Annotated in this window: 64 protein-coding genes and 2 riboswitches (1 of these 66 cut by a window edge); of the genes, 51 read left to right on the top strand and 13 right to left on the bottom strand. The window is 37.0% G+C overall.

The window, feature by feature from the left end:
• The 4 genes from ACFQU5_RS08900 to ACFQU5_RS08885 form a co-directional block, all read left to right on the top strand.
• Positions 1 to 13, top strand: the end of a protein-coding gene (locus ACFQU5_RS08900; RefSeq protein WP_390286904.1) for a CHY zinc finger protein. Its footprint begins 317 nt before the window's first position; only the last 13 of its 330 coding nucleotides appear in the window; its start codon lies beyond the left edge, outside the window; it ends in the stop codon at positions 11 to 13.
• A 237-nt stretch (positions 14 to 250) separates the two neighbouring features.
• Entirely contained in the window at positions 251 to 943 is a 693-nt protein-coding gene (locus ACFQU5_RS08895; protein ID WP_390286902.1) for a response regulator transcription factor, read from the top strand.
• Positions 940 to 2,280, top strand: coding sequence for a HAMP domain-containing sensor histidine kinase (locus tag ACFQU5_RS08890; RefSeq protein WP_390286900.1), 1,341 nt, complete (start codon positions 940 to 942; stop codon positions 2,278 to 2,280). Before ACFQU5_RS08895 ends, ACFQU5_RS08890 begins: the two co-directional genes overlap by 4 nt.
• A 135-nt stretch (positions 2,281 to 2,415) precedes the next feature.
• Entirely contained in the window at positions 2,416 to 2,967 is a 552-nt protein-coding gene (locus ACFQU5_RS08885; protein ID WP_390286898.1) for a PepSY domain-containing protein, read from the top strand.
• 292 nt (positions 2,968 to 3,259) lie between these two features.
• Here the strand turns inward: ACFQU5_RS08885 and ACFQU5_RS08880 are convergent, their stop codons facing one another.
• Complete coding sequence (locus ACFQU5_RS08880) at positions 3,260 to 4,036, bottom strand: serine/threonine protein kinase (RefSeq protein WP_390286896.1); 777 nt, start codon at positions 4,034 to 4,036, stop codon at positions 3,260 to 3,262.
• 376 nt (positions 4,037 to 4,412) lie between these two features.
• Here ACFQU5_RS08880 and ACFQU5_RS08875 point away from each other — a divergent pair, with 376 nt between their 5' ends.
• The 7 genes from ACFQU5_RS08875 to ACFQU5_RS08845 all read left to right on the top strand — a co-directional run bounded on the left by ACFQU5_RS08875 (position 4,413) and on the right by ACFQU5_RS08845 (position 9,117).
• Positions 4,413 to 5,246, top strand: coding sequence for an SPL family radical SAM protein (locus ACFQU5_RS08875; protein ID WP_390286894.1), 834 nt, complete (start codon positions 4,413 to 4,415; stop codon positions 5,244 to 5,246).
• Positions 5,247 to 5,363: 117 nt separating this feature from the next.
• The gene (locus ACFQU5_RS08870; RefSeq protein ID WP_390286892.1) at positions 5,364 to 5,732 is read left to right on the top strand and encodes an iron chaperone; all 369 of its coding nucleotides are present in this window, start codon (positions 5,364 to 5,366) and stop codon (positions 5,730 to 5,732) included.
• A gap of 281 nt (positions 5,733 to 6,013) precedes the next feature.
• Positions 6,014 to 6,189: riboswitch (cobalamin riboswitch) on the top strand.
• 260 nt (positions 6,190 to 6,449) lie between these two features.
• Entirely contained in the window at positions 6,450 to 6,686 is a 237-nt protein-coding gene (locus ACFQU5_RS08865) for a hypothetical protein (RefSeq protein WP_390286890.1), read from the top strand.
• Positions 6,662 to 7,099: an acyl-CoA thioesterase gene (locus tag ACFQU5_RS08860; protein WP_390286888.1), complete on the top strand. Its 438-nt coding sequence runs from the start codon at positions 6,662 to 6,664 to the stop codon at positions 7,097 to 7,099. The genes ACFQU5_RS08865 and ACFQU5_RS08860 overlap by 25 nt, the downstream gene beginning before the upstream one ends.
• Positions 7,100 to 7,341: 242 nt before the next feature.
• Positions 7,342 to 7,491: a 50S ribosomal protein L33 gene (gene rpmG / locus ACFQU5_RS08855; RefSeq protein WP_390286886.1), complete on the top strand. Its 150-nt coding sequence runs from the start codon at positions 7,342 to 7,344 to the stop codon at positions 7,489 to 7,491.
• A 73-nt stretch (positions 7,492 to 7,564) separates the two neighbouring features.
• Positions 7,565 to 7,834 carry a 30S ribosomal protein S14 gene (gene rpsN, locus ACFQU5_RS08850; RefSeq protein ID WP_390286884.1) on the top strand — a complete coding sequence of 90 codons (270 nt, stop codon included), beginning with the start codon at positions 7,565 to 7,567 and terminating at the stop codon, positions 7,832 to 7,834.
• Positions 7,835 to 7,917: 83 nt separating this feature from the next.
• A complete protein-coding gene (locus tag ACFQU5_RS08845; protein ID WP_390286882.1) occupies positions 7,918 to 9,117 on the top strand; it encodes a GTP-binding protein in 1,200 nt (399 codons plus the stop codon).
• An 87-nt stretch (positions 9,118 to 9,204) separates the two neighbouring features.
• Here ACFQU5_RS08845 and ACFQU5_RS08840 read toward each other — a convergent pair whose 3' ends face one another.
• Together ACFQU5_RS08840 and ACFQU5_RS08835 are read right to left on the bottom strand one after the other, a co-directional pair.
• Positions 9,205 to 9,855 carry a response regulator gene (locus ACFQU5_RS08840; RefSeq protein ID WP_390286880.1) on the bottom strand — a complete coding sequence of 217 codons (651 nt, stop codon included), beginning with the start codon at positions 9,853 to 9,855 and terminating at the stop codon, positions 9,205 to 9,207.
• On the bottom strand, positions 9,855 to 10,649 hold the full coding sequence (locus ACFQU5_RS08835; RefSeq protein ID WP_390286878.1) for a sensor histidine kinase: 795 nt from the start codon (positions 10,647 to 10,649) through the stop codon (positions 9,855 to 9,857). The genes ACFQU5_RS08840 and ACFQU5_RS08835 overlap by 1 nt, the downstream gene beginning before the upstream one ends.
• Positions 10,650 to 10,829: 180 nt before the next feature.
• On the opposite strand from ACFQU5_RS08835, the gene ACFQU5_RS08830 reads away from it, so the two are divergent.
• The 7 genes from ACFQU5_RS08830 to ACFQU5_RS08800 all read left to right on the top strand — a co-directional run bounded on the left by ACFQU5_RS08830 (position 10,830) and on the right by ACFQU5_RS08800 (position 15,909).
• Positions 10,830 to 12,200 (top strand): PepSY-associated TM helix domain-containing protein, encoded by a 1,371-nt coding sequence (locus ACFQU5_RS08830; RefSeq protein ID WP_390286876.1) that lies wholly within the window; start codon positions 10,830 to 10,832, stop codon positions 12,198 to 12,200.
• 24 nt (positions 12,201 to 12,224) lie between these two features.
• Positions 12,225 to 12,695, top strand: a complete 471-nt coding sequence (locus ACFQU5_RS08825; protein WP_390286874.1) for a FixH family protein — start codon at positions 12,225 to 12,227, stop codon at positions 12,693 to 12,695.
• Between the two features lie 85 nt (positions 12,696 to 12,780).
• Complete coding sequence (locus ACFQU5_RS08820) at positions 12,781 to 13,347, top strand: copper resistance CopC family protein (protein ID WP_390286872.1); 567 nt, start codon at positions 12,781 to 12,783, stop codon at positions 13,345 to 13,347.
• A gap of 412 nt (positions 13,348 to 13,759) precedes the next feature.
• Positions 13,760 to 14,134 (top strand): hypothetical protein, encoded by a 375-nt coding sequence (locus ACFQU5_RS08815; RefSeq protein ID WP_390286870.1) that lies wholly within the window; start codon positions 13,760 to 13,762, stop codon positions 14,132 to 14,134.
• A gap of 63 nt (positions 14,135 to 14,197) precedes the next feature.
• Positions 14,198 to 14,863 (top strand): HAD family hydrolase, encoded by a 666-nt coding sequence (locus ACFQU5_RS08810; protein WP_390286868.1) that lies wholly within the window; start codon positions 14,198 to 14,200, stop codon positions 14,861 to 14,863.
• 40 nt (positions 14,864 to 14,903) lie between these two features.
• Positions 14,904 to 15,368 carry an NUDIX domain-containing protein gene (locus ACFQU5_RS08805; protein ID WP_390286866.1) on the top strand — a complete coding sequence of 155 codons (465 nt, stop codon included), beginning with the start codon at positions 14,904 to 14,906 and terminating at the stop codon, positions 15,366 to 15,368.
• A gap of 22 nt (positions 15,369 to 15,390) precedes the next feature.
• Positions 15,391 to 15,909: a DNA topology modulation protein gene (locus ACFQU5_RS08800; RefSeq protein WP_390286864.1), complete on the top strand. Its 519-nt coding sequence runs from the start codon at positions 15,391 to 15,393 to the stop codon at positions 15,907 to 15,909.
• 77 nt (positions 15,910 to 15,986) lie between these two features.
• On the opposite strand, the gene ACFQU5_RS08795 is transcribed toward ACFQU5_RS08800, so the two are convergent.
• A complete protein-coding gene (locus ACFQU5_RS08795) occupies positions 15,987 to 17,429 on the bottom strand; it encodes an aminotransferase-like domain-containing protein (protein ID WP_390286862.1) in 1,443 nt (480 codons plus the stop codon).
• A 98-nt stretch (positions 17,430 to 17,527) separates the two neighbouring features.
• Here ACFQU5_RS08795 and ACFQU5_RS08790 point away from each other — a divergent pair, with 98 nt between their 5' ends.
• Positions 17,528 to 18,130 carry a LysE/ArgO family amino acid transporter gene (locus tag ACFQU5_RS08790; RefSeq protein WP_390286860.1) on the top strand — a complete coding sequence of 201 codons (603 nt, stop codon included), beginning with the start codon at positions 17,528 to 17,530 and terminating at the stop codon, positions 18,128 to 18,130.
• Positions 18,131 to 18,282: 152 nt separating this feature from the next.
• Positions 18,283 to 18,417: a YjcZ family sporulation protein gene (locus tag ACFQU5_RS08785; protein ID WP_390286858.1), complete on the top strand. Its 135-nt coding sequence runs from the start codon at positions 18,283 to 18,285 to the stop codon at positions 18,415 to 18,417.
• Positions 18,418 to 18,465: 48 nt separating this feature from the next.
• On the opposite strand, the gene ACFQU5_RS08780 is transcribed toward ACFQU5_RS08785, so the two are convergent.
• Entirely contained in the window at positions 18,466 to 19,905 is a 1,440-nt protein-coding gene (locus ACFQU5_RS08780) for a bifunctional metallophosphatase/5'-nucleotidase (RefSeq protein WP_390286856.1), read from the bottom strand.
• A 124-nt stretch (positions 19,906 to 20,029) separates the two neighbouring features.
• Positions 20,030 to 20,209, top strand: a riboswitch (cobalamin riboswitch).
• A 200-nt stretch (positions 20,210 to 20,409) separates the two neighbouring features.
• On the opposite strand from ACFQU5_RS08780, the gene ACFQU5_RS08775 reads away from it, so the two are divergent.
• The 10 genes from ACFQU5_RS08775 (at position 20,410) to ACFQU5_RS08730 (ending at position 29,776) form a co-directional block, all read left to right on the top strand.
• Positions 20,410 to 20,634, top strand: a complete 225-nt coding sequence (locus ACFQU5_RS08775) for a glutaredoxin family protein (RefSeq protein WP_390286854.1) — start codon at positions 20,410 to 20,412, stop codon at positions 20,632 to 20,634.
• Positions 20,631 to 20,990, top strand: coding sequence for a class Ib ribonucleoside-diphosphate reductase assembly flavoprotein NrdI (gene nrdI / locus ACFQU5_RS08770; protein WP_390286852.1), 360 nt, complete (start codon positions 20,631 to 20,633; stop codon positions 20,988 to 20,990). The genes ACFQU5_RS08775 and nrdI overlap by 4 nt, the downstream gene beginning before the upstream one ends.
• A complete protein-coding gene (nrdE, locus tag ACFQU5_RS08765; protein WP_390286850.1) occupies positions 20,987 to 23,080 on the top strand; it encodes a class 1b ribonucleoside-diphosphate reductase subunit alpha in 2,094 nt (697 codons plus the stop codon). Before nrdI ends, nrdE begins: the two co-directional genes overlap by 4 nt.
• Positions 23,068 to 24,042: a class 1b ribonucleoside-diphosphate reductase subunit beta gene (gene nrdF, locus ACFQU5_RS08760; protein WP_390286848.1), complete on the top strand. Its 975-nt coding sequence runs from the start codon at positions 23,068 to 23,070 to the stop codon at positions 24,040 to 24,042. Before nrdE ends, nrdF begins: the two co-directional genes overlap by 13 nt.
• A gap of 181 nt (positions 24,043 to 24,223) precedes the next feature.
• Positions 24,224 to 24,793: a MerR family transcriptional regulator gene (locus tag ACFQU5_RS08755; RefSeq protein WP_390286846.1), complete on the top strand. Its 570-nt coding sequence runs from the start codon at positions 24,224 to 24,226 to the stop codon at positions 24,791 to 24,793.
• A gap of 138 nt (positions 24,794 to 24,931) precedes the next feature.
• Positions 24,932 to 25,909, top strand: a complete 978-nt coding sequence (locus tag ACFQU5_RS08750) for a bile acid:sodium symporter family protein (RefSeq protein ID WP_390286844.1) — start codon at positions 24,932 to 24,934, stop codon at positions 25,907 to 25,909.
• A 25-nt stretch (positions 25,910 to 25,934) separates the two neighbouring features.
• Positions 25,935 to 26,375 carry a GNAT family N-acetyltransferase gene (locus ACFQU5_RS08745; protein WP_390286842.1) on the top strand — a complete coding sequence of 147 codons (441 nt, stop codon included), beginning with the start codon at positions 25,935 to 25,937 and terminating at the stop codon, positions 26,373 to 26,375.
• A gap of 156 nt (positions 26,376 to 26,531) precedes the next feature.
• Positions 26,532 to 27,752: a methyl-accepting chemotaxis protein gene (locus tag ACFQU5_RS08740; RefSeq protein WP_390286840.1), complete on the top strand. Its 1,221-nt coding sequence runs from the start codon at positions 26,532 to 26,534 to the stop codon at positions 27,750 to 27,752.
• A 307-nt stretch (positions 27,753 to 28,059) separates the two neighbouring features.
• A complete protein-coding gene (locus ACFQU5_RS08735) occupies positions 28,060 to 29,244 on the top strand; it encodes an MDR family MFS transporter (RefSeq protein ID WP_486395139.1) in 1,185 nt (394 codons plus the stop codon).
• A gap of 22 nt (positions 29,245 to 29,266) precedes the next feature.
• Entirely contained in the window at positions 29,267 to 29,776 is a 510-nt protein-coding gene (locus ACFQU5_RS08730) for a YfiT family bacillithiol transferase (protein ID WP_390286836.1), read from the top strand.
• Positions 29,777 to 29,819: 43 nt separating this feature from the next.
• On the opposite strand, the gene ACFQU5_RS08725 is transcribed toward ACFQU5_RS08730, so the two are convergent.
• A complete protein-coding gene (locus ACFQU5_RS08725) occupies positions 29,820 to 31,592 on the bottom strand; it encodes a sulfatase family protein (protein WP_390286834.1) in 1,773 nt (590 codons plus the stop codon).
• A 125-nt stretch (positions 31,593 to 31,717) separates the two neighbouring features.
• On the opposite strand from ACFQU5_RS08725, the gene ACFQU5_RS08720 reads away from it, so the two are divergent.
• The 3 genes from ACFQU5_RS08720 (at position 31,718) to ACFQU5_RS08710 (ending at position 32,804) form a co-directional block, all read left to right on the top strand.
• Positions 31,718 to 31,948: a hypothetical protein gene (locus tag ACFQU5_RS08720; RefSeq protein ID WP_390286832.1), complete on the top strand. Its 231-nt coding sequence runs from the start codon at positions 31,718 to 31,720 to the stop codon at positions 31,946 to 31,948.
• Between the two features lie 95 nt (positions 31,949 to 32,043).
• Entirely contained in the window at positions 32,044 to 32,472 is a 429-nt protein-coding gene (locus ACFQU5_RS08715) for an SRPBCC family protein (RefSeq protein ID WP_390286830.1), read from the top strand.
• Positions 32,472 to 32,804 carry an ArsR/SmtB family transcription factor gene (locus tag ACFQU5_RS08710; protein WP_390286828.1) on the top strand — a complete coding sequence of 111 codons (333 nt, stop codon included), beginning with the start codon at positions 32,472 to 32,474 and terminating at the stop codon, positions 32,802 to 32,804. Before ACFQU5_RS08715 ends, ACFQU5_RS08710 begins: the two co-directional genes overlap by 1 nt.
• Before the next feature lie 150 nt (positions 32,805 to 32,954).
• On the opposite strand, the gene ACFQU5_RS08705 is transcribed toward ACFQU5_RS08710, so the two are convergent.
• Positions 32,955 to 33,206, bottom strand: a complete 252-nt coding sequence (locus ACFQU5_RS08705; protein ID WP_390286826.1) for a hypothetical protein — start codon at positions 33,204 to 33,206, stop codon at positions 32,955 to 32,957.
• Positions 33,207 to 33,341: 135 nt separating this feature from the next.
• Here ACFQU5_RS08705 and ACFQU5_RS08700 point away from each other — a divergent pair, with 135 nt between their 5' ends.
• Entirely contained in the window at positions 33,342 to 34,178 is an 837-nt protein-coding gene (locus ACFQU5_RS08700) for a DUF2268 domain-containing putative Zn-dependent protease (protein WP_390286824.1), read from the top strand.
• Between the two features lie 116 nt (positions 34,179 to 34,294).
• Here ACFQU5_RS08700 and ACFQU5_RS08695 read toward each other — a convergent pair whose 3' ends face one another.
• Positions 34,295 to 37,036, bottom strand: a complete 2,742-nt coding sequence (locus ACFQU5_RS08695) for a M14 family zinc carboxypeptidase (protein ID WP_390286822.1) — start codon at positions 37,034 to 37,036, stop codon at positions 34,295 to 34,297.
• Between the two features lie 413 nt (positions 37,037 to 37,449).
• Here ACFQU5_RS08695 and ACFQU5_RS08690 point away from each other — a divergent pair, with 413 nt between their 5' ends.
• From ACFQU5_RS08690 to ACFQU5_RS08675, 4 genes are read left to right on the top strand one after another with little or no spacing between them, the layout of a single operon-like run.
• Positions 37,450 to 38,631: a betaine/proline/choline family ABC transporter ATP-binding protein gene (locus ACFQU5_RS08690; RefSeq protein WP_390286820.1), complete on the top strand. Its 1,182-nt coding sequence runs from the start codon at positions 37,450 to 37,452 to the stop codon at positions 38,629 to 38,631.
• Entirely contained in the window at positions 38,628 to 39,275 is a 648-nt protein-coding gene (locus ACFQU5_RS08685; RefSeq protein ID WP_390286818.1) for an ABC transporter permease, read from the top strand. Before ACFQU5_RS08690 ends, ACFQU5_RS08685 begins: the two co-directional genes overlap by 4 nt.
• Positions 39,272 to 40,183 carry an osmoprotectant ABC transporter substrate-binding protein gene (locus ACFQU5_RS08680; RefSeq protein WP_390286816.1) on the top strand — a complete coding sequence of 304 codons (912 nt, stop codon included), beginning with the start codon at positions 39,272 to 39,274 and terminating at the stop codon, positions 40,181 to 40,183. The genes ACFQU5_RS08685 and ACFQU5_RS08680 overlap by 4 nt, the downstream gene beginning before the upstream one ends.
• Entirely contained in the window at positions 40,183 to 40,872 is a 690-nt protein-coding gene (locus ACFQU5_RS08675) for an ABC transporter permease (protein ID WP_390286814.1), read from the top strand. The genes ACFQU5_RS08680 and ACFQU5_RS08675 overlap by 1 nt, the downstream gene beginning before the upstream one ends.
• A 213-nt stretch (positions 40,873 to 41,085) precedes the next feature.
• On the opposite strand, the gene ACFQU5_RS08670 is transcribed toward ACFQU5_RS08675, so the two are convergent.
• Positions 41,086 to 41,940 carry a manganese catalase family protein gene (locus ACFQU5_RS08670; RefSeq protein ID WP_390286812.1) on the bottom strand — a complete coding sequence of 285 codons (855 nt, stop codon included), beginning with the start codon at positions 41,938 to 41,940 and terminating at the stop codon, positions 41,086 to 41,088.
• A gap of 242 nt (positions 41,941 to 42,182) precedes the next feature.
• On the opposite strand from ACFQU5_RS08670, the gene corA reads away from it, so the two are divergent.
• The gene (gene corA, locus ACFQU5_RS08665) at positions 42,183 to 43,145 is read left to right on the top strand and encodes a magnesium/cobalt transporter CorA (RefSeq protein ID WP_390286810.1); all 963 of its coding nucleotides are present in this window, start codon (positions 42,183 to 42,185) and stop codon (positions 43,143 to 43,145) included.
• A gap of 19 nt (positions 43,146 to 43,164) precedes the next feature.
• Here the strand turns inward: corA and ACFQU5_RS08660 are convergent, their stop codons facing one another.
• Positions 43,165 to 43,437 carry a YqhV family protein gene (locus tag ACFQU5_RS08660; protein ID WP_390286808.1) on the bottom strand — a complete coding sequence of 91 codons (273 nt, stop codon included), beginning with the start codon at positions 43,435 to 43,437 and terminating at the stop codon, positions 43,165 to 43,167.
• Between the two features lie 149 nt (positions 43,438 to 43,586).
• On the bottom strand, positions 43,587 to 43,814 hold the full coding sequence (locus ACFQU5_RS08655) for a phosphate-starvation-inducible protein PsiE (RefSeq protein ID WP_390286806.1): 228 nt from the start codon (positions 43,812 to 43,814) through the stop codon (positions 43,587 to 43,589).
• A gap of 180 nt (positions 43,815 to 43,994) precedes the next feature.
• Between ACFQU5_RS08655 and ACFQU5_RS08650 the strand changes: the two genes are divergently transcribed.
• The gene (locus tag ACFQU5_RS08650; RefSeq protein ID WP_390286804.1) at positions 43,995 to 44,495 is read left to right on the top strand and encodes a pyridoxamine 5'-phosphate oxidase family protein; all 501 of its coding nucleotides are present in this window, start codon (positions 43,995 to 43,997) and stop codon (positions 44,493 to 44,495) included.
• Between the two features lie 44 nt (positions 44,496 to 44,539).
• Here ACFQU5_RS08650 and ACFQU5_RS08645 read toward each other — a convergent pair whose 3' ends face one another.
• Positions 44,540 to 45,658 carry an alpha/beta hydrolase fold domain-containing protein gene (locus ACFQU5_RS08645; RefSeq protein ID WP_390286802.1) on the bottom strand — a complete coding sequence of 373 codons (1,119 nt, stop codon included), beginning with the start codon at positions 45,656 to 45,658 and terminating at the stop codon, positions 44,540 to 44,542.
• Between the two features lie 156 nt (positions 45,659 to 45,814).
• Here ACFQU5_RS08645 and ACFQU5_RS08640 point away from each other — a divergent pair, with 156 nt between their 5' ends.
• Positions 45,815 to 47,044: an MDR family MFS transporter gene (locus tag ACFQU5_RS08640; RefSeq protein WP_390286800.1), complete on the top strand. Its 1,230-nt coding sequence runs from the start codon at positions 45,815 to 45,817 to the stop codon at positions 47,042 to 47,044.
• An 18-nt stretch (positions 47,045 to 47,062) separates the two neighbouring features.
• Here ACFQU5_RS08640 and ACFQU5_RS08635 read toward each other — a convergent pair whose 3' ends face one another.
• Positions 47,063 to 47,365 carry a YunC family protein gene (locus ACFQU5_RS08635; protein ID WP_390286798.1) on the bottom strand — a complete coding sequence of 101 codons (303 nt, stop codon included), beginning with the start codon at positions 47,363 to 47,365 and terminating at the stop codon, positions 47,063 to 47,065.
• Positions 47,366 to 47,585: 220 nt separating this feature from the next.
• Between ACFQU5_RS08635 and ACFQU5_RS08630 the strand changes: the two genes are divergently transcribed.
• The 10 genes from ACFQU5_RS08630 to ACFQU5_RS08585 all read left to right on the top strand — a co-directional run bounded on the left by ACFQU5_RS08630 (position 47,586) and on the right by ACFQU5_RS08585 (position 56,259).
• Positions 47,586 to 47,738: a YpzG family protein gene (locus ACFQU5_RS08630; RefSeq protein WP_390286796.1), complete on the top strand. Its 153-nt coding sequence runs from the start codon at positions 47,586 to 47,588 to the stop codon at positions 47,736 to 47,738.
• A gap of 336 nt (positions 47,739 to 48,074) precedes the next feature.
• Complete coding sequence (locus ACFQU5_RS08625; RefSeq protein ID WP_390286794.1) at positions 48,075 to 48,632, top strand: hypothetical protein; 558 nt, start codon at positions 48,075 to 48,077, stop codon at positions 48,630 to 48,632.
• Between the two features lie 141 nt (positions 48,633 to 48,773).
• On the top strand, positions 48,774 to 50,030 hold the full coding sequence (cypC, locus tag ACFQU5_RS08620; RefSeq protein WP_390286792.1) for a CYP152 family fatty-acid peroxygenase CypC: 1,257 nt from the start codon (positions 48,774 to 48,776) through the stop codon (positions 50,028 to 50,030).
• A gap of 205 nt (positions 50,031 to 50,235) precedes the next feature.
• On the top strand, positions 50,236 to 50,721 hold the full coding sequence (locus ACFQU5_RS08615; RefSeq protein ID WP_390286790.1) for a DinB family protein: 486 nt from the start codon (positions 50,236 to 50,238) through the stop codon (positions 50,719 to 50,721).
• 14 nt (positions 50,722 to 50,735) lie between these two features.
• Positions 50,736 to 51,254 (top strand): YfiT family bacillithiol transferase, encoded by a 519-nt coding sequence (locus tag ACFQU5_RS08610; RefSeq protein ID WP_390286788.1) that lies wholly within the window; start codon positions 50,736 to 50,738, stop codon positions 51,252 to 51,254.
• Between the two features lie 62 nt (positions 51,255 to 51,316).
• Entirely contained in the window at positions 51,317 to 51,736 is a 420-nt protein-coding gene (locus ACFQU5_RS08605; RefSeq protein WP_390286786.1) for a VOC family protein, read from the top strand.
• 10 nt (positions 51,737 to 51,746) lie between these two features.
• The gene (locus ACFQU5_RS08600; RefSeq protein WP_390286784.1) at positions 51,747 to 52,190 is read left to right on the top strand and encodes a VOC family protein; all 444 of its coding nucleotides are present in this window, start codon (positions 51,747 to 51,749) and stop codon (positions 52,188 to 52,190) included.
• 369 nt (positions 52,191 to 52,559) lie between these two features.
• Positions 52,560 to 54,203, top strand: a complete 1,644-nt coding sequence (gene abc-f, locus ACFQU5_RS08595) for a ribosomal protection-like ABC-F family protein (RefSeq protein WP_390286961.1) — start codon at positions 52,560 to 52,562, stop codon at positions 54,201 to 54,203.
• Positions 54,204 to 54,375: 172 nt separating this feature from the next.
• Positions 54,376 to 55,236 carry an EAL domain-containing protein gene (locus ACFQU5_RS08590; RefSeq protein ID WP_390286782.1) on the top strand — a complete coding sequence of 287 codons (861 nt, stop codon included), beginning with the start codon at positions 54,376 to 54,378 and terminating at the stop codon, positions 55,234 to 55,236.
• Between the two features lie 39 nt (positions 55,237 to 55,275).
• A complete protein-coding gene (locus tag ACFQU5_RS08585; protein WP_390286780.1) occupies positions 55,276 to 56,259 on the top strand; it encodes a GGDEF domain-containing protein in 984 nt (327 codons plus the stop codon).
• Positions 56,260 to 56,309: the final 50 nt, after the last annotated feature.

Genomic DNA, 56,309 nt, shown 5'->3' with positions numbered 1-56,309 from the left:
TTTCGATGTGTAATTAAATGGGGTTTAATAAAAAAAGTAAAAAACATCGAACATTGAATTCTACCAATGTTCGATGTTTTTTGTTAGAGAGGAAATATAAAGTACTCATTGCTCTTAATCAATATGAATATACCACCTGGAAAATAGGATAAAACATGACCATTTTGCTTCCTCTATCTAATTCTCGACTATATTTTAATCTGTTTTTAATCCTGGTAATGTAAACTGTAGGTACTGGAGGTGGAAGAGGATGAAAAGTAGAATTTTAATTGTTGAAGATGAAAAACAGATTGCACGCATTTTAACGGTAGAACTCTATTATGAAGGCTATGAAACAGTAAGCGCTAATGATGGCCAAACGGGACTCGAGCTTGCCCTTCAAGAGGAATGGGATGTAATTCTGCTAGATGTCATGCTGCCAAAATTGGGCGGCATAGAAGTACTGCAACAATTCCGTAAAGTGAACCGGCATACCCCAGTCGTTATGTTGACGGCAAGAAATACAACAAAGGATAAAGTGAACGGCCTTGACCAGGGGGCGAATGATTACATTACGAAACCTTTTGATATAGACGAGGTTTTTGCCCGTATAAGGGCGGTTCTTCGTCTAACACAAGTTAATATAGAAAATAATCAAGAGGTACTTGAACTTGGTGGAATTCGCCTTGAAAAAGGAACACGAGAGGCCTCGCGAAACGGAAAGTCTATTGAACTGACTTCTCGTGAATTCGATCTTCTCGCCTATTTAATGGAAAATAAAAATTTGGTTCTCACGAGGGATCAAATTATCAAGAATGTATGGGGTTACGACCATTTTGGAGAAACGAATGTGGTTGATGTATATATCCGTCACCTACGGAAGAAGTTGGACATAAAGCAAACAGACCCCATCCTCCATACTTATCGAGGTGTTGGGTACAGTATGAAGGAGCAAGGGAAATGAGGATCCAAACAAAGATTCAATGGTACTCCAGTCTTTTTCTAATTGCGATGCTTTTATTGCTCGGTCTCCTAGTCGCCATCATGTTTTTCTGGATTTCACTTGACCGTGAAAAAGATGTCCTTGAAGAGCAAGTTTCGCTATTTGTTCAAAATAATCCTATCTCGCAATTAGCAGTCGATTCTCCTGAAGTATTGGAACCATATACGCCAGAAGATGGAATGCTTCGTATCATTTCACCGAAGGGTGGAGTGATTAACGCGTATTCAGATGAAGAGGATTATATCGAGATGGAAATAGAAATGATGGGAGAAGAAGACTACAGTATCAAGAGCGTAAGTGGCGATTTCATTCTTCTCTATCAGGAGCCCATAAAATCAAGTGAAGAAGGGGTAGGTGTGGTTGAAATTGTTCACAGCCTTGGGGATCTATGGGAAAACACATTACTCTTGCTTTACGTGCTCGGCGGTGCATCACTGGTTATTGTTATGTTTTCCATTTTGGCCGGAAAGTGGCTATCCCGTCTAATTTTAAAACCGATTGCTCTAATGAGTAGGACCATGGGTAAGATTGAAGAGAGTGGAAGATTCCAGACTATCTGTTTTGAAAAAGAGTCAAAGGATGAGCTTCAGCAAATGGGTCTGGTTTTCAATAAAATGATTGAACGGTTAAAAGAAAATCAGCGCAAGCAGCAACAATTCGTCTCTGATGCTTCTCATGAGTTAAAAACGCCGATTACCGTGATTGAAAGCTATGCCAATTTATTAAAGCGAAGAGACATTAGCGACCTCAAAATGCAAAAGCAGGCGGCTGAAAGTATTCACCATGAGGCCCTTAGAATGAAGCGATTGACGAGTCAGTTATTGGATATCGCAGCACTGGACGAACAAGATATTCTGCCAAACGAACAGCTTGAACTAGTAGGATTCTGTGAAAAAATTGCCCATATCTTTACTGAAACAAAGAAACGTTTTGTTCATGTTGATTCTGTTAAAAAGGAAATTATGGGCTTTACTCATAGAGGAAAATTTGAGCAAGTCATGATCATTTTATTGGATAATGCAATTAAATACAGCAAAGGCGATGTGGCGATCTATGTTGACCAGAATGATAATGGTCAAGTCACCATTACAGTGGATGATGAGGGAATCGGAATACCGAAAAAAGACTTGCCTTACGTTTTTGACCGTTTTTACCGAGTAGATTCTTCCCGATCAAGAGAAACAGGTGGCAGCGGGCTTGGATTATCCATTGCCCGTGAACTGATGCACAGCCTAGGAGGAAAGATTTCCATTACGAGCGAAGAGAACAAAGGGACCAGTGTAAGGATTACACTGTAGGAGTTATGACACAAAGGTTTGTACGATGGATCAACGAGTAATCGTTTTTAATTTGTTTTTAATTTTAGATTCATCTTCATTTCATTTTCGTTGGTTATCATAAAAGTAAGATAACGAAATGGAGGGTGAAGGCAGATGAATAAATTATTGGTAAATAGCAAAAAATGGGTTATAGGCTTTACCGGCATTTTTCTTGTTGCCGTAATTGGCATCGGGATTTATTTTGCAGCTGAGAAGATGGGTGAATTGACGCAGAAAGAGGCGGAAGCCCTTGTCCGTGATAAAGGAGAGGTGCTGAGTTTTGCAAAAGAATGGGATTGGGAATTCGGCACACCATCCATTATCACAATGAACGTTAAAACGGAGACTGGCTATGAGGAAATAGAGATGGATGCTTCAAACGGAGATATTATCCGCCGAGAAACGAATCATCTGTTGACTTCTGCTTCTGTGAACAACCCTGCAGCTGGAGCGTCTGCTACTACTTCAACAGCTCCTGTCATTATGCCGGAAGAAGCAATTAAACTTGCCTTAGGTGAGGTAAAAGGGAATGTAAAAGAAATCGAACTGGATGAAGATGACCAACATTTAATCTATGAGCTGGAAATTGAAGAAGGTAACAGAGAGTACAATGTCCATGTTGATGCAATGACTGGTTCAATTCTTATGGTCAGTACTGAATCCTAAAAAAATACGATTGCCATTTATTAGGTTAGAGTGGAAAAACATATAAAAAGCTAAAAAAGAAAAGAGGTAAACTATGTTTAAAAAAATAATGGATCAAATTAAGCAACTTTCCAATGGCAGCAGTGAGCGAAGACATAATCATTATCGCCGAAACAGCAGCAGTGATCGGAAAAGGAGTACCTATCGCAGAGGAAGCAGCAGCAGTAACCGACGATATAGACAAAATCCAATGAGTGGAAGTAACTACTACAAAAGAAAGGGCCGTAGCAGCAGTTAATCCTGCTCCATTAGATTATTGTACTTTTTCCTTCGCTATAAGTGCTGTATGAAGATCGATTGAAATTTCACGAGTATTTGAGTAGGGTTTTTTAATCTGTAGTAGCCTTTTCAACAAATGAATCGTCTCTTTTTCTAAAGAAAGCTCTTCTGTCCAAGGAAGGGCTTTTTTTTTGTTGGAGGAGTACGTTGTATAAAGTAAATATAATAGTATTTCTCCTAAATCATAGTAATCCTGTTGCTTCATTTCGACAGTATCCTTTGGATGGTTTGGCGACTTAGCCAACCCGAGATCAATCAAATAAAGTTCCTTGTTTCTTATCAATACGTTTGGAATACGTAAATCTTGGTGGTAAATGTCTTTTATGTGAAGATAGTCTATAAATTCGAGCATTTGTGTAAGAAGGAGTAAGGATTCTTTCTCGTTAAAGGTTAATTTTTTTGAAAATATGAGTTCTTCTAGATTATCTCCTTCAACAAAACTCATTACATAGAATAAATGCCCGTTACTTGAAAATGCTTCATATAACATCGGTATTTTTTTATGGTCAAGCTTGCGTAAAAGGGAGATTTCTTTTTCGAACATTTCCACGTTCTGTTTGTTCCGTCCTTTACTTGGACGAAGCTGTTTAATCACTCGATTCTCATTGGTTATTAAATCTTTGCACAAGTAGACAATCCCATAGCTTCCAGTACCTATAACCCTCAAAATCTCATAATGATCGTTCATAACTGTTCCAATTTCAATCGGTTTGTCTATCAAAAATTGATAAAATTTACGAATTGCCCGCAAAATTGGGTGCTCCCTCCTTTATGTCCTTCATTGATTTAATAGATTTTATAAGCTAAACCTTCTTATTTAACTCTTCCGGATTAAACTAATTTTCCAGGGCCCTATAATAACAAAATATCATAATCACCTTAAAAGGTCATAACTAGTGATTTAAATCTCTCAAAGGAATATGATTGGAGTGAAAAATGATGGCAACACAATATAGGACTTCAATGTAGAAGATATATTGCAATCTATTTATTTAATTAGTTGGAAAAGATATTTCCTATATAGAAACTACTATTTTTTATAGGATTAGTTGATGTAGAAAAAGAAACGCATTATATTTTGAGTAAGGCCTGAGCCGAAAAGGTTACAAGTAGACAGGAGAGAGTAGATGGACATCCAGTTAAAAGAAATACTTTCCAGGAAAGTATTAACCGAAGCAAAAGGTTATTTAGATGTTGGATTTACACATTCCTTGAATCCATATAGCGGATGTGGTTTTTCCTGCCTGTACTGTTATGTCCGAGAAATGCCTATTCAAAGATTCAAAGAACTTCCTTGGGGAGAATGGGTGGATATCAAAACGAATGCTGCAGAAAATTATCGGAATGAAATCAAGAAACTTCGTAAGAAAAATAAACCGGTGAACATATTTATGTCCTCTGCAACTGACCCTTACCAACCGATTGAACGGAAAGCCAATATAACGCGCGGGCTATTAGTAGAAATGATTGAAAATCCACCTGACTTTCTCCAAATTCAAACGAGAGGGCCACTCATAGAAAGGGATATCGAACTAATAGCAAGATTAAAAGAACGATGCAAAGTCCTTGTATCAATGACCATCGAAACAGACAGGGAAGATATAAAGAGGATCTTTGCCCCTTATGCTCCTGGGATTAAATTAAGGTTAAAAGTTTTGAAGGAAGTTCATGATGCGGGGATACCTACTCAAGCCTCCATATCTCCCGTTTTGCCATTTACTCCGGATTTCCCGAAAGTACTGGAAGGAATTGTAGATTATATTTGGATTGATACGTTAAGTATTGGTGATGGATCAATGGGTAAACGTTCAGAGCGTTTAGGAATGCCTAGGTTATATCAAGAACATGGACTGGCACAATGGTATCAACAAGATTTACATGTAAAGGTAGAAAAGTATTTTAAGAAATACTTCCCTAGCGAAATGGTACGAGTTTCAAAACAAGAAGCTTTCCCAGGTTAAAATTTTATAACTAGCCACCTAAAATTAAATACCTCAATAATAAGTTGCACCATTGTATTGCTTTTGGTTATGATTATTGTCAAGAGGGTGTCTACTATTTTAGGGAGTGATAAAACAGTGGTTTTTGAAGAGTATACAGCGAAAATTGATGACCCACTACATAGAGAACGGGTCGAAGAAATTTTCGGTTGGATTACAAAGAAGTTCCCCCAACTACTACCAGAACTTAAATGGAATCAGCCTATGTTTACCGATCACGGCACATATATCATCGGCTTTTCTACAGCCAAGCAACATTTAAGCGTTTCACCTGAAGAATTCGGCATGGAACACTTTGCAGAGGACATTGCACAAGCTGGTTACAGTGCTACGAAAGGGCTTTTTCGAATAAAGTGGAATGAGTCGGTAAATTATGAACTCCTTGAGAAAATGATTGAATTTAACATTTTGGACAAGGCAGAATGTACAACTTTTTGGCGGAAATAATCGATTGAATGTATAGTTTAAATATGTAACTAGTTTATTTCGTATATAAATTAATAGCTGATTAGTTGGTCTCTCGTTACTAATAGAGGAACCAACTTTTTTAATTTGACCAAATTTAAAAATTTTCTATTTGTGTGCCTCGTCTAATTTTTGAAACTGGAGGAGTGAATGTGGAAGAGATATTGGATTCCTCAATTTATAGAGTTAAAGCTCGTATCAACTTAAAGAGTCTGAAATTTTAGTTTATAAAATCAACCGTATATGATATAGTGAACCCAATTACATAACGTGTAAGAATAGGTGCTTATGAGAATAAGCTTAAAAGGGAAGTTTGGTGTAAATCCAACACTGTCCCGCAACTGTAATTCGGAGCGAATCTGTTAGCCACTGTGAAAACGGGAAGGCATGAGGAGCATTGATGATAAGTCAGGAGACCTGCCTAATTCTAGTACACACCCAAACCTACGTGGAAATAGGTGGTGTTCTGTGCGAAATAAAGTAAATCGTCAATCAATTTACGCTTTTTTAGCATGCATAGATATTTCAAAGCTATTTCTCAACATAGAAATAGCTTTTTTCTTTTGGGGTTATGTAGAAAAAGGAGGCGTATTGCATGATTATCGTAAGAACTGTAGTTGGTTATCCTTCTATAGGAGAAAACCGTGAATGAGTGCTTTATAGGGGTTTTTGGGAGGTATTTCGAAGGAGTGAAAATGTATGTCATCCCGATCTATATATTATTATGAGGATCAGTTTAAAGAATATATTATGAAAGCATTGGTAGATCGACAGTTAAATTCTTTAAAACAAGTACTTGAAGACTTAATTCGTGAGAACCAAGAGGATTATAAAATTATCAACTATGCTTATCTAAACGTGAAAAGGGAAATAACAGGATACAATACTGATAGAAGTTATGAGGAGGATATATGCGAACGGTTCAAGCACATTTAATTTTACCACCTGATACAAACCATCAGGGCACAATTTTCGGAGGCAAAGTACTTGCTTATATAGATGAAATAGCAGCAATTACGTCAATGAAGCATGCAGGTGGCAATACTGTAACGGTATCAATTGACTCTGTAGATTTTTTATCGCCGGCTCGTGCGGGTGATATATTGGAATTAGAAGGTACAGTGGTTTATACAGGAAATACTTCTATTACTGTATTTGTCCGGGTAACTTCTTTTCAAGTAAAAACGGGTAATAGTATATTAACAACTGAATCATTTGTGACAATGGTAGCCGTTGATGAAAATGGGAAACCCCGTCAGGTACCTCAGGTTTTAATTGAAACAGAAGAACAAAGACAACTCTACGAAAGAGTAAAGCTTCAACAAGAGTTAAAGCAGAGAAAGAAATAGTCGTGTGAGAAAACCATAAATTTTTTCGATTATTACTTCCATATAAAAAGATATACGTCGGAATTTAAGCTGGATCCAATAAGGGGTCCAGCTATTTTTGTAGGTTCACCTTTAAGAAATAGTTTAAGAAATTAACTTAATGCTTGCAAATAGTAATGATTACTATTTATAATACGGATTAGCAACTAAATCGTAACGTTTACGATTTACAGTTTTCTAAATAAACCGAGGAGGAGTAAGTAATGAGAGTGAAAATTACACTTGCTTGTACAGAAACAGGAGATCGAAATTATATTACAACTAAAAACAAGCGGACTAATCCAGAACGACTTGAATTGATGAAATATTGTCCTCGTCTAAAGAAGCGTACTTTACATCGAGAAACTAAATAAGCGTTCTGTTAAAGGAGAAGTATGGCATTTATTAAATCGTAATGATTGCTGTTATGGATAAGGAGTGATAAAGATGGCCAAAAAATCAAAGATTGTAAAGGAACAGAAGCGTCAAGCGTTGGTGGAGAAATATGCCGAAATTAGAAGGGAATTAAAAGAGCAAGGAAATTATGAAGCACTTCGGAAACTTCCAAGGGATTCATCACCAACTAGGCTCAAGAATAGATGTCAGGTGACAGGCAGACCAAGAGGGTATTTAAGAAAGTTCAAGATGTCTCGGATTGCTTTTAGAGAGTATGCCCATAAAGGCCAAATTCCTGGAATAAAAAAATCCAGCTGGTAACAAGAAAGAATTTTAGATTTACCACATTTCCAAAATGAGAACACAGTATTTTTATTAAATGAGGTTTTAAGGAGACAGATAATATGACAAATAAAATCCCGGTAACGGTTCTAAGCGGCTATCTCGGCTCTGGAAAGACAACTGTTTTAAATCATATATTGCAAAATAAAGAGGACCTAAAAGTAGCAGTAATCGTGAATGATATGAGTGAAATAAACATCGATGCCGAACTTGTAGAAAAGGGTGGAGGGATTTCGAGAACAGAAGAAAAGCTTGTTGAATTATCAAATGGTTGTATTTGCTGTACATTGCGTGAAGATTTACTAATTGAGGTGAAGAATCTTGTCGACCTTGGTAACATCGACTATATCTTAGTTGAATCAACGGGTATTAGTGAGCCCATTCCTGTTGCTCAAACATTTTCATACGTGGATGAAGAATCAGGAATTAATCTACCAGAGTTTTGTAGATTAGATACGATGGTAACGGTTGTGGATGCCAATCGTTTTTGGCATGATTTCCAATCTGGAGAAAGTTTGCTAGAGCGAAAAGAGGCTATAGGAGAAAAAGACGAACGAGATATAGCTGATTTGCTAATTGACCAGATAGAATTCTGCGATGTTTTAATTCTCAATAAATGTGATTTAGTATTAGAGGAAGAGTTAGTGAAATTAGAACGAATCATTCGTGCTTTGCAACCAGAGGCAAAGATTATCCGAACAACAAAGGGGAATATTAATCCAAACGAAATAATAAATACAGGACGATTCGACTTTGAAAGTGTCGCCAGTTCTGCTGGATGGCTGAAAGAATTACAACAAGGACATGAAAATCACACCCCAGAAACTGAGGAATATGGAATCTCATCCTTCTCGTATACAAGAAAAATACCTTTCCATCCCGCACGCTTTAAGGAATGGAGTGAACAGATGCCGATTTCTATCGTACGAGCAAAAGGTATTGTCTGGAGTGCAGCTCATCATGAATATGCAATTTTATTCTCACAGGCTGGCCCATCTGTCAATATCGAGCCCGTTTCTTATTGGGTTGCGGCTCTATCAGAAGCACAACAGATGGAAGTATTATCAGTGAATCCTGAAGTGCAAGAAGAGTGGGATGTGGAATTTGGAGACCGTATGACAAGAATCGTAATTATAGGTACTGATTTAGATAAAGAAAAAATTACTCATGAGTTAGATCAATGTTTGTTAACAACAGATGAATTCAATGGGTCATGGGATGAGTTAGAAGATCCCTTTAAGTGGATTATTCAAGAAGCCTAATTAAAGATACCTTAAAGATTGGAAGAGTCAACAGTCTGGGGTATCATAGCCAACCTGGTCAAGGTTGGCTTTTAATATTATTTAGAACTAGTCCGAAATCAACCCATGCCTTACAGCATAAGCCGCAAGCTGCACACGATTATCTAGCTGGAGTTTTTCAAGCAAATTTTTGATATGGTTCTTTACCGTATTCTCTGCTATGTAAAAGCTTTGCGCAATTTGCTTGTTTGTATCACCCGCCGCAACTCTGGAAAGGATTTCACACTCCCTGGGTGTCAAAGTAAGGGGACTAGGTTCATCATCATACATATTGCCAGTACGAAAGCGATTAAGTAATCGGCTGGCAATCTCGCGGGAAATTTCTTGATGATTCCCTAGGAGAGCATGCAGATATTCAATCCAGTCATCCGGCTCCATATTTTTTAATAAATATCCTTGTGCTCCGTACTGTATGGCCGTGAACAAATCCTTTACATCATCTGAAACTGTTAACATAACAACATGTGTTTGAGGATACGATAATCGGATTCTTCTTACTGCTTCAAGTCCATTTAACCTGGGCATGTTGATATCTAATAGAATCAAGTCCGGCTGGAATTGGCCGCAAAGTTCCAAGGCTTCGAATCCATCAGTAGCTTCGCCAACAATGGAAAACGACTGATCCATCTCAAGTACACTTCGAATCCCTTCTCTTGCCAAGGGATGGTCGTCCGCGATAATTACACTATAGCACTGCATTATTGGTTCTCCTTTGTTATGATTATTTCGGTTCCGCCATTCATGTTATTTGTAATTTGCAGGTTTGCTCCAAGTTGTTTCGAACGCTCCTCCATCATCGATAGACCATATTGCCGGCTCGATTTCTTTGAAGTAGCGATTCCGCTTCCGTTATCGGCGATTTTTAATTCCCATCCATCTTTTACATCCCTAATAGTAATGAGCGCTTTAGACGCATTTGCATGTTTTCTGATGTTGGCAAAAGCTTCTTGGATAATGGCGAAGATTAGTATTTCTTCTTTTGTTGTAAAGAAATGGTGGGGAATTGAGATATTCTCTTCTACTTCCACTCCCGTTATAGCACTCCATTCAGAATGCCATTTTGTTATCCTTGAGCTAAGGGAGCCATTAATTTCAGGCTCGGACCGAAGATTAAAAATCGCTTGTCGTACATTGCTGTCGATCGTGGAAAGAGCGCGAGTGGCTGTTTCAATATCACCTTGTTTAAGTTTGATATTCATAAAGAAAATGGATTGGGCTATCCCATCATGAAGCTCTCGAGCAAGTCTTTCCCGTTCCTCATATACGGCCCGTTTGGATTGTTCATTAACAAGCTTGTCATTCATTGCTTTAATCGTCCGAAACATCCAGATTGAAAATAAAAGGGAAAGCACGAATGTAAGAATCGTAATATATAAATTTCCTGCTTCCATTGATAGAGAGTGCAAAAGAAAATCATGGCGAATATATTCGAATCCACCAATTAATATTGTAGGCAAAAGTACACTAAGAAACTGTAAAAGGCGATAAGACAAGCAAGTTCTCTCCTTAATAAATCTAAGTCTATCCTAAGTATAACTAAAAAATCGAACTTCTTGATAGCCCGGTTGAGCTATTTACATTAAATACGTTGTGAACTTACAATTAGCTAGGAAAAAATTATGGTAGATAGCTTAGGCTATCAATTCAAAAATATTTTAATAAGGAGCAGTACGATGGGAACAGTTCAAAGCCCCTCCGGCGAAAATAAGAAACAACCCGGTAATTCGGTGTATCGTACGATATGGAGGTGGCATTTTTATGCTGGAATAATTTTTGCCCCTTTTCTTCTTATTCTGGCAATAACGGGATCAATTTATTTATTCAAGCCTCAGATTGAACAAAATATATACCAAGACTACTGGGTAGTCACACCAAATGGAGATAAATTGCCGGCATCCCAACAAATTGAGAAAGCAAAAGAGTTATATCCGGATGGGTTAGTCACAACCTATCGACCTGGTGAATCCGCTTCTCGCTCAAGTGAAGTTGGTATAAGTCAAAATAATGAGTCTCTTACCGTCTTTATTGATCCTTATACAGGTGATTCGTTAGGAACTTTAAATAATGAAGATCGCATCATGGATAGAATCGAGGAATTCCATGGAGAATTGATGGCAGGCACTATAGGTGATCGTATTGTAGAATTAGTAGCCTGTTGGGCAGTAGTGCTAATCGTCACAGGCTTGTTTCTGTGGTACCCACGCAAAAAACAGAACATATTTGGTGTCATCATCCCAAGGTTTGATAAAGGGAAAAAGATTTTGCGAAGAGATTTGCATGCCGTTCCTGCTTTCTGGATTACAGCAGGGATGCTGTTTTTAATAATGACAGGATTACCGTGGTCCGGCTTTTGGGGGAATAACTTCCAATCAATCGTCACGAATACTGGAGAGGGATACCCACCTTCAGTATGGATAGGGAATGCTCCTTCAACTGATGTTAAAACAAAGGATATAGCAGAAGTGCCTTGGGCAGCAGAAACGCTTGATGTACCAGCTTCGGATATTCAAGGTTTTACTACACTTCCAATCGATGATGTAGTGCAAACTGCAAAAAGGGAGGGTATACACCCTAGTTATACGATATACATCCCGAATGATAAAGAGGGAGTTTACACCTTATCAGCCTTTCCTCCAAAAGCTCAGGACGAAGTAACTATGCACATCGACCAGTATTCCGGGGCAGTCTTGGCTGATTACCGATATGATAATTATGGATTAGCAGGAAAGATTGTTGCTTGGGGTATTACTCTGCATAAGGGTACTCAATTTGGGTTAATCAACCAAATTGTTAGTCTTCTGATTTGTTTAGGAATGATATTGGTAGTAGTGAGTGGATTCTATTTATGGCTTAAACGCAAACCCACAAAAGAAATGGGAGCACCCAAAGCACCAAGTATTACAAAAGCGAAGACTTTCATGTTCATCTTAATAGCTTTAGGTATACTCTTCCCACTTGTTGGATTATCGCTTATATTCGTGTGGGTTCTTGACTTATTAGTAATCCAGAGAATTGCTGCGGTCAAGAAATTTATGAATGCATAAAAAACATAAAGGATGTAGTATACCATGGAGAAAATGAAGCTTTTGCTGTTTGTTTTGATGTCGTGCATCCTGCTAAGTGCATGTTCACTCAAGGAAGATGTTGCCGACCTTTACAAAAAGGAAAGTCCACTAGAAGCGGAAGTAATTTTACCGGATTCCTTTTTTGATGATCGGCAGGAAACGATTGAAGTTGTTCTAACACAAGATGGAAAAAAAGTGAATGGTGCCGATTATGTTCACTTTGAGATATGGAAACAAGACGGCACGCTCCATTATAATATGGAGCCGGCTAAGGAAATGGGCAACGGTATTTATGCTATAAGCAAGGAATTTAATAGTGACGGTCTCTATTTCCTCAAAGTTCACGCAAGTAAGAACGGTTCCATCATTTCGCCTCAAATGCAGTTTGTCGTTGGGGAATTATCGAAAGAGGATTTAGATTTTCTGCAAAAGGATTTACCTGCAACTGAAGGCAGTCATGAACATCATCATTAAGATGACAGATGGTTTTAGTGCGATGTAAACGGGTTTATTGGAAGACAGCTTTTTATAAAAATCATTTGTTTATGGAGGTTCTACAATGAAGAAAATATTACTTGCTACATTGTTGTTCGTATTCGCTACTTCGACAAACGCATTTGCCCATACACACCTAGGAAGCTCTTCACCGGCAGATGGGCAAGTTGTGACAGAAGAACTAAGTGAAATTACTTTGAATTTTGAAGGGAAAATTGAGCAAAGTAGTTCGTTTGAGTTAAGTAATAGTGAGGGACAAAACATCTCTATTGAAGAGATTTCAATAAATGAAGGAATTATGTCAGGTACAGTTGCAAATCCATTGGAAAATGGAGAGTATCTTATAAATTGGAGCATTATTGGAGCGGATGGTCACCTGATGGAAGGAGAATATTCATTTACAGTGAATGTAACTGATTCCAATCCTGTATCCGAAGCATTAGGTGAGACAGAACAGGCAGAAGAAGAAAGTACTCAAGAGGTAGAACAAAATAATGAGCAAGCAACTTCTGAACAAGTAGCGGCGGAAACAGAGGATAATGAAAAAACTTCACCTTTAATTCCAGTAATCATTATTGTGTTACTAGTAGTTATTATTGGATCTGTCCTTGTTATGCGAAGAAAAAAATAGCTATTTGCTGGATTTCATAGTGATAGCAAAACGCATTTTACAGTTGTAAAATGCGTTTTTTAATGCTTATTTTAAGTACATTACAAATTTCAAATCATGTTGATCAAGTGTGAAATTTATAGTTGTTGGGGATTTGACTGTTGGAATAAATAAAATTCCTTCTAAATTTCCCAAAACGTCCATTTTTAATATGCTCAGGATACAAGGTGACAGTTGCATTATTTCTAAGCAATTGCTCTTTTAATATCACGGAACCGAATCGGCCAAAGAGAAATACCATCCGCGATAAGCAAACTCGCGGACACTATTGGATTCAAATAAGTAAGTTCAGTCCATGAGAAGTAACCTTTATTTTACTATTGGATATTTATGTTAAAATAATCTTTGAAACGATTAATTAGAGGTGTTTTTTGTGAGGGATATACAAGCGTTTTTGAGTAACTTCCAAAAAGAAATGAATTGGGAAATTTCTGATGATAATTATAAGGAATCAAAAGCTTCCATATTACATAATTATATGCTGCTGACGACAGAAGTTAGTGAGGTTGCTGAGGAATTTAGAGCGATTTTTAATAAGACATACAAACTAGCCGTAGATGAAGGTATGGATGAGGATAGGGCATTCGAAATGGCTAAAAGCGTTCATAAAGAAAATATCGGGAAGGAACTTTCAGACTGTATTGCATACCTAGTTAAATTTGCAAACTACCTAGATATTGATTTAGAAGAGAGTTTCTATCAAAAAATGGAGGAAATTAAATTAAGAGTAAACAAAGATCAAAGGTAAATAAGAAACTTGGCAAAATAAGGGGTATTTAGGGAGAATAATTATCAAGGTGTGTGAATCTGTATGATTAAAGCAGTAATTTTTGATTTAGACGGTACATTGCTAGATAGAGATGCATCGGTCCAAAAGTTTATAGAGGATCAATATACTCGTTTGATTGAATGCTTGGGCCACATCCCGAAAGAAAAGTACATTTCTAGATTTATAAAGTTGGATTGTCGGGGGTATGTCTGGAAGGATAAAGTGTACCAAGAAATGGTCGATGAATTTAAGATAAGAGAATTATCTTGGGAGATGCTGCTTCAAGATTACTTTACTGAGTTTTACAAATGCTGTATCCCTTTTCCTAATCTGATTAGTACGTTGGAAAGTTTAAAAGCTCATTCAATTCGGTTGGGGATGATTACCAATGGGAAAGGGCAGTTCCAGATGAATAATATCCGCGCATTAGGGATTGAGCAATATTTCGAAGCAATCCTCATTTCTGAATGGGAAGGCATGAAAAAACCAAACCCAGAAATTTTCCGAAAAGCATTAAGGCATTTGGATTTGGCCCCAAATGAGAGTTTATATGTAGGGGATCATCCTGAAAATGATATTAAGGCTGCTAAGAATGTAGGAATGGTTGGCGTGTGGAAAAATGATTTCCAATGGAAACAAGTTGAGGCTGATTTTATGATAGAAGATTTAAATGAGTTGCTATTAATCATTCAAGAAATAAACAGATGATAGAAAACTAAATTTGCATTTTAAAATGGAGGTAGCAAAAATGCCAATTCGAAACTCGGCAAAGGCAATTATTATTCAAGATGAAAACATTTTAGCCATTAAAAAAGAAGATAAAGATGGCTACTATTATATTTTACCTGGCGGCGGTCAGGAACATGGAGAAAATCTTCATCAAACTTTAAAGAGAGAGTGTATTGAGGAGATTAATGCTGAAGTAGAAATAGGCATTCTACTATTCATACGAGAATACATTGGGAAAAATCATGAGCATTTTGAGTTTGATTCAGAAGTGCATCAAACGGAATATATGTTTTTATGTAAGGTGATAGAAGAAAGCCGGGACATCGGCAATGGGATCATCCCTGACGAAGGGCAAATTGGGGTTGAATGGTTGCCGTTGTCTGAGTTATTAAGCTTTAGACTATACCCTCAAACAATGCGAGAGTACATCATTGATTATATCGAAGGTAAGGATTTACCGGTCTATTTAGGAGATATTAATTAATTCAAAGCCAAGGAGAAAATCAGTGAAAAAGATTGCAATTATTGGCTCTGGTGGTTCAGGAAAATCCACATTAGCCAGAGAGCTAGGCAAAATCTTAAAGATTGAAGTCTATCATTTGGATGCACTATTTTGGAAACCTGGATGGGTAGGCACGTCAAGAGAAGAACAGAAAATGGTTCAAAGTGATTTAGTGGAAAATGAAAGTTGGATCTTTGATGGGAATTATGGCGGAACAATGGACATTCGCTTGAACAAAGCAGATACAATCATTTTTCTAGATATTCCAAGAACGATTTGTGCGTATCGAGTATTCAAACGGAGAATTCAATACAGAAAAAAGACTCGGCCGGACATGGGAGAAGGTTGCGAAGAGAGGCTCGATCTTGAATTTCTAAAATGGGTGTGGAAATATCCAAGAACAAAAAAGCCAGCCATAGTGAAAAAATTGGAATTGCTCCCTCGTGAAAAAGAAATAATTACTTTAACTTCCCTAAAAGAGGTAGATCACTTTTTAAATAAAATAAAAGTCATATTGAATTAAGCTCCTAATGTGAAATCCCTGGTTTTGATAACCAGGGATTTTTATATCCTATTTTCCCCACATAAAAACTCGCCCTGTTAAATTGGAGCTACTTTAAGGAACTGATTTATTTCTTGGTAAAGAATCTCGATTCCCTTCCTCAATTCCATTTCCGAACTATATGCAAAGGAAAGGCGGATATGCCGGGAATCATTCGGTGCATAAATATAACCGGGATTTATAAGCACTTTTTTCTTAAGTAACCTCCTAAATAATTCGGTTGTTACAATCGGTTCGTGGAATTTTAACCATATATAAAATCCTCCTTTGGGAGATTCCCAAGAAGCCATGTTGCAAAAATATAGGTTTAATAAGTTATCCATGAGCTCGGCACGCATTTTCAGTTCCGCTTTTAAGTGTTCGATATGTTTTTCATATCTGCCTGTCCGTAACCAGTATTCGACGATTTGCTGTGAAATCGCACTGGAGCCGTAATCCATTTGCATTTTAATATCTGCTAAACGTTTAATGATAGGTGTGGAGGCAATTACCCAACCAATCCGCAAGCCCGGACTTAACGTTTTTGATACGCTGCCAATATATAGAACCTGGCCTGATCTATCGAAGGATTTAATAGCCGGAGTTGGTTCATCAAAAAGTAATTCAAAATAAACATCATCTTCAATCATTGGTAATTGTACTGCTTCACTCAAAGCATATAAACTTTTTTTCGCTTCTAAAGTCATACTGCTGCCGGTTGGATTATGAAGTGTAGGAATTGTATACAAAATGGCTTGTCTCTTTTTGCGAATTCGTTCGATTGTCTCAGCGGTAAGTTGATTGTCTTCCAGGGAATATAGATTCATTCCAAAAGATTGAAAAGTATGAATGGAATTTAAATAAGAAAAATGGTTTTGAAAAATAAATGAGCCTGTTTCCAGTAGTCCAAGTGCAATCAATTGAAGTGCTTGAAGCCCTCCGGAGACAATGCAAATATTTTCAGGCGACGTTTCGACTCCCCGCTTTCTAACATATTGGCATATGGCTTGACGCAAACTGAAATTTCCTTGAGGAGATGAATAGCCAATTGCTTTTCCGTCCAATTGTACCTCGCTAAGTGATCTTTGAAGTTCAGCTGTTGGTAATAATGAGGGGCTAAGTTCACCTGTGCCTAATCGAATGACGGTGTCGTCTTGCTCAAATTCATTAATCAATTGAATCGTTTGATAGTTTGCTTTATGGATGCTTGATTCGATATAGTGCTGCCAATTTGTTTGTTTCTGTTTCACAAGCACATTCCAGGAATCATTCGATACATACGTAGCTGAGCCCGTTTTGGAAGATAACAGGCCATTCGCCTTCAGTTCATCAATTGCTTCTTGAAGTGTACTGCGGTTTACGCCAAGAGATAGTGCAAGCTTACGTTGTGGAGGCAATTTCGTTCCAAGAGGCCACTCACCATTTTGTATTTGTTCTGTCATCCATTGAACAATTTGTTTCGATAAGCTCGTGGTTAGGGAACGATTCGGTTGCCAGTTCATATGTTATCTCCTTTAGATTGGATGGGAATAAAACCGTCCAATTGGACCTTTTTTCTATTTATATCACATGTATGATAGAGAGGAAAGGAGTTTGAAAGATGGAACCTTTACTTCATGGTATACTACTCGCGTTTGGACTTATCTTGCCTTTAGGTGTTCAAAATATATTTGTTTTTACTCAAGGCGTTACACAACCAAGGTTAGCTAAAGCTTTACCGGCAGCAATTACTGCTGCGATTTGTGATACGGTTTTGATTGTACTTGCTATTCTGGGACTATCTTTGATTGTGCTGCAATTTGAATGGCTTCGAATCGTTTTATTAGCAGGAGGAATTCTGTTTCTAATCTATATGGGGAAAGTGATCTGGACATCGCCAGCCGCAAATGTCGAAGGGGAAACTTCCTTGCAGGTGAGAAAGCAAATTGTTTTTGCTCTTTCTGTATCATTGCTGAACCCCCATGCATTACTAGATACAATTGGCGTCATTGGAACAAGTGCCATGAAATATAGCGGGGAAGAACAAGTCATGTTTACAGTTGCTTGTATAGTGGTCTCCTGGATCTGGTTTTTTGGTTTGGCGATTATAGGAGCAAATTTAAAGAAGATACATATACCAACAGGAATCTTTATTTTATTTAATAAATGTTCGGCCATTTTTATATGGGGAACGGCATTGTATTTATTTATCACTATTTTTTAGTATGTCTAATGAGCCCTTTCAAACAGGGGATATTAGCTAAGTGAATGAGGCTGTTCATTCAAATTAGGCATTTACACCAATACATTCGTCTAGAACACTTCTTCCTGGGTGCATATATTGTACTGAGTTCGAAATTGAGGAGGTGTTTTGGAATGGGTAAAAATGTAGGCGGTGAGTACGAATACAGCAGTGGTGGAAATAGCTCTTGGTTCGCTTTATTAGTAGTACTATTCATTCTTCTAATTATTGTTGGTGCATACTACTTTAATGGTGGATATGACTACTAATTAATTAAAAAAGTATAAAAATTAGCCCTCCGAATTCTTCGGAGGGCTTTACAAATATATCACTTTAAAGTTTCCGTGATCTGGGACGACAGAAGGGAAGCCAGATTGTAAATAGTCCTTAAATAAAAAAGGAACTGTTTGTATTGTTTCACTAAGGATTTTCCTATTTTTTAGTAAAGGAAAGTCATACCCTGTTAACCGATAGCTATTCAATACAACACGATAGTAGTGTTCATTTTCCAAAGACTCACCCTTGAAAATCATATTCTTTACACGATGACCAACCGGCTCCCTTATATCAATTAGATAGGAAATCCCACCCCAAAAATCGTACTGATATGGCATAGGTGTGTGAGGATAAACATTTGTGCTAAAATCAATCTCTCCATTCTGATTCATCGCTAATACGGCTGCACTTTGCTCTATTAGCTGTTTAATTTCAATTCCTGCTAATAAAATAACCCTTAATTTATGTTCTCGTGGTGCGTTTATAAATAAATCGCGATTTGTAATCCTGCCGTTCAATCCGCCAGTCTCCATATACAAAAGATCGCAAACAGAGATTTGAGCATCTGTCGCTTTGAGTTGCATGTCATGTATTAGCTGTATAAAGGGATGGCTCGAAAGTCGTGAAGTTAATAACCCGTTATAAGAATAATCTCTTTGGATGTATGTAAGCTCCTGATCTAGCCAGTTCTCTACTTCATTTGGATAAGAGCAAGAGAGTTGATCTTCCTCCAGTTGGTGAAAGATTGCATAACTATGCCCTTGTTCAAAATCTATTTGTACCTCGAAAAATCCAATTCCATGAGAAGCTGGTTGAATAATAATTGTATCTTGAATTTTTTCATTGATATATAAATGCTGGTGACCTGTAATGAGTAAATCAATTCCGGTAATGGCTTCTAAAATTTCGTTTGCTTGATTTTCACCGACTCGTTCCTGATATACCGTACCTGTTAATGGATCTTCGGTAAAGCCGCCATGGTAGGAAACAATAAGATAATCCGGATTCTCATTTGTCACTACATAATCCACCCAATATTGTAAAGCTTTCAGGGCATCCTCAAAGTTAAGGTCCTTCACATATCCGTACTCGTCCCAAACGGGGGTAAAGTGGGTGGTTACACCTACTACGACAAACTTTTTGCCACGAATATTCTTTATAAAGTAAGGTTTAGCAAATTCGCCAATATTACAGCTAATCCAAGGGAAATAACACTCAGAACCCAAATTTTGAATAGCTGATAGATTATGATGAAATTCATGATTACCGAAAACTGCCACATCATAGATTTCATTTGCAAGTTTAATCATTGGATGTAAATTTTTATCGATATGCTTGTAATAAAAAGTAGCGGGGCTACCATCAAGAAAATCTCCGTTATCAATCACTAAATCTGGATTTAATGCTTTCATTTGATTGACCAAAGGCTTAAAACGATCCAGTCGTCCGTGTAAATCGCTTGTAATTAGTATGGAAGTCATTGCTTCACCTCTTTTTGCTTGCAATTTTTTAATAGCATATATTTAGTATGGTAAACGAAAATAGACTTATTTACACCATGTTAGAATATATGCTACACTTAATTTCGTAAATTAAATCTATATATTGTGTTTGTTTTGATTGGGTACTACTATATGTAGTTTAAAAGGGAAGTTCGGTGAGAATCCAACGCTGTCCCCGCAACTGTAATGCTAACGATGATTCGATGCCACTGTGTGTATATCACGGGAAGGGAATCAGAGGACGAAGCTAAGCCAGGAGACCTGCCTAGTAAAACAGAACAATCATTTCTTCGGGGATTGAGAGATGGGGACGTTACCTATTTTCTATACATTTGGGCGTTTCCATTTTAAGGCGATCTCTTTTCGAAGGGGTGGCTTTTTATTTTTGCCATAGGGCTGAAAAATGTATTTTTCTTCTGCTGTTTACACGATGTACAAAGTGGTATTGAAGTAGAGAAAAAATTTAATAGAGGAGAGGATTAGATGAAACTATATACAAAAACCATTTGTCCAAAATGCATGTGGGTAAAATCAGAATTACAGAGAGCAGGTCTTGAAGTAGAAGTGGTCAATATTGATGAAAATGAGCAGGCGAAGCAAACCATCATAGATGCAGGCTTCTTTACTGTACCTGTTTTAGAATTTGATGGCCAGTTGATTGGAGATGTTCAAGAGATTGTTTCTCATATTGAACTGGTTGCAGGGTGATTGCTTATGCTAGCAGAACCGGAAACGTCCGTTATGTTGTTTCCAAAATACAGGGTGAAGCAATTGAGATTGAGGAAGGATTACAGTTGGACAAGCCCTTTCTATTAATTACATATACAGACGGGCTTGGGGATATTCCAGTGAGGGTTGCTCATTTTTTGGAACAAAATGGAACCCTTTGTAAAGGTGTAGTTGTCAGTGGAAATAGCAACTTTGGCCATCACGTATTTGGTGGTGCAGGGGAAAAAATTGCATCACGCTACCAAGTCCCTCTAGTACGCAAATTAGATTTGCGCGGATACAGAGGAGATTATGAAGTCATTCAACAGTTTTATGAAGAGAGGGTCATTGGATGAAAACATTTTTGAAACTAAATAATGATGTGCTGAATCGATATAACACGACAGGACAGCTTGAACTAGAAAAGGATCGAGAAGCGACACGGCGCTACTTTTTAGAATATGTAAACGTTCGCTTACGATACTTTATTGATATTGAAGAAAAGATTCGTTATTTAGTAGAGGAAGGGTATTACGAAAAAGAATTTATTGAACAGTATGACTTAGAATTTATTAAACATTTATATAAAAAAGCATACGATTACAACTTCCGATTCCCCTCTTTTATGAGTGCAAGCAAATTTTACGACAGTTATGCGATGAAGAGCCGTGATGGTGAAGAGATTCTTGAAAAATACGAAGATCGAATTGTGATTATTGCTTTGTATTTAGCACAAGGGAATACAGATTTAGCAGAACGGGCTGTGGAAGCCATGATGGAAGCTTACCAACCTGCTACACCAACAGCTTTAAATAGTGGAAAGAAAGCTCGTGGGGAGCTGGTAAGCTGTTTTAAACTATCAATGGACGATTCGATGAATAGCATTGCTGAAAACATCGGGTATTGTTTGGAGTTATCTCGTCTCGGTGGCGGTGTGGGTGTAAACTTAACTGACTTGCGTCCACTTGGAGATCCCATTAAAGGAATTTTAAATCGTGCGAGTGGTGTTATCCCGGTTGCTAAATTGTTGGAGAATTCTTTCAGTTATTCGAATCAACTTGGACAACGCAACGGTTCAGGGGTTGTCTATTTAAATATATTCCACGCGGATATTGAGAATTTTATCTCGTCCAAAAAACCGAATGCTGACGATAAAATCCGCCTGGCAACATTATCAACAGGCATCATCCTTCCGAGCATTTTCTTTGAGCTCATGAAACGAGATAAAGACATTGTGCTCTTTAGTCCATATGATATTTACAAAGAATATGGTAAACGAATGTCCGAAATTTCAATTTCAGAGATGTATTATGAATTGCTGGATAACCCAAAAATACGCAAAATCAAACGGCTTAATGCAAGGAAGCTTTATACAGAAGTGAAAAAAGCCCAGTTTGAATCTGGTTACCCATTTGAAATCTTTGATGATAATGTAAATGAAGTGCATCCACTAAAAAATATTGGTCGCGTAGCAATGTCGAATTTGTGCACGGAAATTTTACAGCTTCAGCAAAAGAGTATTATCACAGACCAAGATGAACCAAATGAGTATGGCTTAGATGTATCCTGTAATCTCGGCTCAATAGATATGCATGAAGCAAGTAAAGTAGCTGATTTTGGTAAATTAGTGGATACAGCAATGCGTCTTTTAACCAATGTATCTCAAATGACGCATATTAAAAACGTTCCATCTGTTGCGAAAGCAAATAAATTGATGCACTCAGTAGGACTTGGCGTTATGAATTTGCATGGCCACTTAGTGACACAAGGAATCCTGTATGGTTCGAAGGAATCCATTGACTTTATCGATGGATTTATGGAGGCGCTTAACTATTACTCTCTTAAAAGCTCAATGGAAATTGCAAAAGAGCGTGGTGAGACGTTCTACCAATTCGAAGAGAGTGAGTATGCAAACGGCAACTACTTTGAATCATATATCAACAAAGAAGAAAAAGAGTATCTACCAGAATCTATTCGTGCTCTTGGAAATGTGCCGATTATTACAGCGAATATGTGGAAAGAGTTAGCGGAAGACGTGAAAGAATATGGATTATTCCACTCATATAGATTGGCTGTTGCTCCGACTGGATCGATTAGTTATATCAGATCATGCACGGCATCCATTTCACCATGCACCGAACGCGTGGAAGTGCGTGATTATGCAGATAGCCGTACGATTTACCCAATGCCATATTTAACGAATGACAATGCTCACCTGTACGTAGAAGCCTATGATGTCAATGCTTATGACCTCATTGATTTATATGCTGCGGCACAAAAGCATGTCGATCAAGGGATTTCAATGACCCTCTATGTAACGGATGCTTGGACAACTGAGCAGTTAGCGAAAATCTATATTTACGCTTGGATGCGTGGCATTAAGTCGGTTTACTATGTACGACAACGTTTACAAACATTAGAGGAGTGTGTGGCATGTCAAATCTAGTCTATGAGGCAGTCAATTGGAATAAACCGACGAGTGAGCTCGCTCAAATATTTTGGGACCAGCAATGGAAACAAATCTGGTTTCCAGAAGAAATTGCCGTTAGTAAAGATGTAAAGCAGTGGCAAAGTTTTGAACATCAAGAGACTTATAAAAAGGTATTTGCTGGCCTTACACTACTTGATACGGTTCAAACGAATATCGGAATGAACCAAATTGCTACGTATGCAACAGATTTACAAGAAAAAGCAGTCTTCACAGTATTTGGAGCTTTTGAGGCGATTCATGCAAAATCGTATTCTTATATTTTTACAACTCTTTGTACCAACGCTGAAATTGATGAATTGTTCGAGTGGGTTAAGAAAAACGAATATCTTCAATACAAGGCAAACAAAATAGGAGATATCTATAACGCCATTGAAGAAGGAAATCCAGAAAGCTTATGGAAAGCCATGTTCTCCTCGGTGATGCTAGAATCTTTCTTATTCTATTCGGGCTTTTTCTATCCTCTTTATTTAGGTGGACAAGGAATTCTGCGTAATTCAGCAGAAGTGATTTCGCTCATTTTGCGTGATGAATCCATTCATGGTCTTGCAGTAGGGTTCTTCGCTCAAAATCTTTTCAAGCAATTTACTAAGGAAAAGCAAGATGAGTTAACGGTATGGGGATATGAACTGTTATTGGACTTATATCAAAATGAGATGAGCTATACAGATGATGTGTATGCAGAAACAGGCCTTTCACCAGACGTAAAAGCCTATGTTCGTTATAACGCCAATAAAGCGCTAATGAACGTCGGATTTGATCCAATGTTCCCTGAAGAAGAAGTAAATCCGATTGTAATGAACGGTATCCGCAATGAAGGGTCGACTTATGATTTCTTTAGTCAGAAAGGATCCAGCTACGCAAAAGCGAAAATGGCTCCTATAACGGATGACACATTTGATTTCAAAAATAGAATATAAAAATGAAACCTCACAGAAGCAGTAAAGCTTCTGTGAGGTTTTTCTAGTTAAATTAAGATTCATCTGAGAGCTATTAAATTTCCTCTGTTTTGTGTTTGAATTTTATGTCTATATTTGTAGAACGATTATTAAAGGATTATAGTATTTTTTTGCGAATTGTATGATGTAAGGGGTGATATGTATGTCTGAATTAACAGTAGTATCAGAAACATCAACAAGTGAAGAGCTTATTTATAATACGGCAACGGTGAGTAAAATATTAAGTATTCACGAAAAAACCTTGAGAAGATATTGCACGCTAATGCAAAACTATAATTACAATTTTCAAAAAAATAGAAATGGACACCGGCTTTACTATCAACAAGACATTGAAATCATTAAGAGAATTATTCACCTCAAAAATTCAAGCTCGTTGACTTTAGAACAAGCTGTGAAGGTTACGCTAGGATTGGACGTGGACAGTGAAGAGGAAAAAGTTAATAATGAATCGACCTCTTCAGATTTTGATTATAACCAACTGCTTACAGAGTTTACTACATTCAAGAATGATCAAATGGAGTTCAATAAAAAATTATTGGAGCAATTGATCAAACAAGAGCACTATATAAAAAACAGCATTGAGGAAAGAGACAAAAAATTAATGTTTGCGATGAAGGAATCCATGGAAACAAGAAGACAGCTTGCCGCGGCAGCCGAGGCGGAAAGAGAAAGTGAGCAGAAGAAAAAAATATGGTGGCAGTTTTGGAAATGAAAAATCAATTATATAACAAATTGTGAAAGCTTGCGGATAGTATGACGCAGGCTATTTTTGTGCTAAACGACTGTTTACTAACTAATGAAAATAGGCGTATAGTTAAGTATATAAATTACCTTAGAAAGAAGGCTTTCGATGTTAGCTGAATTGGATAAACGTCTCCAAAGATTAATGCCGATTTTAACTCCTCTCAGCTTAATAGCGGGTGTTCTACTGGAAGATGTCGGGGGGGAATTGGTATTTCTTGTGCCTTTCTTATTTGCATTTATGACATTTGCCGGAAGTTTAAGTTTGAACTTTCAAGGTTTAAGAAGCTTCGTGAAGTATCCTTGGGTTATTTTAACAACCATCGCTGTTCTACATATACTTATGCCATTATGGGCGTATTTTATCTCAAATCTTTTATTTGATGATCATTTATTAGTCATCGGGTTTATTTTATCAGTCGCTGTCCCTACTGGAGTAACAAGCTTTATCTGGGCAAGTATCTGTAAGGGAAACCTCCCACTTTGCCTCTCCATTATCTTAATTGATACAATTCTTTCTCCTCTCGTATTACCAGCATTAATTCACCTTGTAGTAGGAGAAACAGTTGCAATTAATACAATGTCAATCATGTTGGATTTATTCTGGATGGTTGTATTGCCTTCGATTGCAGCAGTATTGCTAAATGAGTGGACGAAAGGTGAAATAGACCATACTCTTGGTAAAACTCTCGCACCTTTTCAAAAGCTAAGTATATTTTTGATTGTTGCCATTAACAGCAGTGCTGTTGCCCCCTTCCTGAAAAATATCACATGGGAGATTGTGGGAATCATTTCGGTTGTTTTATTGCTCGCTGTGTTTGGTTATATGATGTGTTTAGTACTAGGTCATTTCTTATTCAAAGACTACGAGATTATTACAACAATTGTTTTCACGGGTGGAATGCGGAATATTGCTGTTGGCGTGGTTATTGCAAGTACTTACTTTCCGGCTAAGGTTGTGATGCCAGTAGTGTTTGGTATGCTGTTTCAGCAGATACTTGCCTCACAGTTTAGTAGAGTCCTAGAAAAGTATAATGAAAAATTTCTATCTGACGAAGAGCCACTTACTAAAGAGAAGGTAGTCTAGCAAGAAAAGGGGGAGTATGAGAAGAATGTCTACAATCAACGTAATTTCATACAATAGCAATTATGCTGAACAATCGGTTGAAATGTGGAGAAATAGTAAAGAAAAAGCTATTGGTCAAAAGGAAATTCATAGTTTTGAAAATCATGTGGAGTACTTAAACCATATTTTATATCCTCAGTACAGAGTGGAACTAGCCGTACTGAATCAACAGGTTGTAGGACTGATCGCATATAATGATTGTGAAATCAGCCAGCTCTACATTCATGTAGATTATCAAGGTCAAGGAATAGGCGTAATACTACTAGAAAGAGCAAAAGAACAATCTTCTGGGAAACTCACTTTATATACCTTCGATGTAAATAAAAATGCCCAAAAGTTTTATGAAAAGCACGGTTTTCGGATTATCGGAAGAAATCATGATAATGAAGAGGGACTTCCGGATATCCTTTATGAATGGGTAAGGTAAAAGATAATATGATTATTGATGGGGAGTATGGACTAAAGTACTTCCTTTTTCGTTATACAAAAGTCGCACTTTGAGTATCTTTAGGTCTATAGATAAGGATTCAGAAAAGTGTTACTTTTGTTATAGGGAAAAATTTTAAAGGAGTTGTTGAACGACATGGGCATTAAAGCGACGAATGGACTTTTTATAGGAAATATATTGTTGGTAGTTTTATTAGTAGTCAATCTTCTATTTGCAACATCTACGGTAACTACCATTATAAGTGCAGTGGGGATTGTCATCCTTGTGATGGTTACATTCTATACATATAAATCTATTACACTTCCAATGAAAAAAACGCTGCAGATGGCGAGACAGATGATGGATGGTGAACTACAAATAGATGAAGCGCCAAACGTAAAAAATGAGTTTGGGGAGTTATCTCAATCTTTGCGAAGTATGGGGGAAAATCTTAAAACTATTTTTGTTCAATTAAATCGCTTATCAGGACAATTAGTCGCATCATCAAACAATTTAAAATTGTCTACCGAGCAAACAAATAGATCAACAAGCCAAATGGCTGCTTCAATTCAAGAGGTAGCTAGCAGTGTAGATATTCAAGGTAAGAACATTCAAGAAAGTGCTACAGCAATGAGTGAGATTACGATTGGGATTGGTCGAGTTGCTCAAACGACAAGCAATGTGGCTGAGTCAGCTTCCGAAACTACCACTCAAGCCAATTTAGGCAATAACTATATTCAAAAAATTGATGAGCAAATGAATTCGATCTATCAAGTAAATAATGAAACGAATTCGGTTATGAAAGAGTTGGAAAGTAAGTCGACGAAAATTGGCAGCATTATCGGAGTTATTACGGGTATAGCTGATCAAACGAATCTATTAGCATTAAATGCAGCAATCGAATCTGCGCGAGCGGGGGAGCATGGAAAAGGATTTGCTGTTGTTGCGAATGAAGTAAGGCTCTTAGCAGAACAGTCAAAAGAAGCATCAAAACAAATCGAAGAAATTATAAAGTTAATTCAACAGGATACGAATCAAGCTTATGAGATGACAAATAGAGCGACAGAGGAAACAAAAAACGGATTAGAACTAGTCGAGGTAACAGGAAAAACATTTACTCAAATTTTAGCGTCTATTGAGAATGTCAGTGCCCAAACTCAAGAGCTATCCGCAGTTGTTGAAGAAATGTCCGCTAGTACGGAACAGGTAAATGCGTCATTTGAGGATGTTTCACAATTAGCTCAAAATTCTACATCGAAAATGTCGGAAATTGCAGCAGCATCTGAACAAACTTCATATGCGATGAATGATGTGTCCGCATCATTCATTGACTTGGCAGAAGTTGCAGACAAATTGCAAGAAATGGTAAGTAAGTAAAGAGCTGATTGTTAGATGAGTGTCAAACCGATTCAATCGGATGATGCTCATTTTTTTGTTCCTGAATATAACTTTTGAACAGTGTCCAGCGCAAGCAGCAAGCCCCACGAGTCGGTCTGCCTTCTCCTCGAAGGCAAAAAGTGCCAACTTATCCGGATGCTCCAGCATCTTGGGGCTCACACGATATTTCGTTTTCCTGGACACGGGGCTAGGCAGGACGCTTGCACTTTTCCTGGAAATATCCAAATAGTGCTAAATGCACTTTATTTTTTGTTGTTTACTGTATACAGTAGTGAAACAAATAGAGGTGTTTTTATTGAAAGGATTTAACTTCTTCCATCCTTTAGTATGGAGTATTTTACTTGGCACCATTTTTACTCGTGCAGCAAGCTTTATGACCATTCCATTTCTCGCATTATATCTTCATGATGAGTTACATGCTTCGCCACTCGTTATCGGAATAACGCTGGGGGCCGCTCAGTTATTTGCAACCTTTGGAGGGATTTTCGGAGGCTTTTTAACAGATAAGCTAGGGAGAAAGCTTGTTATCATCTTTACGATTTTTGTCTGGAGCGGCGTGTTTATTGGTTTTGCTATTGTTCAGAGTGTGGTATTATTTGCGATTCTCAGTAGTCTAAACGGGTTATGCCGCTCCTTTTTTGAGCCAGCAACCCAAGCTTTAATGATTGATTTCACAGAAAAAGAGAAACGTAGAAGGTTATTTTCAATACGATATACAAGTATCAACATTGCGGGCGTAATCGGGCCTGTTTTAGGTGTATGGATTTCTAGTTTGTCGAGTGCTGTAATACCATTTATTATTACCGGAGTGATGTATGCTGCGTATGGTTTTGTACTTATTGGCTTACTAAATCATTTTGAAATGCGCCAGCAAGCAGCAGAGAGACAGACGCTTTCCCAAATGTTAAGAGTGGTAGGAACAGATAAAAAGCTGCTTCTTTTACTGGCTGGTGGAGTACTCATCAGTCTTGGTTACTCACAATATGATTCCACATTGCCTCAACTAGTTAATCTTTCTGTAGAAGAAGGGGTACAATTATATTCAATTTTACTCGTTATCAATGCTGCGATTGTTTTATTGCTGCAGCTGCCAATAAGTGTTTATACGGAAAAAATTTCGGCCTATAAAAGCTTGAGTTTTGGTATGTGTTTCTTCGCTTCTGGATTTATCTTATTTAACATGGCATCAAGTTGGACAATGTTTATAGTGGCGATGATCGTCTTTTCGATAGGTGAGATTTTTGCATTCCCGATGATGAATGCAATGATCGAAGAGATTGCACCAGATACACAAAAAGCCACTTATTTGGGTGCATCTCAATTAAAAAATATTGGCGGATTTATCGGTCCGATTTTTGGTGGATGGCTTCTAACTCATTATGTAGGAGAAATATATTTTGTTATGGCAGGGATTGTATTGCTAAGTCTCGTATTTTATAAAAAAGCTTTATCTATGAATAAAGTAGCATAAATAAATGGATGGGGGATTCAACATGAATGAAAAGTATCCAATTGGACAGTTCTCTTGTAGTGAAGTCATTTCTTCTGAAGAAGTACAGCTATGGATTCACGAAATTAAAACACTTCCAGCGAGATTAACTGAACTTGTACAGGGACTAGATGAAGAGGTAATTAATAATAGTTATCGAGAAGGTGGCTGGACGATTCGTCAGCTTGTCCACCATATTGTCGATAGTCATCTGAATTCCTATATACGATTCAAACTAGCATTAACCGAAAATAATCCAACAATAAAACCCTATGCAGAAGACAAATGGGCGGAACTTACTGACTCCAATCTTCCTGCCTGCGTATCATTAAACTTAATACAATCATTACATGAGCGATGGGTATACTTACTGGAAAATCTTACAGTTGAACAGCTAAAGAGAACCTTCACTCATCCAGACTCTGGTGAGATTACTCTTGAGAAAAATATTGGGCTTTATGCATGGCACGGGAATCACCATCTATCACACATCCAAAATGCAATCAATAAATAAAAGTGTCACCCTTTTGCTGACAACAGAAAGGGTGACACTTTCGTTACTTATTAGAAGGATATATTCTTTTTTGCTTCCTTTGCTGCTTTAGCACTTGCGATAAAAGAAGCTGTACTAACTTGGTTTCGGCTGTCTGATGTAAAGGATGGACTAAATTGGATTCTTCTAATGGGTCACGCGTTAAATTGTATAACTCGAATTCTGCATCAACAGGTTCAGTTTTTGTTGTTTTAATTAACATGATAGCTTCTTTGGTGTCCGAAAGCTTTGTTGTAAATAGTTGCTGTGTTTTAATATCTTCAGAATGGGGCGTACTCCAAAATTGTGGATTATCAAAATAACGCGTATATTTCCAGATTTCCTCTGTATCTTCCTTGCCTGTAGGTAACTTAATCATGATGGTTTCTAAATGATTAGGTTGACTAACGGATGAATAGGGTTCTCCCTGCAATGTTGTTTGATTTAACCCTTTTGTCGCCTCATCATCTGTCATAAAATAAAGGGGGTCGTTAACTTTCATAATAGTTTGTTCCCCCTTTATTAAAGAAGCAAGATTTTTTCCGACAAAAGGATGGACTTCAGAGTGGGTTTTGCGTAATGCTTCTTGTACATCCTCTAGATTAATGCCGGCTAGACCTAGTAGTGTAGGAAGAATATCCACATGACTTGTTAATAAATCTGTTTCTCTTGGTTCTGCAAATAATCTGGGGCTATGAATAATGAAAGGAACATGAAGAGCTTCTTCATAAGCATTATGCCACTTTTGAAACAATCCGCCGTGTGCTCCTAGCAAACTGCCGTGATCAGATGTGAAAACGATGATGGTATCCTCATAGAAAATCGAATTGGCAAGTGCAGTATAAATTTTAAATAATTCATCGTCTACTTTCTTGTGAAGTGTGTAGTATAGCTGTCGATAAAACTCTGAATCAATCGTTGGCTGAAAGGCTTTTTGATAAACATCTCTATAACTCCTCTGAGCCTTTGGTTTAGTGCTTAGATCTTCCCTTGACGTAGGTGCAGGTGAGATTTCTGGTACTGAAGGGTCAATTTCAAAGTTGAAATTTGGGCTTAGTCTTGAAAGTGAACCGAATAGCGTAATATCATGTGGATTGACTAAAGAAGAAACAATTAGCCAAGGATTCTGGCGTGTTTTTGAATTTTGTTCTAATGATTGAATTAATTCCACAACCTCTGCTCCATAAACTTCGTCGCGTCCACTTAACCCGACTTTTGCTGAGGATCCAGAATTCCGAGGGTCTGCTCCATGAGGTTCAGGTCCAATCCAACCATTAAAGCCATATGCATTTAAGCGATTTGCCTCTGCATAAAGCCTTTCTTTTGCAGAATCCGGTAAGCCAGTGGTTGTATCGTAACTTGGTAGAGCATTGTGTGTACCAGGAATTAAAATATCTTCATCTGAAAGATGCCATTTTCCCCTCCAAAATGTTTGATACCCTGCTGCACGAAAATAGTTGCCTAAAGTAGGCACAGTGTTCGGGTCAAGCCAATATACGTTTGAATCGAATGCTCCTTTGGCCGCTCCGGTTGTTTGTGTCACACCGTGAAGAGATGGATAGTGACCCGTAAAAAGCGTTGTTCTGCTAGGTGCGCAAGCAGTACTTCCAACATAGTGATTTAAAAAGGAAAGTCCTTTTTCACGTAAAATTTCCTGTGTAATTAAATTTTCCTTTCTCCATTCTTTTAATGCTTCCGTTTCATAACAGGGCGGGTAACGTTGCTCATCGACGATTAAAAAAAGAATATTAGGTCGCTTTAATTCTTTAGACTCATTTGCCGAATACAAATTTTTCACCCCTTTAATGAGTTATTATATGTAAAACTGTTTATAAAGGTTAGACTATTTGTACAGATTACTTAGGAGGAATCCTTTCAGTGCATGAACACGTCAGATATTGAATAGGAGAAAGGGAGGTTTTTATGTTTAAAATCTATAGAATCATACATATAATTTGGACAGCCATTTTTGCTTTTTTCATTTCCATCCCTATATTGGAAGGTGGCTTCGAAAGAGCGGTATATGATGATGCGTTTTTTGTTGCTCTTTGGATCATAGGTGTTGTGTTCTTATTTATTAAGAAATTGACGAAAATAGGGTTTATATTAACAATAATGCCATTATTATTTGCCATATTTACTTTTATTTTTTAAGCATATAGCAAGTTTGACATAACACCTTAAGGTTGTATATAATCAATATATAACACCTTAAGGTTGTATATTGATAAAAAGGGAGCATTCATCACATGTCAAATGAACAAAAAAACTTGCCGGATATTGTACAAACTGTATCCATAAACGCACCAATCCAGAAGGTTTGGGATTATGTGTCGACAGCAGAAGGAATTGCGGAATGGTTTATGCCAAGTGATTTCAAATTAGAAGTAGGACATGAATTTACAATTCAATCCCCATTCGGTCCATCTCCATGTAAAGTACTTCAAGTTGAAGAACCAACGAAAATTTCGATTGCATGGGATACTGATGGATGGGAGTTAACCTTGCTCCTAAAGGATATGGGGAATGAAACAGAATTCACGGTGATTCATGGTGGCTGGAAAGAAGACAATGCGATTGTTCCAAAAGCGCAACGTCCACAATCGGCAATTCGCGAGACAATGAATCAAGGTTGGGCAGGTATTGTTCAAAAATTAAAACAACTGGTTGAAGCTTAATGAGTGCAGAGCTGCAAAAAGTTGATGTGTTTCAAGCAATAGCTGATCCAACTAGAAGAGAGGTACTTCAATTACTTTCGCAAAAAAATCAATCGATTGCTGAACTATCTTCCCACTTTGAAGTGAGTCGGACGGCTGTTGTGAAGCATCTCAACGTTTTAACAGAAGCCGGATTAGTACGTGGTGACAAGAATGGTCGAGAAAAAATCTATCACCTGCAACCTGAACCATTAAAAGAGTTGAAGGATTGGCTCGCTTACTATGAAAAATTCTGGTATAACAAATTGACGAAATTGAAGTATGCCGTTGAAAACGATTCGTTAAATAAATAACTTCAGCAAAAAAGAATCTATTATGGACAAGTGTCCAAAATAGATTCTTTTTGTCTTAAGGAAAAGTTGCAACTTTCCCTTTGTGGATAATTTTTGTGAGTAAGCAGCTTGCCCACAGCTAAGAGGTGCCCCGCGCTTTCGTTCCTAATATTACCAACGGAAAGCTCCTGCTAGAGCAATTCCTGCAATGGCACCAATTGCGATCCCAATACCCAATCCGCCTCCACCAAAGCCCCAAAAGCCAAGACCAAATCCGCCAAAGCCACGACTTGGCATAATCCAAACCATGTCTCGATCAACTCTAGTAATTGTACCGACATGTCGACGGCCGCATTTTTCTGTAATGTGAACTCTTTTGCCTATGTGACGGCAACATAGATCGTATGCTTCTCTTGGATGCATTCTATTTCCCTCCTTTATACTAAACTACTACTCAATATATGAAGCTAAGTTTTTATGACACGTGTGAGGAGTCTAAAGCATATTCTTCCAGAACAATAAATTATAGAAATAATAGTTTGGAATGGGGAGAGATAGATGTCAGTCGTTCATACACCGTTGGTACTTTCTAAATTAAGTGAAAGAATTAAACATCAGGAAGAAAGAATAGTAGAAATTCACAGGGAAATGATATGTAATCCTTTGAAAGAATTTTTCCCACAATTCACTACGGAAGAAATTCAAGGAGAGCTATTATCAAGAGGATTATTTGATCCATTTGAAAGTACGGCAATCAGTGAGATTTTGATGGGGCTTGAAGATAGAAAAGTATGGAAAATCGTTCAACAAGAATTTGATTATCTTAAACAATTATGGAATGGACCAGATGTGCCTATTTTTATTTTTCCACTAACAAAGCATCGACCAATAGTAGAGGGTGCAGAAGTGAAGAAAAACGGTGTTTCTTATAGTAACGTGCTATTTTTATTTGTCTGTGAAGAACTAGAAACAGCGGAATTAAAAGCTTTGCTGGCGCATGAGTATCATCATATCTGTAGAATGTCCTACTTAGATAAATCCCCGCATGAAATCGAGTTGCTTGATACATTAATAATCGAAGGAATGGCAGAATTTGCTGTTGAAGAGTTATATGGTGAACGATGGTTATCCCCGTGGACAAAGGTTTATTCACAGGAAGAGTGCTCGGCATTGTGGATAAAATACTTTGTGCGAGCGATACACGAAAAAGGTGTGGATAACCACTTTTCCTATTTATATGGCAATGAAGCTAAGGGGCTGCCAAGATGGATTGGCTACGGTTTAGGCTACAGAATAATTCATTCTTATATTGAAAATGGAGGAACATCCAATCAAGAGCTATTATACAAAGTTCCTTCTCATAAAATATTAAAAGGTTCTTCCTTTAAAGTTTAATAAATCTTCTTGCGGCCAATTTAGCTTGTGTAATGGTTTTAAGTCGTTTTCTTGTATAAAAAATTAACCAGTTACTCACAAATTGTAAGTAACTGGTTAGGTAAATGTTTATAATTTTAACGTGTTGCTGCTTCGTTGGCTGCATGTAACCCAATTGTTTTATTTTTGTTCCAAATGGAGTTCCATTGACTTAATGCTACTGGTATTTCACCTTGATAAGTCGCAATTTCAATTGTAATTGCAGGGATACGTTTTTCATTGATAATCCAAGCTGTAGAGTTGCCCGAGCCATATTTATAATTATAGGCGGCCCCTTTAGGCTTAATAGGATTATACCCTGTTAGATTGGCAATTTTATTTACAATTTTGCGATCTCGTTCCAGTTCACTGGCTGTTTGGACCCCGCCCCAATAGATGATACTGCCTGAGGAGTGATAGGAAAGATTCGTTTTGAATTTATGTTTATTTACAAATTCCACAAAGGCTTTTGTTTCCGGTTCCGAGAATGCTCTTGGACCTTTGTAGTTTCGATAGCTTTTTTTAGATGGGATTTTCCCCCAACTTACACCACCGAAGTTTTGATTTAAATCTACGCCACGTCCATTGGCCTTCCAACTTTTAAATGACCCATTTTTTGCATACGTTTTTGCATAACTGATATTATTCGGATCTTTTAGTGCATTAATGCCTTGTTGAACGAGGGTAACGCCATCAGGATTCATCATTGGCAAGAACCAGAGCGATACTTTATTTAAAGTATTCCTTACATCCCAACCACTAAATACCGCATTGCGATTAAATGAGAAACTATATGTATCAATCATTTCTAATAATACATTAGTAGTCATATGTTCACGGGCATGGAAAGAAGCATCCATTAAGATTTCCTTTTCGCCGGTTCCTACACGTAGACCATAGATATCACGCCCTTCAGCGGAATATCCAATAACCTCACGTTCTGTAAACTCGGGATACAGGAGTGAAAATACTTCGATATAATAGGACATTTTCGAATAAGAGATTGTTGATTTGCCATTTACAATACCTTTATGATAAAGCTCTTCAAATTTAACTTGAGCTTTCTGTCCCATGAAATTGATGATGGCTCTTTTGTTATCCTTTGAAATGCCTAGTAAATCCACAGCTTTAGCATGGTATAGTGCACCAATATGATTACCCTTTTCATCATAAACAGCAATATTTTTTTCTGTATATAAAGTAATAGGGAAAGAAGCATTTTGCTTCACTGTTAATGTTGCCGCTTTGTTTGATGGAACAGCTGCACTTTTCTCAACAGCATAAGTTACATTATCTTTTGTAAATAAGTAATACCTTGAATTAGATGAAGTTGGCATAAAAGTATAGCCGTTTTTAAGTGTTCCAAGGGGATAGTAACTATCTTTTACTTTTTTGTATAATGTGGAACTTCCACTCGTTGATATTTCTTTGTTAGAGCCGAAGCCTGTTGTATATTTAGCAGGCAAATAGGCAACTGTGCCACCAAAGAGGATCCTATAAAATTGTCCAGTTGTACCGATTACAACAAACTTTTGATTGGCTATCCCATTTTTGACTAAAGGTGTTTTTGTGCTTGCATCTTTATATAAAATAAATCCTGCCTTTGTTGTGAGTGTATCTTTACGAAATTTCTCTGTTATAGTAATGGATTCCTCGGTGAAGATTAAATCGGAATACTCAACATAGTAATTATGATCCCCAACGGAAATTAAAAAGAAATTAGTTTCTTCAGTTCTTGAAACTGTGTAAACTGCGGATGAATTTGTATTAATAGCCAAGACCTTAGATTTGTTGGAATCAGCGTAGATTTTGGCACCTGATTTCATTTGAACCGTAAAATTATTCATTGTTGAAGAAATAGGGACATAGCCAATCGTTTGTCCGACTAATACCTCGTAATTACTCCCGCTAATCCCGAGAATCTTCATTGTGGTAGATTGGGACAGTGATACAGCAGCTGTTGCAAGATTGCTATCCGAATAAATAGTACTGTTTTCTTTTAATTGGATAATTTCGTTTCTGGTAGAAGTTTGTGGAGCAGTCGTTTGGTCGATAGTTGATGTTAATGATTTATCGACTATATATTTATGATTCCCAATCGTTATTTTAACTTTAGCAGGGTCCGATGTTGATTCGACTGCATAGCTAGTATTGCTTTGGTAGATTGTACCTACCAGTTCACCAGTTGTAGAAAGCAAATTTCCATCAGCAATAATAGTGGCCGAATAACTGTTTGCAGTTGCTTGTCCAACTGCAATCGCGTCAATTGGTAGATATCCTTTTGTATTGCCTATTTCAACAATGTACAGATGATTTTCTTTTTCAAGAACGTTTAGCGACATTGTACTTGTACTGGTAATCATGGGAATTGTCATTTGGCTATCCTTATAAATAGTAAATGACGCTTTCGTAGTCACTGTTTCAAGAACATTATTGGCTTCATTTTCAGTAGTGCTAATAATTTCTACATCATTGTTGTTAATTGATAGAATGTCTTCACCAATCATAATCTGAATTGTATTTTCAGAGTTTGCGATACCAACGAGCTCCGCATTATTAGAAACTGTTAAATGATTGCTTATGTAGTCTTCCTTAAACTTAAAGAGATAGGTTTGACCAGCAATAAGATGATCATATGTATTATTTTGCTCTGTTAATTCTATGTTGGCTACATCTTCAATAGTCTGGGAATAATCTTCAGCTACATCAACCTCTTGTACTGTTTGATCTTCTGTATTAGCGATTGCCTTACTTGGTAATCCGGTTAATAGGGTTGAACAGGTTAGGAAAAATACGAGAAGACAAGAAGATAGCCTCTTCGATGTTCTCTTGTTATACATAAGCTTCAATTCCTCCTTTTAATTATTAATCTAATAATATCTCAATATAGTACGAAATTTAAAATATTTTTGAAAAATATAGAAAACAACCTAAGGTGAGTTTGATAAAATCAGGCATATTTATAGAATAAGCCTCACTTTTATAAAGAAAATTATCTATAGACCAACCCATAAGAATAATGAATAATTTAATGAATTCATTTAACTTTCCATGTTTTAAATTTTTTTAATACAGTATCGGTTTGGTTTATATCTAGAAATAGAGGGTAATTAGTAATTTAAAGATTCCTAGATTAACAGCTACAAACTTACCAATAAACTTAATTTATCGTTTTTGTGTATTGCAATGAATCTATCCCTTTGATTTGAGCGGAAATCTGCTGAAGAGAAAAGGCGAGGAAGGAGATTAAAGTATGTTGAAAATAGAAAATTTAACGAAAGTCTATCGAGGCGGGAAATTTGCTGTTGATAAGCTAAACCTTGATATCCAAGAAGGAGAATTTATTGCTTTCATTGGTACCAGTGGAAGTGGTAAAACAACCGCACTAAGGATGATTAACCGAATGGTTGAACCTACAAGCGGGAAGATGACCTTGAATGGAAAAGATCTGAACAAGATGAATGCCGTTACTTTAAGGAGGAGTATTGGTTATGTAATCCAGCAGATTGGTTTGATGCCACATATGACGATACGAGATAATATTACGTTGGTACCACAACTTTTAAAATGGTCAAAAGAGAAGAAGGACGAGACAGCTCGCCGGTTAATTGAACTAGTCAATTTACCAGAATCCTACTTAGATTTTTACCCGGCTCAGCTTTCAGGAGGGCAGCAACAACGTATTGGTGTTTTACGAGCCCTTGCTGCAGATCAGGACATTATCTTAATGGATGAACCATTTGGTGCTCTTGACCCGATTACACGGGATACACTTCAAGATTTGATTAAAGATCTTCAACAGCGACTGAATAAGACGATAATCTTCGTTACGCATGATATGGATGAAGCTATTAAACTGGCAGATCGAATCGCGATTATGCATGAAGGGAAATTGATTCAATTTGATACCCCCGACAATATATTAGCAGCCCCAGCTAATGACTTTGTTAAGGAATTTATCGGTTCACATCGCCTCATTCAACAAAAACCAAATATTAAAACCGTTGATGAAGTAATGATTAAACCTATCTCTATAACACTTGAAAAAAGTCTCGATGAAGCCATTCGTTTAATGGTGGAAAAACGGGTTGATACGCTATTTGTAACAGATGGCGTCAATCGACTACAAGGATATTTAGATGTAGAAAGCTTTACTGGTGCCCGTAAAACGAAGAAAAGTGTTTCAGAATGCTATGAAAAAGACGTCTTCTACGTAAAAACGGGTTCTAAATTACAAGATTCTGTTCGGAGAATTTTAAAACGTAACCTAAAAAATATCCCTGTCGTCGATGAGGAGAATCGTTTGGTGGGGTTAGTGACTCGTGCAAATATTGTCGATATCGTTTATGACACAATTTGGGGGGATGAAGAACCAACCGCTTCATCTGAAGGGCATACTGGTTCTGAAAGTTTTAGGGAGTTGATTAGTGGATGATCGCCTTTTTCACTGAAAATAGCTCGGATATTCTCTTGAAAACTTGGGAGCATTTTTATATTTCTATGATTGCGTTAGCTTTAGGAGTAATTATTGCCGTCCCAATAGGTATCCTTTTATCGAAATCAAAATATATATCAAAGATTGTTCTAAGTATTACTAGTGTTCTGCAAACTGTACCATCCTTAGCCTTACTCGCTATTATGATTCCGTTATTTGGCGTAGGGAAGGTACCAGCAGTTGTTGCATTATGTATTTATTCTTTATTACCAATATTAAATAATACGTTTATTGGCATGCGCTCGGTGAATGGGAATACCAAAGGTGCAGGCATTGCAATGGGAATGACGACTATACAGTCCATAGTATTAGTAGAGTTGCCATTAGCAATACCTGTGATTATGTCAGGTATTAGGCTATCCGCAGTATATGTTATCTCCTGGGCAACGCTAGCTTCCTATATTGGTGCAGGTGGTTTAGGCGACTTTATTTTTAACGGCTTAAATTTATATCAAGCGGAACTCATTATTGGTGGTGCCGTTATCGTTACTCTTTTAGCGTTGCTTGCTGACTTCCTACTATCAAAACTAGAAAAGTGGGTAACTCCTAAAGGACTAAGAATCGAAGGGGGTCGTGCTGCATGAGGAGACTCCTACTAACGAGTGTAATCTTACTATCTTTACTAATAAGCGGATGCTCGCTATCTGGTAATGCGGAGAGCAGCACGATAAAAATTGCTTCAGTTGTAACAACGGAAAGTCAAATATTGGCTTATATTACGAAATATATGATTGAACATTATACAGATGAAGAGGCCGAAATCATAAATAACCTTGGTACAGGTACTGTCGTCCATCAAGCAATGGTAAATGGGGATGTCAATATTTCAGCTGTTCGGTATACGGGGACGGATGTAACAGGTGCATTGCATGCGCAACCTATAAAAGATGCTGATGAGGCATTGGCTTTTGTACAAAAGGAATTTACAGAAGAGTTTAACCAAACCTTCTTCGATTCTTATGGGTTTGAAAATACCTATGCCTTTATGGTAACGAAAGAAACTGCAGAAAAGTATAACTTAAAATCTGTAAGTGATTTAGCGTCTATAGCCGGTGAACTTGAAGCAGGTGTCGATACTTCATGGATGAATCGTGAAGGGGACGGATATAAAGCATTTGTCGAAGAATATGGATTCGATTTTTCTCGTACCTACCCAATGCAAATTGGTTTAGTTTATGATGCAGTTGATTCGGGAGAGCTTGATGTTGTCCTGGGTTATACAACGGATGGACGTATCTCGTCCTATGATTTGGTCGTTTTAGAGGATGATTTAAACTTCTTCCCTCCATATGATGCGAGTCCATTTGCAGATAATGAACTACTTGAGGAAAAACCGGAAATCAAAGAGACATTAGATCGATTAGTAGGAAAAATCTCTACAAAAACCATGCAAGATTTAAACTTCTTGGCAGATAATAATCTAATTGAACCGGCTGTGGTGGCGGAACAATTCTTGAAAGAAAATGATTACTTTTCGGGAGGTGATGAGTAATGAGGGATATGTCTCAAATGTCTACAACGGATCAATTTTTCTTCTATATAAAAGAAAATGGCATGTATGTATTTAATCTGTTTTTAGATCACTTTCTAATTTCGATTTATGGTGTCTTACTGGCAGCGCTTGTTGGTATTCCGCTAGGTATTCTCATTTCAAAATATGGAAAACTCTCTAGTGTGGTCATTACCTTAGCAAATATTATTCAAACGATTCCAGCCCTCGCTTTAATGGCAATATTAATGCTTGTATTAGGATTAGGGAAAACGACCGTTATTGTAACAGTATTCTTTTACTCATTACTTCCAATTATAAAAAATACGTATGTCGGCATTACAACCATCAATAAAAGTGTTACAGATGCAGGGCGTGGAATGGGGATGACCAAGACACAAGTATTATACATGGTTGAGTTACCCTTATCCCTTTCAGTGATCATTACAGGAATCAGAATCGCCCTTGTCATAGCAATCGGAATTACTGCTATCGGTGCATTTATTGGTGCTGGAGGTTTAGGTGATATTATTATACGGGGTACAAACGCAACGGATGGTACGGCTATTATTTTAGCTGGTGCCTTGCCAACTGCCCTAATGGCCATCTTGTCGGACATTCTGCTAGGTATCATTGAACGTCGATTGGATCCAGTAAAACGTCAGCAAAAGAAACTTATTTCAACAATATAATCTCTTGATACAGTTTAAGTGCTAGCCTCTATAGAGTTATAGAAACTAGCACTTTTTTATTGAATATGAAGATATATGTTTTTTTGAATAGTGTCTAGCGCAAGCACCCCAGCGCCTTGAATGCGTCTGCCGCCTCCTCGAAGGCAAAAAAAAGTGCCAACTTGTCCGGAAAGCTCCAGCAGATTGAGGCTAAGCAGGGTGCTTGCGCTTTTCTTAATTATTCAAATCAGATAATCCTGGGCTGTGTTCATTTGGCATTTCAGGCAGTTCTGGAACTGGGTAAGGCGTTGGCGGGTCAACTACACGCAGTTCTCCACTATTGCGGCTAGGTGATACGCCGTTAAAGATTTCTCCTGCTCGGTGGTCATCTAATCGGAAGTTAAAGAATGCATTATGGAAGCCCATATCAATATACTTTTGACATTCTGGATATTTGTTAATGTCATAATTCGGAATCGGCAATATTTTTGCCCAATCAACGCCAAGTGTTTCAAGAGCTTTAGCAAAAGCGTTTTGGTGAGCATTATCACGAACTATTAAAAAGGCTAAGGTTTCTCTGAATGCTTTATTTGAGCTCATTTCGTAGATTCTTGTTTTTTGAAGAACGCCAGTTGATTCAAGTACAAGGTTGTCCAGTAAATCCGCAACTAAATTACCATGACTATAAACATAATTCCCCATCCAAGGGTTGCCTGCTGCATCAACAGGTAATGAGCTTTGAGCACCCATTATATAATGATGCGGATTTGCATGTTTTATAGCCTCATCTAGTGGGGCTTGATCGATACCGGCATTACCAACGCCAGGGTCTCCAGAACCATTTAGCAGTTGGTTGATAGTTGTTTGAACAAGTTCAACATGACTAATTTCTTCTATAAAAATACCACGGATTAAATCGCGATATTGCTTCGCCTTGCCTCGGAAATTGGCACTTTGAAATGAGAATTGCATCATCGTACGCATTTCACCGAAACGTCCACCAAGTGTTTCTTGCAACACCTTGGCGGCCGCAGGATCTGGTTTATCTGGAACAATCATATTAATTAAATCTTCTTTATAAAAATACATGGAATCTCCTCCTAGGAAAGTAGTCTGCCTCATAGAAAGTATAGGTTTGTATTTCGATTCTATTCAGTTTACAAAACAAAATTGAAAGACAAACGGTAGGGAGAGGAGATTATTATTCGGTGGGATTAACATTGTTCACTCAGTTACATACTGCTAGTACTTGTAGTATTAAGTTTATTCAGCACTATTTAAGGGAAATTTCTTTTAAGATCTAATGTTTTAATGTGAGAGGGTTAAGTCCAATGATAAATTTTTTAGGTATAACACATGATAATCATATAGAAAAAAATATTGCTATAAATCAAGCGGTATTGGCAGATTATAAATGGTTCTGGGTTGATTTTAGTGAACCTACCGAAGAAGAAATACAACATCTTGCAGATACGTTCCACTTTCATCCCCTCGCGATTGAGGATTGTGTGCATGAGTTTCAGCGCCCTAAATTGGATTATTATAAAAGCTACACATTTTATGTAACCCATCTTCTTCGAGAAGAAAATGAAAGCATTGTCAAAGACGAATTAGATTTTTTTGTTGGAGAAAGCTGTATTGTCACTTTTCATAGTGTGGCTTCGGAAGAGGTATCAAAAGTGTGGGGTCGATTTTTAGCGCAAGAGTCAATAGCTGGTTGGGACCCATACTATATCTTTTATGAAATATTAGATAAAATCGTCGACAATTACTTCCCACTCATATATAAAATTGAAGATGAATTAGAGAAGATGGTTGAGAATACGAATAAGAAATCGATGAGTCATCTCATGGATGAATTATTTGAGACGAGAAATATGCTATTAAATTTGCTGCACTCTGTTAATCCAATGCGGGACTTACTATACCGTATGTTGAATTCCCACCATCTGAATGTGGACCGCATTAGTGAAAGAAGAGAATACTTTTCGGATATATATGACCATCTGTTAAAGTTATCGGAAATGGTTATGACAAATCGAGAAGTAACAGCAGATATTAGGGATAGTTATCTATCATTAAACTCTCATCAAACAAATAATGTCATGAAGCTGCTGACCATTATCACGTCGATCTTTGCGCCATTAACCTTTATCGCAGGTATTTATGGAATGAATTTCAATAATATGCCAGAGTTGTCGTGGAAATATGGGTACCTTTTTTCGCTCGTTTTAATGATGATTATTGGGATTATAATGTTGCTTTGGTTTAGAAAGAAAGGCTGGTTTAAATAAGGGTGGATCACCTGGGTACTTATTTCATTTTTAAGCTTAATAAAATTAATAAAATTCCTCCAAAAAGGCAAAACATTTTTTGGAAAGAAATCTTGTCTCCTAATCCCGCAACCCCTAAACCTGTTGTAATAATGAGGATACATGGGCCGACTAAAGCCAGCATGGAGTTAAGGGTCAGTGCTTTTTCTAAATCATGCGATTTATACATTAAGCCGGCTATTGTTATCTCTATACTGCCAGAAACTAATCGCAGCAACACCATATAAAGTAATGCAGATGCCACATACACCATCCTTTTGTTTTGATAAGAAAGTTTATGCTTGTCCGTTATTGAATATTTATACTAAAACATGAAATTCGTGTAAAGCTCGTGATCTATGCAATGCAAAAAATTTAAAAGAGTCGCTCCTTTGAAAGAAGCGACTCTTTTAAATATAAGAATTATAATTTATTAATTACACCGTGAAGAGTTTCTGTTAGCTCCTCATCATACTTTGCAAGTTCGATAAGATTTGCTAAACGTTCACGTAAAATATGACGTTCGATAACTAATTTTTCATCTAGTACACTTACTAATAATTCAATAATTAAGTTATTGCGAATAGCCAATGCTTCACTTTCACGTTCTGGACTAATCTTGGCATTTGGTTTTATAACTGAATTACCCATTGAAAATTCCCCCTCATGTGATTCGCTTGTTCGATTAGATTTTATCACATAATCGATTAATTATAAATGTTAGGAAGTTTAGTTTTTGAAATCAAGATATGAATAAAGGAATTTAAAAGAGTATTTAGAATATATATTTAAGGGTGGTTTTATTCTTTATTATGCAAAGGGGGAAATAGAATGAGGGGAACAATTCATAATAAAAAAAGAGAAGTAACGGAAGAAGAGGCATACGAATTTCTGAAACATGCACAAGTTGCCCATGTTGCAACAATTAGTCAAGATGGCTATCCGTATGTCATCCCATTTGTGTATGTATACGAAGGTGGCCAAAAACTTTACATACATATAGGAAATATACGGGAGAGTCATTTTTGGGAAAATGTGAAAGTGAATCAGAAAGTGAGTATTGAGGTATGCGAGATGGGTAATATTGTTCCTGGTAAAAAATATGCATGCCAATCCGCTTTAGGCTACACAAGTGTAGTGGTGTTTGGAACGATAAAACATATTGAAGAGACTGTAAAAAAAGAGTGGTTTTACGATCGGCTGTGGAAAAAGTATGGAGATCCTAATTGGAATTTTGAAAAGGATGGCTACCCAGCTTTACCAAAAACCGAATTGTTTGAAGTAGAAATTGAAAAAATGACAGGGAAGTTTAGTGATGCAATAAGCCATTAGCTTCAAAAAAAGGAGCCGTCTATTTAGAGCCGTCTCCTTTTTGGTTAGGATGGTTTTTCGGAGGTGATTCCAATTTCTTTATATCTCTTTATACGATAGGGGTTTTTTCGTTCCGGGAACATAATCTTATCCACAAAATTCAGGCTTTCATCAACATTTTCTACGGTTTTTATCTGATCATCACTATGCCCAGCATTAATGTGAAGCTTCAACGATGCTTGCTTTTTCCCTGTAACTCGATTAATGGTCTTCGCCAATTCTACAGCTTGCTCAAAGGGTACGATACGGTCAGTTGTGCCATGGATCATGAAAATCGGAGGGAAGTCTTTATTTATATAATGGATAGGACTAGCGACTTTCGCCTCTTCTGCCTTGTCTCGAACATTGTAGCCCATAAGCTTGTTTGAAATATTTATGCTAGCATCTGGTAGGTTGGAAATGTCTGAAATCCCATACCAGGATACGACACCTTGTATTTCGGATGAAGCCTTGGAATTACCCATTGAAAGATCCTCCATCTCTTCCATTCCATTTGTTGCGGCGAGCATACTAGCCAGATGTCCTCCAGCTGAATTTCCCCATACAACAATATTGCGTGTATCGAATCTGTATTGTTTTGCATTGGCACGTATAAATCGGATTGCCGCTTTTATATCATGAAGTTGAGCCGGCCACTTCGCCTCGTCTGTTAATCGATAACCTACATTTATCACTGCATAACCTTGTTGAGTGGCCATTTGAATCATTTTTAAGGATGCTGATTTACGGTCTCCGCTTGACCATCCGCCACCATGAATAGCTACAATAACTTTATGTGGTGGATTCCCATTTGATGGATATACAATATCAAGTTGTTGACGATCATTTTGTGTATCAGTATAAGGAATATTAAGTGTTGTTTTTTTAAACTGGTCCATATCGATGTACTGAGCTGATCCTTTAATGGATTCATCTGCATCAATTTCTTCTTCACCGTCAGCCTTTAGATTAGTAGTAAGTTGATTCAGAAGTTGTTCATCTGCTTCACCGGTAATGGTTATTTCTACATTTGACGAGTTGGTTTCAGCAGATGAGGTACCTTGAGTTTCTTGAGCGAGGGCAAAAACACTACTTAAACTAAAGAAAAGTATGAAACTAAGCATTGCTATAGCAATTTTTTTCATAGTTTCCCCCCTGGTTAGCGAGATTTAATTGTTGGTTTATTGTCTCCTAATAAATAGTGGCTATACTCAGAAGGGTTCATTTTGTGATATGTAAAATTTTTCTATTATAAATCCGCGAATTCTGCTATAAATGTAGTAGATAGGGGGATTTACAGCATGAAATGGAAGGACTATCCTCAAAATGTAAAGGTAAGATTATTAACTTCTTTTTTTAATCGAGCCCTGTCAGCTTCGGTATTGCCCTTTATGGCACTGTATTTCGCACAAGAATGGAATAAAGTCTCCGCAGGTATCTTTTTGGTAATTACGGTTGTCATTAGTTTCATTTTTAATTTAATTGGTGGTTATATGGCAGATCGATTTAGCCGAAAAAAACTCCTTTTAATAACATCTTTCTTTACTGCCGTGATGTTTTTACTAATGACTGTAAGCTTGTTGCCAGAGCAAAACCTTGTCCTATTATTCGCATTTGCTTATATCATATTTACCGTGACCAGCAGCCTTGAATATCCGACAATGGATGCTCTTATAATTGATTCCACTACTCCTGGGAATCGAAAAGCGATTTATACAGCAGACTATTGGCTGCACAATCTATCCATGGCAATCGGGACGGCAATAGGTGGACTATTGTATGTAAGTCATAAGATTGAATTATTTTCCGTACTGTCGGTTATATCCGGGGGTATTTTTATCGTGTATGCGTTGTGGTTAAATGACATCAAACTTGTATTTCTTAAACAAGAACATAATAATGCAATGTTGGATATTATACATAACTACAAAATGGCTTTCCGTGATCGTTCATTTGTTTTATTGGTAGCTGGTTTGATGTGTATTAATGCAGCAGAATTGTCTTTAAATAATTATATAGCCGTGCGATTAGCAGAAGACTTTGAACGAATCTCTATTGGTGATTTTCAGATTACGGGAATTAGAATGCTCAGTATATTAAATGTTGAGAACATGTTGCTTGTCGTGCTTCTTACATTTTTTGTGAGTCGCTTAACGGATCGATTCAGTAAAAGAAGGGTAATTTTCACTGGACTGATTGTATATGGAATTGGCTATGTAATGGTTACATCTGCAAATCCATGGTACCTATTAGTATTCTTTAATTTTGTTGCAACTATCGGGGAATTAATCTATTCTCCAATTATGAGTGCCCAACAAGCAAGTATGATGCCGGAAGATAAAAGAGGATCTTATGCTGCTTTTGCTAATCTGGGTTATACAGGTGGTGACCTAATTGCCCGATTTAGCCTCATCATCGGAGCATTTCTATTACCGACCGAAATGTCTATTTATATCGGAGCCGTTATCGTAATCGGTATTATTCTGGTGTATAAAGGACTTCTTAAAACGAAAGAGTCCCAAGAAATATAATTTCTTGGGCTTTTACTGTTAAATCATCATCATTAAAGCGTCTTCTCCGATTGTTCCTTTTACAATTCCTAGTTTTGCCGCTTCATGAGTGACAGACTCTAGGGGAGCTCGTAATAAGTCATCGATTGTTTTTACACCTACTGCTCGACCTGCAATGATTTTGCGATCGGCTAATTTACTATTTAACAACCCAACATCTAACGCCCCACACATAATGTACCCGTTTTCGTTTGAAACAGTTAAAAGTGTCGTTTTTGGTAACCGTACAGTAACAGCAGTAAACATGTGTCCGTTCAATTCGATTGGTTCTATCGAAACCATATTTATCGCCCCTTTCCTTTATAAAATATGGAAGGGGGAAAAAAGTGTTCCCCTCCAGAACGAATTTCTAGAGGCAAGTGGATGAAGAATTTGATCAAAGAATTCCATTTGAACTGATTAAAAGAAAAAATAGAAATGAGCATGATTTTTTATTGAATGTTTCATACTATATCTGATTTCACGTAAAGAAATCTACTATACGACAACAGGGGTGTGACGAATGAATAATAAGGGAATATTCGGTTCTCATTCTTCAAAGAATCACAGCAACTGGGATAAGCCAAAGTTTCAAAAGTCTCAAGTGAATGGTAAAACGGAGGTCACACTTACGAACCAAATTTTGAGATCAAATGCTAAGGCTAATCGTTGGTAAGTCATAATATAGTGATTTCAGTGAAACAAGGCCCGGAATATTCCGGGTTTTTTTATTCAGTATATAGATTAGTTAGATGCAGCCCGGAGATTTATTTCTCCGGGTTTTATATGTATATAATCTAGTTCTATTTTTAACAATTAATACATAAAAACAAATATGTAAAAGTATACCTATTATGCATGATTTTCTATATTGAATATATATCCTTATACAGATGATAATGGCATTGAAACTACGTCTTAGGTCTGACGTTGAAATATTTCTTGAGTCGGTTACCAGGTAAGAGTCGATATTCTATTATTAGTAGTAAGATATAAACAAAGGAGTAATAGGATGAAAAGAAAGAAAGTTTACTTATTACTGACTGATACAGGCACAATGTTTACAAGGATGATTAAGCTTTATACAAAAAAGCCTTATAATCATGCATCGATTGTATTTGATGAGCATTTTAATGAAGTATATAGTTTCGGGCGCAAGAAACCCAGAAATCCATTTATAGGTGGATTTGTCAATGAAGATGTAAGGCAGGGCTTATTTAAAAATGCGCGATGTGCTATCTATAGTTTTGATGCAACAGAGCAGCAAATCGAAAAAATGAAGGCATTTATTAGCAAGATTGAGATGGAAAGGCATCTTTATCGATACAATTTATTAGGACTTATTACGTTTATTATCAATAAACCGTATCAACGAGAGCATGCTTTCTTTTGTTCAGAGTTTGTAGCACAAGTTATAGATAGTGGTGGCATGGGTCAATTCCAAAAACCAATTTCTCTTGTATCACCGAATGATCTACAGAGCATGAACAACCTTCAATTAGAATTTGAAGGAAAATTAGCGGACTTGTTGGAGAATGAAACTTCTAATCAGGTTTATCCTGCTGTTTAAATTATATATATTTCTCACACCAAAATGTTTCTAATGATACTTTTGGTGTTTTTGATTATGTTTATTGTTTTATGGGTAGGAGTATAATCAGAAACGGTTTAGAGAGACTAAGAAGAGTGAACGGAAAATGAGGTGACGCAATTGGAAAATCAAATGCCAAAAGAAGAAGGAATCGATCATAGTATTGCTCTTTTAAAGGAAGGCTATCACTTTATTTTAAACAGAAGTGAAAAGCTTCAGTCAAATGTTTTTGAAACACGTCTTTTAGGTAAAAAAGCAATTTGTATGATAGGCCAAGAAGCGGCCCAAATTTTTTATGATCCTCAAAAGTTTCAAAGAAAAGATGCTGCACCCAATCGCCTTGTTCAAACTCTATTTGGGAAAAATAGTGTTCAAACCTTGGATGAGGAAGAGCATCGCAATCGTAAGGAAATGCTTATGTCGGTTATGTCTAAGGAACAATTGACCCATCTATTTGAGCTTACACAGATGCAATGGGAGCAATCCATTGATAAATGGAGCAAAATGGATACAATCGTCTTTTATGAGGAAGTAAAAGAGTTGCTTTGTCGCGTTGCATTTAAATGGATAGGTTACCCTTTACACGAAGATAATGTGAAGAAATTGACGAAAGAGCTTGCTTCCATGTACGAAACTGCTTCAGCAATAGGTCCGAATCATTGGGTGGGAAGAACGTTTAGAAACCAAGCCGAAAAAACGATTCATCAACTGATTCAAGACACTCGAGACGGTAAGATAAAGTTTCCTCAAAATACAGTTCTTCATCAGTTTGCTTTTCATAAGGATTCTCAAGGAGAACTATTGGATGCCGAGACGGTGACAGTTGAAGTGATTAACATGTTAAGACCGATAGTTGCCATATCGATCTATATTAATTTTTCCCTTTTGGCCCTTCTCGAATTCCCAAAAGAAAAAGAGAAGCTACAGTCATTTAATGACTACTCAAAGCTTTTTGTACAAGAGGTCAGAAGATTTTATCCTTTCTTTCCATTTGTAGTTGCTAAAGTAAAATCAGATTTTAATTGGAATGGCTACCAGTTTAAAGAGGGTACATTAACTTTACTGGATCTTTACGGTACCAACCATGACCCAACGAAGTGGGAAGACCCACAAAAGTTTAATCCAGAGCGATTTGCCTATTGGGAGGGAAGCCCATTTAGTTTTATTCCACAGGGTGGAGGAGATTACTATTTAGGTCATCGTTGTGCTGGTGAACAAATTACGATTGATGTGATGAAAGTCAGTCTAGATTATTTAGTGAATCGAATGGAATTCAAAGTACCAGAGCAAGATTTGAGTTTTGAAATTGATGATATCCCAAGTATCCCTAAAAGTAAAATCATCCTTGAACAAATTACAAGAAGCCGAAGTCACTAGTTGATTTCGGTTTTTGTTATTCCGTGATGATGTTGTGATCATGTAATACATAGCTTTTATAAAAATCGTATACGGAATTTTTCTTTTATAATGGCTCGAAGTTCGTAGAATGCATTCATTTAATGAAAACTGTCGATTCAAGCAGGATTTTTTGATCCGCTCTCGAACACTAAGAGGTATAAGAAACCTATAGGAGCTGAATTTTTTGCATCAGAATAAGGAAGAGATTTTAATGCACTATGAGAATTCTGTCGAGTGGGTAAAGAATTTGGTAAATTTAACGGAAGAGCAATGGAGGACACCTATTGCAAAAGGGAAATGGACAATCGCGGAAGTCATCGGTCATTTTCCTGCCTGGGATCAAGTTCTTTTAGAACAACGCCTTCCCTACTTATTTGATGGTGGAGTACTTCCAAAAGGACCCGAGGTTGATTCTTTAAATCATCAGTCATCTTTAGAGAGTAAAGTGAAGACAAAGGAAGAAGTAATTACAAAATTTGTTGCTGTCAGAAGAAAGTTAATTGTTGCAATCAATAATATTAAAGATGAATTATGGGAAAGAAAAATTCAAATCAATCAAACTAAATTAACAATAACGGAATACTTAAAAGGATTTGTCGAACATGATGAACATCATTTTAAACAAATTCAGGATTCTTTAAATGCCATAGATGGTCGTACAAATGATTAATAGAGGTGAAGGCAATGGATGATAGATACCCAATCGGTCAGTTTAAAAAACCAGAGATTATTACGGACGAATTAGTAAAAGAATGGATACAGAATATATCTACCTACCCTATAAGATTAAAGCAAATGACGGAAACATTAAGCGAAAATGATCAACAGCTTACTTATCGGGTGGGTGCATGGACAATTAAACAACTTGTACATCATATTGCGGATGCACAAGTAAATGTTTATACGCGAATTAAACTCGCATTAACAGAGGAAAATCCACAGATTAAACCTTTTGAAGAAAATGCATGGGCAAATTTAGAAGACTCTAATCTACCTATCGTAACATCATTACAAATAATTGAAGGATTACACGCTCGTCTAGCCTATTTACTTGAAAAGTTAACCAATGACCAACTCGAACGAAAGTATTCACATCCAGAAACGGGTGTACAAACAATCCTATCCACGTTGGCTTTTAGTGTATGGCACGTAAATCACCATCTTGCACATATCCAAAATGCTTTAGGTACTAGAACTATATAAAGATGATTATTGATTTATTAACCCTTAATCGAATCGAGGGTTATTACTTGAGGAGGAAATAGATGAACTTGGGCTTAATGCGAGTAGGAACTATCTACTTGCCTGTACGGGAAGTTGAAGTAGCTGCAAGCTGGTATGAAGAAAAATTAGGTGCTGATATCTCATATCTTGATCATGCAAAAGCAATCCTTAATTTTGCGAATCAGAGTTTCTTTCTAGTTAAATCTCCGCCTATTGAAAGTGCTAATTTTCTAGATAGTAACGGGGAAGAACGGTTTTCAGTAACGTTTGAAGTAGATGGATTAGATGCCCTCCTTCAACTTTACGAAGAGTTTAGTAAAAAACAAGTACGAGTAGGAATGATTGAGGATCGTGGACATACGGGAAGAAACTTCATCTTTCAAGATTTAGATGGGAATAAATTTGACGTTTGGAGCGAATTAAGTCCTAAATATAAAGAGAAATTTATAGAAAATCTGTAGGAGGATAACTATGAATCGTTTAAATTTACTTACTTTAGGAGTAAAGAACATGCGAGAGTCCCTTCGGTTTTACCGAGATGGGTTAGGTTTTGAAGTATTGGTTTATGGCGAGGAGTCCAATCCGGATGTAATTTTCTTTAATAATAATGGGACCAAAATATCGTTATTCCCGATTGAAAGATTAACTAAGGATATTAATGAACAACAGCCCCCGGAAATAGGCACAGGGTTCGGAGGAATTACATTAGCCTATAATGGAAAATCTAAAAAAGAAGTTGATGAAGTTTATTCATTGGCAGAAAAAGCGGGAGCTAAAATTGTTAAAAAACCCGAAACCGTCTTTTGGGGTGGCTATAGCGGTTATTTCCAGGATCCAAATGGCTACTACTGGGAAGTTGCCTACGGCGAAATGTGGGAATTTGATGAAAATGATATGCTGATTGTTAAAAAATAGGGTAAGCCATTTTAAATTTATGATATAATTCGTGTAACTGAAGAGAAGGGAAGATGGGTGGCCGATGATTAAATAATCTTATTTTTGTTTTTGGAATTTAAATTCAAGAATTTTAAAATAGGATTAGTCTGCCCATTTTTCCATAAAAGTTCAACTGCTATTGCTGTCAATAGCTTCTTTGATATTGATAAAAAGCCGATTTACTACTAAATTTTTATCAAAAATCTAGAGTTGTGCTTATGCTTGTATAGGAAAGTCCAATACTTTTCTATCAGCCAAAAATGAGACTAATCCTTCCAAAACTTTTTGGGAGGATTTTTTTACGCTAATCAATAAATCCTCCCTTTAATAGAAGGGATGCGAAGATATATGCAAGAGCTTTTAAAATTGCAAGACATCAACTATGAAATCGCAAATAATACAATATTTAAAAAGATAAATGGTACTGTGCATAATGGGGACGTAATCGGAATCATCGGCAAGAATGGGGCAGGAAAATCTACCATATTGCAATTGATTTCAGGAAATCTTCCATTATCTATTGGAAGGATCAACTGGTTACAACCACATGTTTCGATTGAAATGGTTGAACAGGAAACAGAAGATTTTACTGCAGAACATGTGGAGACAGAAGAAGCAAGCATGTTAGCCAAGTGGAAGGTTCCTTCAAATCACTATCATCATCTAAGTGGTGGGGAGAGGCTAAAAGCAAGACTCGCAAAAGGGTTGTCACGGCATGCACAGCTTCTCCTTTTGGATGAGCCGACAAACCATCTCGATGAACAATCTACAAAAATTCTACTCGAGTATATCAAACATTATAAAGGAACCATTATTCTTGTATCGCATGATCGGTATTTTTTGGATAAAGTAGTCACAAAGATTTGGTCTCTCGAAGACCAACAGTTGATAGAGCATAAAGGCAATTATACTAGCTATATGAAAGCACGCGAACTGAGAAGGCTCACACAGCAACGGGAGCACGAAAAGCAGCAGCAGATGATTCAAACAATCGAAGGACAATTAAATGAGCTTACATCTTGGTCTCAAAAAGCACACGAAGCTTCAACAAAACAAGAAGGATTTAAAGAATACCACCGTGTAAAAGCGAAACGAACGGATGCGCAGATAAAATCCAAAAGAAAACGTCTCGAGAAAGAACTGGAGCACTCAAAAGCTGAAGCCGTGAAGCCGGAATACGAGGTACAGTTTAAAATAAACGCAAATGATAAGCGCGGAAAACGTTTTCTAGAAGTGAAAAACCTAAAAAAAGCAATAAACAATCGAACATTATTTGATCATGTCAATTTTACAATCCAGCACGGTGAAAAAATTGCATTAGTAGGTCCGAATGGAAGTGGAAAAACAACTCTGCTAAAAATCTTTATGGGTGAAGTTGAAGCGGAAGGTGGAGAAGTCTGGATTTCCCCATCTGCCAACATTGGATATTTAACTCAAGAAGTATTTGACTTACCTTTATCAAAGACACCGGAAGAATTGTTTTATCGTGGAAACTTTGAGGAAAGAGGGAAAGTTCAGAATCTATTGAAGCATTTAGGTTTCGAAATGACAGCTTGGAAAGAACCTATACAGAATATGAGTATGGGAGAACGAGTGAAGTGTAAGCTAATGGTATATATATTAGAAGAAAAAGACGTACTAATCTTAGACGAACCTACCAACCATTTAGACCTTCCTTCCCGTGAACAGCTGGAAGCGACTTTATCAGATTATAATGGAACATTACTTATTGTTTCTCATGATCGCTATTTCCTTGAAAAAACAACGAATAGCAGTTTGGAAATTAAAGGAAATATCATCTATAAGCAATATAAAGAAATGCCATCTCAAATAGATTCACAGAAAGAATTGCTGCTAAAGCTAGAAACAGAAAGACAGGAAGTGCTGGGTAAGCTAAGTTTTATGACAGTTAAGGATGGGCAATACCCCGAACTGGATTCAAAGTTTAACGAACTAACGAAACAAATTAACCAGTTAAAGAAACACTTATGAGGATAAGCCATCAAGGAACCTGTACAATTCCTTGATGGCTTTTTATGAATGATAAAAATATGTTGGCTTTTCTCCTTCAACCGCTTTACAAATGGTTAATAAATGATTAATAGTACATTAACATAAGAGGCTTATGATAGGTATTAATCCCCTTCACTAACAAGGAGTAACTATGAATTCAGTATCATATACAAGAGAGCAATCTCTAAATTTATTTTCCTATCTAAAATACTTATTAAATAAAAGGCAAGATGATTTTCTGTACTTTAAGAGATATAACGAATTGAAAAAAATTATGCAAAATGAGTCATTAGAAACTTTTTTTCAGCCGATTGTTAATCTCCAAACTGGAGCAACATTTGGATTTGAAGCGTTAAATCGTCCTAGTCAATCTCAATTATTTTCAAATGTAGATCATTTCTATGAATTTGTTGGTCAGACAGATAGGGTATTTGAGTTTGAAAAATTTTGCCGAAATCTATCATTGAAAAGATATATTGCCGGCTTAAGCGAAAAGCTTCAAGAACAAGATTTTATCCTATTTATTAATATTCATCCACATGTATTACTAGATAAGCATTATCATAGCGGAGATACTTTACATTATCTGAATGAAATGGGTATTCATCCAGAACATGTCGTCTTTGAGTTGACGGAAAGAAGTGCCGTGACTGACTTTCAAGAGTTTGAACGCGTTTTATCCCATTATCGTTCACAAGGATACAGGATAGCAATCGATGATGTTGGTTCGGGCTATAATAGCTTAAAAACATTAATCTTTCTAAAGCCAGAGTTTATAAAGTTGGATCGTTCACTCATTCAATATATTGATGAGAGTACACCCAGCCAGCAATTAGTTTCGCTTATCTATGATTATGCCGAACAATCCAATACAAGAATCATTGCAGAAGGAATAGAGAGAAAAGAGGAAATTAAGTATCTCCAAAAACTAGGGATACATTATGCCCAAGGTTATGCGTTAGGTAGACCAAATCGGGAAATCAAGGTTGGAGAATTGCCTAGCTTACTTTAGAATCTCATGTAAAAATTGATGTAAATAGGTGAGGAAATGATGACGAAAACAGGTGAAGCAGTATCAAATATCGGACGAATTGTTAAGGCAGTTCCTTCAATTTCGCCAACTCTTAAAAATAAAGAAGTAGACAAATTATTTACCGAGAATCCTGATATGCGCGGAATCGTAGTCGTACATCATGAAAAACCATTTGCTCATATTACAAGAACACATTTCTATCAAAAAATTGGAACGTTATATGGCTATAACTTGTATATGGGAAGAGAAAGTCAATTGCTAGCTAAAAAAAATCCTCTCATTGTTGATTTTCATCAGCCGATTACAGAAGTCAGTAAGTTAGCAATGGAAAGACAAGAAGAGGATTTGTATGATGATGTTATTGTGACTAAAGATGACAGATTTATGGGTGTTGTTAGTATAAGAGCATTGCTAATGGAGTTCGTTGATATACAAGTGCAATTCGCTAGTTTTCTTAATCCATTAAGTAAGTTGCCTGGAAATCACCTTATTGATCAAAAGTTAACAGAAATACTGTACCTAGAAAAATACAGTGTACTATATTTCGATATAGATTATTTTAAAACGTATAATGACCTATATGGTTTTAATAAAGGGGATAAGGTCCTTCTGCATTTAACGGATATCTTAAAAAGAAACATTACCCAGCAGGGCTTCTTTTTAGGACATATTGGTGGAGACGACTTTATGGCCATTCTCCCTCAATATAATGTGGATGCGATGTGTGAAGAAATTATTAAGGAATTTGATGTAACCATTCCGGGTTTCTATGATGAGAAGCATTTAAAAGACCCAAATTTTAAAGTAAAGGGAAGATCGGGGAACTTAGAGAACTTTACGATTATGTTTTTATCAATCGCTGTGTTAACAAATGAAAAACAGAAGTTTGATAAAATTGAAGATATATCGAATGCAGTAGCTGCTATTAAACGAAGTTGCAAGAAGGTTAAGGGCAGCTGTTTCATTATCGATGAAGCGGAATGTTTCTCCCCGACACTTTAATTAGTACAAGTTGGCGTTTAGACAGCTCCTAAGCAGAAGCAGGATTAGAA

The organism is Ureibacillus sp. GCM10028918 (assembly GCF_042666115.1).
GTDB lineage: Bacteria > Bacillota > Bacilli > Bacillales_A > Planococcaceae > Ureibacillus.
The sequence above is the reverse complement of the archived record's forward strand: the minus strand, read 5'-3'. Positions and strand labels throughout refer to the sequence as shown.

Bases quoted from the DNA above. Each gene is read 5' to 3' on its own strand.
- ACFQU5_RS08895 (WP_390286902.1), top strand. From the start codon at position 251: ATGAAAAGTAGAATTTTAATTGTTGAAGATGAAAAACAGATTGCACGC.
- ACFQU5_RS08890 (WP_390286900.1), top strand. From the start codon at position 940: ATGAGGATCCAAACAAAGATTCAATGGTACTCCAGTCTTTTTCTAATT.
- ACFQU5_RS08885 (WP_390286898.1), top strand. From the start codon at position 2,416: ATGAATAAATTATTGGTAAATAGCAAAAAATGGGTTATAGGCTTTACC.
- ACFQU5_RS08875 (WP_390286894.1), top strand. From the start codon at position 4,413: ATGGACATCCAGTTAAAAGAAATACTTTCCAGGAAAGTATTAACCGAA.
- ACFQU5_RS08865 (WP_390286890.1), top strand. From the start codon at position 6,450: ATGTCATCCCGATCTATATATTATTATGAGGATCAGTTTAAAGAATAT.
- ACFQU5_RS08860 (WP_390286888.1), top strand. From the start codon at position 6,662: ATGCGAACGGTTCAAGCACATTTAATTTTACCACCTGATACAAACCAT.
- rpmG (WP_390286886.1), top strand. From the start codon at position 7,342: ATGAGAGTGAAAATTACACTTGCTTGTACAGAAACAGGAGATCGAAAT.
- rpsN (WP_390286884.1), top strand. From the start codon at position 7,565: ATGGCCAAAAAATCAAAGATTGTAAAGGAACAGAAGCGTCAAGCGTTG.
- ACFQU5_RS08845 (WP_390286882.1), top strand. From the start codon at position 7,918: ATGACAAATAAAATCCCGGTAACGGTTCTAAGCGGCTATCTCGGCTCT.
- ACFQU5_RS08840 (WP_390286880.1), bottom strand. From the start codon at position 9,855: ATGCAGTGCTATAGTGTAATTATCGCGGACGACCATCCCTTGGCAAGA.
- ACFQU5_RS08830 (WP_390286876.1), top strand. From the start codon at position 10,830: ATGGGAACAGTTCAAAGCCCCTCCGGCGAAAATAAGAAACAACCCGGT.
- ACFQU5_RS08825 (WP_390286874.1), top strand. From the start codon at position 12,225: ATGGAGAAAATGAAGCTTTTGCTGTTTGTTTTGATGTCGTGCATCCTG.
- ACFQU5_RS08820 (WP_390286872.1), top strand. From the start codon at position 12,781: ATGAAGAAAATATTACTTGCTACATTGTTGTTCGTATTCGCTACTTCG.
- ACFQU5_RS08810 (WP_390286868.1), top strand. From the start codon at position 14,198: ATGATTAAAGCAGTAATTTTTGATTTAGACGGTACATTGCTAGATAGA.
- ACFQU5_RS08805 (WP_390286866.1), top strand. From the start codon at position 14,904: ATGCCAATTCGAAACTCGGCAAAGGCAATTATTATTCAAGATGAAAAC.
- ACFQU5_RS08795 (WP_390286862.1), bottom strand. From the start codon at position 17,429: ATGAACTGGCAACCGAATCGTTCCCTAACCACGAGCTTATCGAAACAA.
- ACFQU5_RS08790 (WP_390286860.1), top strand. From the start codon at position 17,528: ATGGAACCTTTACTTCATGGTATACTACTCGCGTTTGGACTTATCTTG.
- ACFQU5_RS08785 (WP_390286858.1), top strand. From the start codon at position 18,283: ATGGGTAAAAATGTAGGCGGTGAGTACGAATACAGCAGTGGTGGAAAT.
- ACFQU5_RS08780 (WP_390286856.1), bottom strand. From the start codon at position 19,905: ATGACTTCCATACTAATTACAAGCGATTTACACGGACGACTGGATCGT.
- ACFQU5_RS08775 (WP_390286854.1), top strand. From the start codon at position 20,410: ATGAAACTATATACAAAAACCATTTGTCCAAAATGCATGTGGGTAAAA.
- nrdE (WP_390286850.1), top strand. From the start codon at position 20,987: ATGAAAACATTTTTGAAACTAAATAATGATGTGCTGAATCGATATAAC.
- nrdF (WP_390286848.1), top strand. From the start codon at position 23,068: ATGTCAAATCTAGTCTATGAGGCAGTCAATTGGAATAAACCGACGAGT.
- ACFQU5_RS08755 (WP_390286846.1), top strand. From the start codon at position 24,224: ATGTCTGAATTAACAGTAGTATCAGAAACATCAACAAGTGAAGAGCTT.
- ACFQU5_RS08750 (WP_390286844.1), top strand. From the start codon at position 24,932: ATGTTAGCTGAATTGGATAAACGTCTCCAAAGATTAATGCCGATTTTA.
- ACFQU5_RS08745 (WP_390286842.1), top strand. From the start codon at position 25,935: ATGTCTACAATCAACGTAATTTCATACAATAGCAATTATGCTGAACAA.
- ACFQU5_RS08740 (WP_390286840.1), top strand. From the start codon at position 26,532: ATGGGCATTAAAGCGACGAATGGACTTTTTATAGGAAATATATTGTTG.
- ACFQU5_RS08730 (WP_390286836.1), top strand. From the start codon at position 29,267: ATGAATGAAAAGTATCCAATTGGACAGTTCTCTTGTAGTGAAGTCATT.
- ACFQU5_RS08720 (WP_390286832.1), top strand. From the start codon at position 31,718: ATGTTTAAAATCTATAGAATCATACATATAATTTGGACAGCCATTTTT.
- ACFQU5_RS08715 (WP_390286830.1), top strand. From the start codon at position 32,044: ATGTCAAATGAACAAAAAAACTTGCCGGATATTGTACAAACTGTATCC.
- ACFQU5_RS08710 (WP_390286828.1), top strand. From the start codon at position 32,472: ATGAGTGCAGAGCTGCAAAAAGTTGATGTGTTTCAAGCAATAGCTGAT.
- ACFQU5_RS08705 (WP_390286826.1), bottom strand. From the start codon at position 33,206: ATGCATCCAAGAGAAGCATACGATCTATGTTGCCGTCACATAGGCAAA.
- ACFQU5_RS08700 (WP_390286824.1), top strand. From the start codon at position 33,342: ATGTCAGTCGTTCATACACCGTTGGTACTTTCTAAATTAAGTGAAAGA.
- ACFQU5_RS08695 (WP_390286822.1), bottom strand. From the start codon at position 37,036: ATGTATAACAAGAGAACATCGAAGAGGCTATCTTCTTGTCTTCTCGTA.
- ACFQU5_RS08690 (WP_390286820.1), top strand. From the start codon at position 37,450: ATGTTGAAAATAGAAAATTTAACGAAAGTCTATCGAGGCGGGAAATTT.
- ACFQU5_RS08685 (WP_390286818.1), top strand. From the start codon at position 38,628: ATGATCGCCTTTTTCACTGAAAATAGCTCGGATATTCTCTTGAAAACT.
- ACFQU5_RS08680 (WP_390286816.1), top strand. From the start codon at position 39,272: ATGAGGAGACTCCTACTAACGAGTGTAATCTTACTATCTTTACTAATA.
- ACFQU5_RS08675 (WP_390286814.1), top strand. From the start codon at position 40,183: ATGAGGGATATGTCTCAAATGTCTACAACGGATCAATTTTTCTTCTAT.
- ACFQU5_RS08670 (WP_390286812.1), bottom strand. From the start codon at position 41,940: ATGTATTTTTATAAAGAAGATTTAATTAATATGATTGTTCCAGATAAA.
- corA (WP_390286810.1), top strand. From the start codon at position 42,183: ATGATAAATTTTTTAGGTATAACACATGATAATCATATAGAAAAAAAT.
- ACFQU5_RS08660 (WP_390286808.1), bottom strand. From the start codon at position 43,437: ATGGTGTATGTGGCATCTGCATTACTTTATATGGTGTTGCTGCGATTA.
- ACFQU5_RS08655 (WP_390286806.1), bottom strand. From the start codon at position 43,814: ATGGGTAATTCAGTTATAAAACCAAATGCCAAGATTAGTCCAGAACGT.
- ACFQU5_RS08650 (WP_390286804.1), top strand. From the start codon at position 43,995: ATGAGGGGAACAATTCATAATAAAAAAAGAGAAGTAACGGAAGAAGAG.
- ACFQU5_RS08645 (WP_390286802.1), bottom strand. From the start codon at position 45,658: ATGAAAAAAATTGCTATAGCAATGCTTAGTTTCATACTTTTCTTTAGT.
- ACFQU5_RS08640 (WP_390286800.1), top strand. From the start codon at position 45,815: ATGAAATGGAAGGACTATCCTCAAAATGTAAAGGTAAGATTATTAACT.
- ACFQU5_RS08635 (WP_390286798.1), bottom strand. From the start codon at position 47,365: ATGGTTTCGATAGAACCAATCGAATTGAACGGACACATGTTTACTGCT.
- ACFQU5_RS08630 (WP_390286796.1), top strand. From the start codon at position 47,586: ATGAATAATAAGGGAATATTCGGTTCTCATTCTTCAAAGAATCACAGC.
- ACFQU5_RS08625 (WP_390286794.1), top strand. From the start codon at position 48,075: ATGAAAAGAAAGAAAGTTTACTTATTACTGACTGATACAGGCACAATG.
- ACFQU5_RS08610 (WP_390286788.1), top strand. From the start codon at position 50,736: ATGGATGATAGATACCCAATCGGTCAGTTTAAAAAACCAGAGATTATT.
- ACFQU5_RS08605 (WP_390286786.1), top strand. From the start codon at position 51,317: ATGAACTTGGGCTTAATGCGAGTAGGAACTATCTACTTGCCTGTACGG.
- ACFQU5_RS08600 (WP_390286784.1), top strand. From the start codon at position 51,747: ATGAATCGTTTAAATTTACTTACTTTAGGAGTAAAGAACATGCGAGAG.
- abc-f (WP_390286961.1), top strand. From the start codon at position 52,560: ATGCAAGAGCTTTTAAAATTGCAAGACATCAACTATGAAATCGCAAAT.
- ACFQU5_RS08590 (WP_390286782.1), top strand. From the start codon at position 54,376: ATGAATTCAGTATCATATACAAGAGAGCAATCTCTAAATTTATTTTCC.
- ACFQU5_RS08585 (WP_390286780.1), top strand. From the start codon at position 55,276: ATGACGAAAACAGGTGAAGCAGTATCAAATATCGGACGAATTGTTAAG.